Annotated in this window: 54 protein-coding genes and 2 pseudogenes (1 of these 56 running past the window's edge); 34 read left to right on the top strand and 22 right to left on the bottom strand. The window is 59.4% G+C overall.

All coding sequences use genetic code 11. The features are described from left to right. The 3 genes and pseudogenes from ACJ8J4_RS09295 to rpiB form a co-directional block, all read right to left on the bottom strand. Nucleotides 1-341, bottom strand: a pseudogene (locus ACJ8J4_RS09295) (transketolase); the annotation flags it as partial. Between the two features lie 18 nt (nucleotides 342-359). After that, on the bottom strand, nucleotides 360-1,310 hold the full coding sequence (tal, locus tag ACJ8J4_RS09290) for a transaldolase (RefSeq protein ID WP_016926754.1): 951 nt from the start codon (nucleotides 1,308-1,310) through the stop codon (nucleotides 360-362). Between the two features lie 193 nt (nucleotides 1,311-1,503). After that, nucleotides 1,504-1,962: a ribose 5-phosphate isomerase B gene (gene rpiB, locus ACJ8J4_RS09285; RefSeq protein WP_025303812.1), complete on the bottom strand. Its 459-nt coding sequence runs from the start codon at nucleotides 1,960-1,962 to the stop codon at nucleotides 1,504-1,506. A 318-nt stretch (nucleotides 1,963-2,280) separates the two neighbouring features. Between rpiB and ACJ8J4_RS09280 the strand changes: the two genes are divergently transcribed. The 6 genes from ACJ8J4_RS09280 (at nucleotide 2,281) to ACJ8J4_RS09255 (ending at nucleotide 8,283) form a co-directional block, all read left to right on the top strand. Next, the gene (locus tag ACJ8J4_RS09280; RefSeq protein ID WP_049209353.1) at nucleotides 2,281-3,393 is read left to right on the top strand and encodes an MDR/zinc-dependent alcohol dehydrogenase-like family protein; all 1,113 of its coding nucleotides are present in this window, start codon (nucleotides 2,281-2,283) and stop codon (nucleotides 3,391-3,393) included. 66 nt (nucleotides 3,394-3,459) lie between these two features. Further along, a complete protein-coding gene (locus ACJ8J4_RS09275) occupies nucleotides 3,460-4,728 on the top strand; it encodes an MFS transporter (protein ID WP_025303810.1) in 1,269 nt (422 codons plus the stop codon). A gap of 35 nt (nucleotides 4,729-4,763) precedes the next feature. Then, on the top strand, nucleotides 4,764-5,534 hold the full coding sequence (locus ACJ8J4_RS09270) for an SDR family oxidoreductase (RefSeq protein ID WP_025303809.1): 771 nt from the start codon (nucleotides 4,764-4,766) through the stop codon (nucleotides 5,532-5,534). Nucleotides 5,535-5,563: 29 nt separating this feature from the next. Beyond that, nucleotides 5,564-6,565, top strand: a complete 1,002-nt coding sequence (locus tag ACJ8J4_RS09265) for a dihydroxyacetone kinase subunit DhaK (protein ID WP_015378693.1) — start codon at nucleotides 5,564-5,566, stop codon at nucleotides 6,563-6,565. A gap of 3 nt (nucleotides 6,566-6,568) precedes the next feature. After that, entirely contained in the window at nucleotides 6,569-7,225 is a 657-nt protein-coding gene (gene dhaL, locus ACJ8J4_RS09260) for a dihydroxyacetone kinase subunit DhaL (protein ID WP_049205376.1), read from the top strand. A 95-nt stretch (nucleotides 7,226-7,320) separates the two neighbouring features. Continuing rightward, nucleotides 7,321-8,283, top strand: coding sequence for a sugar-binding transcriptional regulator (locus ACJ8J4_RS09255; protein WP_025303807.1), 963 nt, complete (start codon nucleotides 7,321-7,323; stop codon nucleotides 8,281-8,283). Nucleotides 8,284-8,349: 66 nt separating this feature from the next. On the opposite strand, the gene ACJ8J4_RS09250 is transcribed toward ACJ8J4_RS09255, so the two are convergent. After that, nucleotides 8,350-8,943, bottom strand: a complete 594-nt coding sequence (locus ACJ8J4_RS09250; RefSeq protein ID WP_004936574.1) for a lytic polysaccharide monooxygenase — start codon at nucleotides 8,941-8,943, stop codon at nucleotides 8,350-8,352. Between the two features lie 404 nt (nucleotides 8,944-9,347). Here ACJ8J4_RS09250 and ACJ8J4_RS09245 point away from each other — a divergent pair, with 404 nt between their 5' ends. Continuing rightward, on the top strand, nucleotides 9,348-10,289 hold the full coding sequence (locus ACJ8J4_RS09245) for a LysR family transcriptional regulator (RefSeq protein ID WP_025303805.1): 942 nt from the start codon (nucleotides 9,348-9,350) through the stop codon (nucleotides 10,287-10,289). 85 nt (nucleotides 10,290-10,374) lie between these two features. Here the strand turns inward: ACJ8J4_RS09245 and ACJ8J4_RS09240 are convergent, their stop codons facing one another. After that, a complete protein-coding gene (locus ACJ8J4_RS09240) occupies nucleotides 10,375-11,874 on the bottom strand; it encodes a glycosyl hydrolase family 18 protein (RefSeq protein WP_197770148.1) in 1,500 nt (499 codons plus the stop codon). A 293-nt stretch (nucleotides 11,875-12,167) separates the two neighbouring features. On the opposite strand from ACJ8J4_RS09240, the gene ACJ8J4_RS09235 reads away from it, so the two are divergent. The 7 genes from ACJ8J4_RS09235 to ACJ8J4_RS09205 all read left to right on the top strand — a co-directional run bounded on the left by ACJ8J4_RS09235 (nucleotide 12,168) and on the right by ACJ8J4_RS09205 (nucleotide 16,582). Next, the gene (locus ACJ8J4_RS09235; RefSeq protein ID WP_004936551.1) at nucleotides 12,168-12,494 is read left to right on the top strand and encodes a phage holin, lambda family; all 327 of its coding nucleotides are present in this window, start codon (nucleotides 12,168-12,170) and stop codon (nucleotides 12,492-12,494) included. Next, the gene (locus ACJ8J4_RS09230; RefSeq protein ID WP_025303803.1) at nucleotides 12,484-12,885 is read left to right on the top strand and encodes a M15 family metallopeptidase; all 402 of its coding nucleotides are present in this window, start codon (nucleotides 12,484-12,486) and stop codon (nucleotides 12,883-12,885) included. The genes ACJ8J4_RS09235 and ACJ8J4_RS09230 overlap by 11 nt, the downstream gene beginning before the upstream one ends. Then, nucleotides 12,882-13,262 (top strand): DUF2570 family protein, encoded by a 381-nt coding sequence (locus tag ACJ8J4_RS09225; protein WP_043140376.1) that lies wholly within the window; start codon nucleotides 12,882-12,884, stop codon nucleotides 13,260-13,262. The genes ACJ8J4_RS09230 and ACJ8J4_RS09225 overlap by 4 nt, the downstream gene beginning before the upstream one ends. Beyond that, complete coding sequence (gene lysC, locus ACJ8J4_RS09220) at nucleotides 13,243-13,416, top strand: Rz1-like lysis system protein LysC (RefSeq protein ID WP_043140373.1); 174 nt, start codon at nucleotides 13,243-13,245, stop codon at nucleotides 13,414-13,416. The genes ACJ8J4_RS09225 and lysC overlap by 20 nt, the downstream gene beginning before the upstream one ends. 214 nt (nucleotides 13,417-13,630) lie before the next feature. Then, the gene (maeB, locus tag ACJ8J4_RS09215) at nucleotides 13,631-15,910 is read left to right on the top strand and encodes an NADP-dependent oxaloacetate-decarboxylating malate dehydrogenase (protein WP_016926766.1); all 2,280 of its coding nucleotides are present in this window, start codon (nucleotides 13,631-13,633) and stop codon (nucleotides 15,908-15,910) included. A gap of 7 nt (nucleotides 15,911-15,917) precedes the next feature. After that, entirely contained in the window at nucleotides 15,918-16,229 is a 312-nt protein-coding gene (locus ACJ8J4_RS09210; RefSeq protein WP_226905689.1) for a type II toxin-antitoxin system Phd/YefM family antitoxin, read from the top strand. After that, nucleotides 16,226-16,582 carry a type II toxin-antitoxin system death-on-curing family toxin gene (locus ACJ8J4_RS09205; RefSeq protein ID WP_025303801.1) on the top strand — a complete coding sequence of 119 codons (357 nt, stop codon included), beginning with the start codon at nucleotides 16,226-16,228 and terminating at the stop codon, nucleotides 16,580-16,582. Before ACJ8J4_RS09210 ends, ACJ8J4_RS09205 begins: the two co-directional genes overlap by 4 nt. Before the next feature lie 9 nt (nucleotides 16,583-16,591). Here ACJ8J4_RS09205 and mmuM read toward each other — a convergent pair whose 3' ends face one another. Both mmuM and mmuP read right to left on the bottom strand, forming a co-directional pair. Continuing rightward, entirely contained in the window at nucleotides 16,592-17,530 is a 939-nt protein-coding gene (gene mmuM / locus ACJ8J4_RS09200) for a homocysteine S-methyltransferase (RefSeq protein ID WP_260516228.1), read from the bottom strand. Next, nucleotides 17,520-18,929, bottom strand: coding sequence for an S-methylmethionine permease (mmuP, locus tag ACJ8J4_RS09195; protein WP_025303799.1), 1,410 nt, complete (start codon nucleotides 18,927-18,929; stop codon nucleotides 17,520-17,522). Before mmuP ends, mmuM begins: the two co-directional genes overlap by 11 nt. A gap of 177 nt (nucleotides 18,930-19,106) precedes the next feature. Between mmuP and ACJ8J4_RS09190 the strand changes: the two genes are divergently transcribed. The 4 genes from ACJ8J4_RS09190 (at nucleotide 19,107) to ACJ8J4_RS09175 (ending at nucleotide 25,410) form a co-directional block, all read left to right on the top strand. After that, nucleotides 19,107-19,946, top strand: a complete 840-nt coding sequence (locus tag ACJ8J4_RS09190; RefSeq protein ID WP_025303798.1) for a ChaN family lipoprotein — start codon at nucleotides 19,107-19,109, stop codon at nucleotides 19,944-19,946. A gap of 102 nt (nucleotides 19,947-20,048) precedes the next feature. Next, entirely contained in the window at nucleotides 20,049-20,846 is a 798-nt protein-coding gene (locus ACJ8J4_RS09185; RefSeq protein WP_025303797.1) for an energy transducer TonB family protein, read from the top strand. A gap of 54 nt (nucleotides 20,847-20,900) precedes the next feature. Next, a complete protein-coding gene (locus tag ACJ8J4_RS09180) occupies nucleotides 20,901-23,027 on the top strand; it encodes a S9 family peptidase (protein ID WP_197835679.1) in 2,127 nt (708 codons plus the stop codon). 121 nt (nucleotides 23,028-23,148) lie between these two features. Next, entirely contained in the window at nucleotides 23,149-25,410 is a 2,262-nt protein-coding gene (locus tag ACJ8J4_RS09175; RefSeq protein WP_038629812.1) for a TonB-dependent receptor domain-containing protein, read from the top strand. A gap of 232 nt (nucleotides 25,411-25,642) precedes the next feature. Here ACJ8J4_RS09175 and ACJ8J4_RS09170 read toward each other — a convergent pair. The 6 genes and pseudogenes from ACJ8J4_RS09170 to amiA all read right to left on the bottom strand — a co-directional run bounded on the left by ACJ8J4_RS09170 (nucleotide 25,643) and on the right by amiA (nucleotide 29,553). Continuing rightward, nucleotides 25,643-25,972: pseudogene (locus tag ACJ8J4_RS09170) on the bottom strand (hypothetical protein). 333 nt (nucleotides 25,973-26,305) lie between these two features. Next, the gene (locus ACJ8J4_RS09165; RefSeq protein WP_072271551.1) at nucleotides 26,306-26,602 is read right to left on the bottom strand and encodes a colicin Z C-terminal domain-related protein; all 297 of its coding nucleotides are present in this window, start codon (nucleotides 26,600-26,602) and stop codon (nucleotides 26,306-26,308) included. A 65-nt stretch (nucleotides 26,603-26,667) separates the two neighbouring features. Beyond that, nucleotides 26,668-26,871 carry a hypothetical protein gene (locus ACJ8J4_RS09160; RefSeq protein ID WP_072271550.1) on the bottom strand — a complete coding sequence of 68 codons (204 nt, stop codon included), beginning with the start codon at nucleotides 26,869-26,871 and terminating at the stop codon, nucleotides 26,668-26,670. A 359-nt stretch (nucleotides 26,872-27,230) separates the two neighbouring features. Then, complete coding sequence (locus ACJ8J4_RS09155) at nucleotides 27,231-27,686, bottom strand: YaiI/YqxD family protein (RefSeq protein ID WP_025303794.1); 456 nt, start codon at nucleotides 27,684-27,686, stop codon at nucleotides 27,231-27,233. Next, nucleotides 27,686-28,606 (bottom strand): oxygen-dependent coproporphyrinogen oxidase, encoded by a 921-nt coding sequence (gene hemF, locus ACJ8J4_RS09150; RefSeq protein ID WP_264383676.1) that lies wholly within the window; start codon nucleotides 28,604-28,606, stop codon nucleotides 27,686-27,688. Before hemF ends, ACJ8J4_RS09155 begins: the two co-directional genes overlap by 1 nt. Nucleotides 28,607-28,671: 65 nt before the next feature. After that, nucleotides 28,672-29,553 carry an N-acetylmuramoyl-L-alanine amidase AmiA gene (gene amiA / locus ACJ8J4_RS09145; protein ID WP_043140361.1) on the bottom strand — a complete coding sequence of 294 codons (882 nt, stop codon included), beginning with the start codon at nucleotides 29,551-29,553 and terminating at the stop codon, nucleotides 28,672-28,674. 204 nt (nucleotides 29,554-29,757) lie between these two features. Between amiA and ACJ8J4_RS09140 the strand changes: the two genes are divergently transcribed. Beyond that, the gene (locus ACJ8J4_RS09140; protein WP_004936504.1) at nucleotides 29,758-30,183 is read left to right on the top strand and encodes a GNAT family acetyltransferase; all 426 of its coding nucleotides are present in this window, start codon (nucleotides 29,758-29,760) and stop codon (nucleotides 30,181-30,183) included. A gap of 42 nt (nucleotides 30,184-30,225) precedes the next feature. On the opposite strand, the gene ACJ8J4_RS09135 is transcribed toward ACJ8J4_RS09140, so the two are convergent. After that, on the bottom strand, nucleotides 30,226-30,624 hold the full coding sequence (locus ACJ8J4_RS09135) for a YgiW/YdeI family stress tolerance OB fold protein (RefSeq protein ID WP_043140358.1): 399 nt from the start codon (nucleotides 30,622-30,624) through the stop codon (nucleotides 30,226-30,228). Nucleotides 30,625-30,799: 175 nt separating this feature from the next. Here ACJ8J4_RS09135 and ACJ8J4_RS09130 point away from each other — a divergent pair, with 175 nt between their 5' ends. The 10 genes from ACJ8J4_RS09130 (at nucleotide 30,800) to ACJ8J4_RS09085 (ending at nucleotide 40,335) form a co-directional block, all read left to right on the top strand. Beyond that, entirely contained in the window at nucleotides 30,800-31,264 is a 465-nt protein-coding gene (locus ACJ8J4_RS09130) for a DUF2919 domain-containing protein (RefSeq protein ID WP_025303790.1), read from the top strand. Nucleotides 31,265-31,420: 156 nt separating this feature from the next. Beyond that, entirely contained in the window at nucleotides 31,421-32,008 is a 588-nt protein-coding gene (locus tag ACJ8J4_RS09125) for an RpoE-regulated lipoprotein (RefSeq protein ID WP_004936494.1), read from the top strand. Between the two features lie 182 nt (nucleotides 32,009-32,190). After that, complete coding sequence (locus ACJ8J4_RS09120) at nucleotides 32,191-33,090, top strand: Dyp-type peroxidase (protein WP_004936493.1); 900 nt, start codon at nucleotides 32,191-32,193, stop codon at nucleotides 33,088-33,090. Between the two features lie 201 nt (nucleotides 33,091-33,291). Further along, nucleotides 33,292-34,314 (top strand): sulfate ABC transporter substrate-binding protein, encoded by a 1,023-nt coding sequence (locus ACJ8J4_RS09115; RefSeq protein WP_025303789.1) that lies wholly within the window; start codon nucleotides 33,292-33,294, stop codon nucleotides 34,312-34,314. Further along, the gene (gene cysT / locus ACJ8J4_RS09110) at nucleotides 34,315-35,154 is read left to right on the top strand and encodes a sulfate/thiosulfate ABC transporter permease CysT (RefSeq protein ID WP_060447983.1); all 840 of its coding nucleotides are present in this window, start codon (nucleotides 34,315-34,317) and stop codon (nucleotides 35,152-35,154) included. Then, a complete protein-coding gene (gene cysW, locus ACJ8J4_RS09105; RefSeq protein ID WP_025303787.1) occupies nucleotides 35,154-36,029 on the top strand; it encodes a sulfate/thiosulfate ABC transporter permease CysW in 876 nt (291 codons plus the stop codon). Before cysT ends, cysW begins: the two co-directional genes overlap by 1 nt. Continuing rightward, nucleotides 36,019-37,107: a sulfate/thiosulfate ABC transporter ATP-binding protein CysA gene (cysA, locus tag ACJ8J4_RS09100; protein ID WP_025303786.1), complete on the top strand. Its 1,089-nt coding sequence runs from the start codon at nucleotides 36,019-36,021 to the stop codon at nucleotides 37,105-37,107. Before cysW ends, cysA begins: the two co-directional genes overlap by 11 nt. An 81-nt stretch (nucleotides 37,108-37,188) precedes the next feature. Next, nucleotides 37,189-38,070, top strand: coding sequence for a cysteine synthase CysM (gene cysM / locus ACJ8J4_RS09095; RefSeq protein WP_025303785.1), 882 nt, complete (start codon nucleotides 37,189-37,191; stop codon nucleotides 38,068-38,070). 252 nt (nucleotides 38,071-38,322) lie between these two features. Then, on the top strand, nucleotides 38,323-39,003 hold the full coding sequence (locus tag ACJ8J4_RS09090; RefSeq protein WP_025303784.1) for a response regulator transcription factor: 681 nt from the start codon (nucleotides 38,323-38,325) through the stop codon (nucleotides 39,001-39,003). 6 nt (nucleotides 39,004-39,009) lie between these two features. Continuing rightward, entirely contained in the window at nucleotides 39,010-40,335 is a 1,326-nt protein-coding gene (locus tag ACJ8J4_RS09085) for an ATP-binding protein (RefSeq protein ID WP_025303783.1), read from the top strand. Between the two features lie 75 nt (nucleotides 40,336-40,410). On the opposite strand, the gene crr is transcribed toward ACJ8J4_RS09085, so the two are convergent. The 5 genes from crr to cysZ form a co-directional block, all read right to left on the bottom strand. Then, the gene (gene crr, locus ACJ8J4_RS09080; protein ID WP_004936467.1) at nucleotides 40,411-40,920 is read right to left on the bottom strand and encodes a PTS glucose transporter subunit IIA; all 510 of its coding nucleotides are present in this window, start codon (nucleotides 40,918-40,920) and stop codon (nucleotides 40,411-40,413) included. 49 nt (nucleotides 40,921-40,969) lie between these two features. Further along, entirely contained in the window at nucleotides 40,970-42,697 is a 1,728-nt protein-coding gene (ptsI, locus tag ACJ8J4_RS09075) for a phosphoenolpyruvate-protein phosphotransferase PtsI (protein ID WP_025303782.1), read from the bottom strand. Nucleotides 42,698-42,743: 46 nt separating this feature from the next. Continuing rightward, entirely contained in the window at nucleotides 42,744-43,001 is a 258-nt protein-coding gene (ptsH, locus tag ACJ8J4_RS09070; protein WP_004936458.1) for a phosphocarrier protein Hpr, read from the bottom strand. Nucleotides 43,002-43,400: 399 nt separating this feature from the next. Further along, a complete protein-coding gene (gene cysK, locus ACJ8J4_RS09065) occupies nucleotides 43,401-44,369 on the bottom strand; it encodes a cysteine synthase A (RefSeq protein ID WP_004936453.1) in 969 nt (322 codons plus the stop codon). A gap of 185 nt (nucleotides 44,370-44,554) precedes the next feature. After that, the gene (cysZ, locus tag ACJ8J4_RS09060; RefSeq protein WP_025303781.1) at nucleotides 44,555-45,313 is read right to left on the bottom strand and encodes a sulfate transporter CysZ; all 759 of its coding nucleotides are present in this window, start codon (nucleotides 45,311-45,313) and stop codon (nucleotides 44,555-44,557) included. A gap of 221 nt (nucleotides 45,314-45,534) precedes the next feature. On the opposite strand from cysZ, the gene zipA reads away from it, so the two are divergent. The 3 genes from zipA to ACJ8J4_RS09045 all read left to right on the top strand — a co-directional run bounded on the left by zipA (nucleotide 45,535) and on the right by ACJ8J4_RS09045 (nucleotide 48,867). Beyond that, complete coding sequence (gene zipA, locus ACJ8J4_RS09055; RefSeq protein ID WP_043140339.1) at nucleotides 45,535-46,551, top strand: cell division protein ZipA; 1,017 nt, start codon at nucleotides 45,535-45,537, stop codon at nucleotides 46,549-46,551. Nucleotides 46,552-46,630: 79 nt separating this feature from the next. Next, complete coding sequence (gene ligA, locus ACJ8J4_RS09050; protein ID WP_025303779.1) at nucleotides 46,631-48,652, top strand: NAD-dependent DNA ligase LigA; 2,022 nt, start codon at nucleotides 46,631-46,633, stop codon at nucleotides 48,650-48,652. Further along, nucleotides 48,652-48,867: a DUF3820 family protein gene (locus tag ACJ8J4_RS09045; protein WP_004936441.1), complete on the top strand. Its 216-nt coding sequence runs from the start codon at nucleotides 48,652-48,654 to the stop codon at nucleotides 48,865-48,867. The genes ligA and ACJ8J4_RS09045 overlap by 1 nt, the downstream gene beginning before the upstream one ends. A gap of 27 nt (nucleotides 48,868-48,894) precedes the next feature. Here the strand turns inward: ACJ8J4_RS09045 and ACJ8J4_RS09040 are convergent, their stop codons facing one another. Further along, complete coding sequence (locus tag ACJ8J4_RS09040) at nucleotides 48,895-49,893, bottom strand: bile acid:sodium symporter family protein (protein ID WP_025303778.1); 999 nt, start codon at nucleotides 49,891-49,893, stop codon at nucleotides 48,895-48,897. 96 nt (nucleotides 49,894-49,989) lie between these two features. Between ACJ8J4_RS09040 and ACJ8J4_RS09035 the strand changes: the two genes are divergently transcribed. Beyond that, nucleotides 49,990-50,910, top strand: a complete 921-nt coding sequence (locus tag ACJ8J4_RS09035; protein WP_164064337.1) for a LysR family transcriptional regulator — start codon at nucleotides 49,990-49,992, stop codon at nucleotides 50,908-50,910. Nucleotide 50,911: 1 nt separating this feature from the next. Here the strand turns inward: ACJ8J4_RS09035 and ACJ8J4_RS09030 are convergent, their stop codons facing one another. Beyond that, nucleotides 50,912-51,379, bottom strand: coding sequence for a FlxA-like family protein (locus ACJ8J4_RS09030; protein WP_164068661.1), 468 nt, complete (start codon nucleotides 51,377-51,379; stop codon nucleotides 50,912-50,914). 52 nt (nucleotides 51,380-51,431) lie between these two features. Further along, nucleotides 51,432-51,980: a nucleotidyltransferase family protein gene (locus ACJ8J4_RS09025; RefSeq protein WP_127146826.1), complete on the bottom strand. Its 549-nt coding sequence runs from the start codon at nucleotides 51,978-51,980 to the stop codon at nucleotides 51,432-51,434. Nucleotides 51,981-52,139: 159 nt separating this feature from the next. Between ACJ8J4_RS09025 and ACJ8J4_RS09020 the strand changes: the two genes are divergently transcribed. Next, nucleotides 52,140-52,624, top strand: the beginning of a protein-coding gene (locus ACJ8J4_RS09020) for an ethanolamine ammonia-lyase subunit EutB (protein ID WP_164068663.1). The gene runs 901 nt beyond the window's last position; only the first 485 of its 1,386 coding nucleotides appear in the window; it begins with the start codon at nucleotides 52,140-52,142; its stop codon lies off the right edge, out of view.

Below are 52,624 nucleotides of genomic sequence, written 5' to 3'. Positions count from 1 at the left end.
CCGGTGGTGGTCTCAACGCCTGGGGTGTAGCCGTACTCCGGGTGCCCCGGGGTTTTGGAATGCAGCTGACGGAAGTTCTCCAGCTCGCGCATCGGCAGGTCGTAGCCGGTGAGGTGCAGGAGGCTGTAAATCAACATGGAGCCGTGGCCGTTGGAGAGCACGAAACGGTCGCGGTCAGCCCAGTGCGGGTTAGTCGGGTTGTGGTTGAGGTAGTCACGCCACAGGACTTCGGCGATGTCCGCCATGCCCATAGGGGCCCCCGGGTGGCCGGAATTTGCTTTTTGTACGGCGTCCATGCTGAGTGCGCGGATGGCGTTGGCAAGCTCTTTACGAGAAGACATAACGAAACTCCAGTGCGGTTACAGTTGAGCGGCCAACATGTCTTCCAGCTTCTGCTGGTCGACGGCGAACAGGCGGATGCCTTCGGCGAGTTTTTCTACCGCCATGGCGTCCTGATTGTGCAGCCAGCGGAATTCCGCTTCGGCCAGCGGAGCGGGTTGGTGGAAGCCCTCGGTCGACGGGGTCAGCTTGCGCTCGACCGGCTGTTCGCTGTTTTTCAGCTGCTCCAGCAGGTTCGGCGCGATGGTCAGGCGATCGCAGCCGGCCAGCGCCAGGATCTGCTCAACTTTGCGGAAGCTGGCGCCCATGATCACCGTCTGGTAACGATGACGCTTGTAGTATTCATAGATGGTGCGCACCGATTTCACGCCCGGATCCTGATCGGCGTCATAGTCGGCGGCAGGCTGTTTGGCCTGGTACCAGTCATAGATGCGGCCGACGAACGGCGAGATCAGATACACGCCGGCTTCGGCGCAGGCGCGGGCCTGTGCGAAGGAGAACAGCAGCGTCAGGTTGGTGTTGATGCCTTCTTTTTCCAGCTCTTCGGCGGCTTTGATGCCTTCCCAGGTGGAAGCCAGCTTGATCAGGATGCGCGATTTGTCGATGCCCTGTTCCTGATACATGCCGATCAGTTTGCGCGCTTTGGCGACGCACATGCCGCGGTCGAACGACAGGCGGGCGTCCACTTCGGTGGAGATGCGGCCCGGCACGCTTTTGAGGATCTCGACGCCGATATTGACCGCCAGCTTATCGCTGGCGTTGATCAGCTGGGTTTCCTTGCTGCCGCCCTGGCGGCGGGCATACTCCAGCGCTTCGGTGATCAGCGCCTTGTACTGTGGCAGCGCGGCGGCTTTCAGGATCAGTGAAGGGTTGGTGGTGGCGTCCTGGGGTTCGAACTGGCGGATGGATTCGATATCGCCGCTGTCGGCGACCACCGTGGTCAGCTGCTTGAGTGCGTCTAATTGATTCATTGATAAGCTCCTTGACCAAGCTCAACGTAGGGAAATGAGAACCTTTTTCATCATAGGGGGAACACACTGCATCATCGGGTCGAGAATGAAAATGCGCTTTTTCTGATTGTTGCGATGGATAATAACAATGAATGCCGAGTAAACCCAGGCGGAGCGCGGCTTATGCACGACCGCCATCATGGCTGCAGGCGATTTAACGCCGTCCGACCGCGTTTTCGTAATAGCCGATTCGCTCGACTTTCGGCGCCGAACCTCCCCCTTCAAACTCCGACTCCAGCCAGGCATCGACGATGGTTTTCGCCAGCTCGGCACCGATGACCCGCGCGCCCAGCGTGATGATCTGAGCATCATTGCTTTTGCGCGCCCGTTGGGCGGAGTAGGTATCGTGACATTGCGCCGCGCGAATGCCGGGCACTTTATTGGCCACGATGCTCATACCGATGCCGGTGCCGCACAGCAGGATGCCCCGCCGATGTTTTTCCTCCCGTATCGCCTGTGCGACGCGATAGGCGATATCGGGATAGATCCCCGTTTCTGCGGTGCGATCCGTCGTGTAGTCAATGACGGGAATGTCCCGTTGTTGCAGGTGGGCGACGATCAGATCCTTCAGTTCAATGGCGGCATCGTCGGCGCCGATGGCGATAGGCAGCATAGCGGTCTCCTGATTGGTAACGAAAAGGGCGGCGATCCTCGATGGCGCCACGTTCATTACCGTATCTCTGTTTAATCAAATGTTCAATCTATGTTCTTTTGTTTTTTCGTCGTATTTTCTGTTTGCGCCTGTAAAAGGTGACTTTCGTCACTAAAAAAGAGGTTTTAATCGTTATTTATCCTCATGTAGACGGGTTTTTGAGCGATATCACACTTTGATAAGTTCACTGTGGGCAAATTGAACGCGTGGCGTTAGTGTTCATTTGTTCTTTGTGTGTGTTAATGATCAAAATAAGTTCCCCTACCAGAGGAGAGTGCTATGTGTCAGACCTGCATGACAGAGGCGAAAATGGCGGCCGCTATCCCCGAGATCATGAAGGCGGTTGTGGCGTACGCCCCGAAAGATTACCGCCTGGAACAGGTGCCGGTACCGAAGATTGGCCCGAAAGAGATCCTGGTGAAGATCGAGGCCTGCGGCATCTGCGCCGGCGATGTTAAAGCGTTCGAAGGGGCGCCCAGCTTCTGGGGCGATGAAAAACAACCGGCATACATCAAGGCGCCGATGATCCCCGGCCATGAATTTATCGGCCACGTGGTGGGATACGGCGAAGGCGTCGAGGGCTTCAATCTCGGCGATCGCGTGATATCAGAACAAATCGTTCCCTGCTGGCAATGCCGCTTCTGCAACCGCGGTCAGTATTGGATGTGCGAAAAGCATGACCTGTACGGTTTCCAGAAAAACGTCAATGGCGGCATGGCCGAGTACATGAAGTTCACCAAAGAGGCGATTAACTATCACGTGCCGGCCGACCTGCCGATCGAAAAAGCCATTCTGATCGAACCCTATGCTTGCTCCTTCCATGCGGTGCAACGCGCCAATATCAAACTGGGCGATGTCGTGGTGCTGGCCGGCGCCGGCACCCTGGGGCTGGGCATGATCGGGGCGATCAAAAAGTCCGGGCCCTCGAAGCTGGTGGTGCTGGATCTGTCCGACGAGCGTCTGGCGCTGGCGAAGCGCTTCGGCGCGGATGTGACGCTGAACCCGACCCGTGACGACGTGCCCGCGGCGGTTAAAGCGATGACCGACGGCTACGGCTGCGACATCTACATCGAGGCAACCGGCGCCCAAAAGTCCGTGGAACAGGGCCTGACGTTGATCCGCAAACTCGGCACCTTCGTCGAATTTTCCGTGTTCAAGGATCCGGTGACCGTCGACTGGAGCATCATCAGCGACCGCAAGGAGCTGGACGTGCTCGGTTCGCACCTCGGCCCTTACTGCTACCCGCTGGTGATCGAAGGCATCGCCAATGGCGATCTGCCGACCGAAGGCGTGGTGACGCATACGCTGCCGCTGGAACAGTTCGCCGAGGGCTTCGAGCTGATGAAGCGCGGCATCGGTTCAATCAAAGTGGTGCTTAATCCAAACCTCTGAAACCTGCATCGTTCTTCGGGTGCGGGCGAGCCTGCGCCTCCATAATCACATGTGCTGGGGTGTTCTATGTTGCATGGACTGATTCATCGCATTGGTCTGTCACCGAAACTGCTGCTGGGCTATGCCGGCGTGTTGGTGTTCATGATGGGCGAAGGGCTGGAACAAGGATGGCTGTCGCCTTATTTGATTGGCAAAGGGCTGAGCATTCAGGAATCGGCGCTGCTGTTCAGCGTTTATGGCTTTGCGGCCGCGATCGCCGCCTGGTTTTCCGGTGTGCTGGCGGAAATCTTTACCGCCCGGCGGGTGATGTTGGCCGGCCTGCTGCTGTTCTTGTTCGGTTCGGTGTGCTTTTTGACGTTCGGCCTGCCGAGCAACAACCTGGCGATCATGGTGCCGACCTATGCGCTGCGCGGCTTGGGCTATCCGCTATTTGCCTACGGTTTTCTGGTGTGGGTGGCGTATGAGGCGCCGCCGGAAAGGCTGGGGTCGGCGGTGGGGATTTTCTGGTTCGTCTACAGCGGCGGGCTCAGCGTGCTGGGCGTGCTGTATTCCAGCATCATGCTGCCTTATCTCGGCGAGATCCACACGCTGTGGAGCGCGCTGATTTTCGTCGTGCTGGGCGCGGTGATTGCGCTGATGCTCAATCGCGACGACGGCGCGGCACAGAGCGGCAACCGGGAAAAAGCGTCGCTGGGTTACGTCTTGAAAGGCATCACCATCGCGTTTGAAAACCCGAAGATCGGCCTGGGCGGCATCGTGCGCACCATTAATACCTCTGCGGCTTACGGCTTCGTCGTATTCATGCCCATGTACATGATGGATATGGGGTTCACCCGTACGCATTGGCTGCAGATGTACGCCGCGCTGTGGACGGTCAACATCATTTTCAACTTGATTTTCGGCGTGATCAGCGACGGTCTCGGCTGGCGCAATGTGGTGATGTGGTTCGGCTGCGTCGGCTGCGCCTTGACCACGCTGATGTTCTACTACGTGCCGCAATTCTTTGGCGCCAACTACCTGCTGACCGTTTGTGCCGCCGGTTTGTTCGGCGCCTGCCTGGCGGCGTTCGTGCCGCTGTCGGCCATCATGCCGTCGCTGGCGCCGGACAATAAGGGCGCGGCGATGTCGATTCTCAATCTGGGCGCTGGCCTGAGCACCTTTGTCGGCCCGGCGGTGGTGGGGCTGTTTATCGGCAGTCTCGGCACCGTTGGCGTGATCTGGATCTTTACCGGCTTGTACCTGTTCAGCGGCGTGCTGATGAAATTTGTCACGCTGCCGAAGGAAAGCGCGACGGCGTCGGAAGAACGCGGCGCGAGTTTGGCGAAAATATCCTGACCGAGGGTGAAGTTCACAGTTTTAAGGGGAAATATATGATTAATCATCAAACTACGGCGCCGCGCGAGCTCTCGCTGCAGGGCAAGGTGGCGCTGATTACCGGCGGCGCTGCGGGGATCGGCCTCGCTATCGCCGAACGCTATCTGCAAAACGGCGCGTGCGTGGCGCTGCTCGATCGGGCGCCACAGGTTGCGGAAGTGGCGCGACAGCTGGACGCCGAGGCGGCGTTGGGCGTCGTGGCCGACGTCACCGATGCCGCGTCGGTGGAGCGGGCGGTGGCGCAGATTGAGGCGCATTTCGGGCGGCTGGACGTGCTGGTCAACAGCGCCGGCATCGTCGCGCTGCATCCTGCTGAGGAACTGCCGGAAACGGCGTGGGATGCAACCCTGGCGGTCAATCTGAAAGGCGTGTTTCTTACCTGCCAGGCGGTAGGGCGCCGTTTCATTAGTCAGCGCGGCGGCAGCATCATCAATCTCGCCTCGCAGGCGGGGGTGGTGGCATTGCCGAATCACCTGGCCTATTGCGCCAGCAAAGCGGGCGTGATCGGGTTGACTCAGGTGCTGGCGCTGGAGTGGGGGCCGCACAACGTGCGGGTCAACGCCATTTCACCCACCGTCGTTTTGACGGAGCTGGGCCGTAAGGCCTGGTCTGGTGAGGTGGCTGAGCAGATGAAGCAGAAAATCCCGCTGCGGCGCTTCGCCGAGCCGCAAGATATCGCCGCCAGCGCCCTGTTTTTGGCCGGCGACGCGGCGGCGATGATCACCGGCGCCAACCTGGTGGTCGACGGCGGTTACACCATTCAATAATTTCTTATTCAGGCGACAGAGAGGCCGCGATGAACAGAATCATTAACGATCCCGATCACGTAGTGGAAGACGCCATTCAGGGCTATAGGCTGGCCCACCCGGACTATTACGCCGCCACCGACAATGCGCGGGTGTTGAAATATCCGCCGGCGCCGATCGCCGGCAAAGTCGGCATCGTCACCGGCGGCGGTTCCGGCCATGAGCCGGCGTTCCTGGGCTATGTCGGCAAAAACATGCTGGATGCCGTCGCGATTGGCGAGATTTTTTCATCCCCTACGGCGGGGGCTTTTCTCGACGCTTTCAAGGCGGCGGACAGCGGTGCGGGCGTCGCTTGCCTGTACGGCAACTACGCCGGCGACAACATGAACGTCAAGATGGCGATCAAGAAGGCCACGGCGGCCGGCATACGGGTGAAAACCGTGGTGGCCAACGATGACGTCGCCTCGGCGCCGGCCAGTGAGATCGATAAACGGCGCGGCGTGGCCGGCGAAATTCTGATGTGGAAGGTCGGCGCGGCGGCGGCGGCCAAGGGATACGATCTGGACGGCGTGATCGGCGCGGCGCAAAAAGCCATCGACCGGTGTCGTTCGATCGGCGTCGGCCTCAGTTCCTGCACCATTCCCGCGGTCGGCAAACCCAATTTTCATATCGAAGACGGCAAGATGGAGATCGGCATTGGCCATCACGGCGAACCGGGCATTGAGGTGTCGCCGATCCAGTCGGCGTCGGCGATGGCCGGCACCATGCTCGATTTCGTGCTCAACGACATGCCGCTGGAACAGGGGCAGGAGGTGGCGTTGCTGATCTCCGGGCTTGGCGCCACGCCGGTGATGGAGCTGTATATCTATTATGCCGAAATAGAGCGCCGATTGACGGCGAAAGGCGTGCGGGTGCATCGGCGCTACGTCGGCAATTACTTCACGTCGCTGGAAATGATGGGCGTGACGCTGACGCTGATGACGCTGGATGACGAACTGAAAACGCTGCTGGACATGCCGGCGCAATCTTTAGGCTTAACCCAGGTGGAGTGAATCATGACGGAACAAATTTCAACCCGGTACGGCAGTGAGATCGTTACGGGGCTGATAGACACCATTGTCAGCAACCGCGAATACCTGAGCGAAATAGACGGCGCCATCGGCGACGGTGACCACGGCATTAACATGTCGAAGGGATTCGCGATGTGCGGCGATGCCATTCGCGGCCGCACGCTCACGCTGGCGCAGGCGTTCGATGCGGTTTCCGATGCGCTGATGGAGGGCATCGGCGGTTCGATGGGGCCGTTGTACGGCAGCCTGTTCATGGGTATGGCGGAGAGCGTGCGCGAGCGCAGCGTGCTGGATAAGCAGGCATTTTTGGCGATGTTGCACGGCGGATTGCGCGAACTGCAGGACATCAGCAGCGCGGGCGTGGGGGACAAGTGTCTGATGGATACGCTGATACCGGCGGTAGCGGCGTTTGAGCAGGCGGCGGGGTGCGGTGACGACTTCGCCGCTGCGCTGGAACAGATGAGGAGCGCCGCGGCGCGCGGGCGCGATTCCACGCGCGAGCTGGTGGCGAAAATCGGCCGCGCCAGCCGTCTGGGCGAGCGTTCGCGCGGCGTATTGGATGCCGGCGCGGTATCTTGCTGTCTGCTCTTGACCCGATTGGCGGACGAGGTGGAGCAACGACTGAATACCGTTGCCGCCTGATCGCGTTATACTAGCGGGCATTCAGCATTGTCGGAGGGGCGTGTATCGTCCCTCCGCCATGATTAACCGGCCTGCCGTGGGGAAACGTCTAACGGATGGAAAAACAAACTGTGTCCCAGGATAACGAACTGCTGACCGAAATCGCCGTTGCTTATTATCAGGATGAGATCACGCAGGAAGAGATCGCCAAAAAATTCGGCATTTCACGGATCAAAGTCGGTCGTTTGCTCAAGCGCGCCAAGGAAGAAGGCATCGTCGAGATCAACGTGCGTTATCACCCGGTATTCAGCACCCGGCTGGAACAGCAGATGATGGAACGTTTTCCCATCAGCCGCGCGCTGATCGCGCTCGACCATCAGGACGAAGAGGAACAGCGTCGGCAAGTGGCGGCGCTGGTGTCCAACTATCTGGCGATGTCGCTGAAAGACGATATGGTGTTGGCGGTTGGCCAGGGACGCAACGTGGCGGCGATTGCCGATCACGTCGGCAACGTGACGGAGCGCAACTGCAAGTTCATCTGCGGCATCGGCGGTACTCACCGTCCGGGCGATGCGATCAATGCCGACCATATCAGCCGGCGCTTGGCGAAGAAGTTCGGCGGCAGCAGCGAGACGCTTTACGCGCCGGCCTACGTTGAAAATCGCGCGCTGAAAGACGCCTTCATGCAGAACGGCACGATCAAGGAAACCCTGGATCGCGCGCGTAAGGCCGATGTGGCGTTAGTCGGCATTGGCGACATGAATGAAAACAGCTATATGGTGAAATTGGGATGGTTCACGCCGCACGAGATTATCGACGCCAGCCTTAATCAGGGCGTGATCGGCGACATCGCCGGCTATGACTTTTTCAATGCCCAGGGGCAGCATGTCGACACGGTAATGAATGACAGAGTGATCGGGCTAAGCATCGATGAGCTGCGCAAAATCCCTTGCGTGATCGCCATTGCTTCCGAGAATACCAAGGCGTTGGCGATTTTGGGCGCTTTGCGTACCGGTGCCATCGACATTATCGCCACCAGCGCGCTCAATGTGCGCACTATCCTCAACATGTCGCAATAGCGGCACCTGCAAAAATAAAGGGTTCAGCGCCAGGCTGAACCCTCAACGATCTCCTCATTTGACCGATTATTTGCTCAGGTTGACGTCGATCGCCTGATAGAAGGCGTTGGCGGTGTCGGCTATGTCCCACACGGCAAGGATCACGTGCGAACCGCTGCGATCTGCCGGTATGTTGCACTGGTGGGTGACCTGCGCGGCAGGGATGGCACCGCCGTCGTTGAACTGGCAGAACGGCGTCAGGTCAAAGGAAGCGCGGGTCAGCGGCTGCGAAGCGTCCCAGTTCGGCTTGGTGATGAAATAGCGCCAACTGGTGGTGCTGTGACGCGCGGTCAGCTTCCAGGTAAAGGAGTTCGGGCCGGTTTTCAGGTTGAGCTTGTTCCAGCGCGTCGGCGTTTGCTGATCCAGTTCGAAGAAGGTGGACTTGTCGGCGCTGGCGATGTGGCCGTCAGCCGGACCGGCCTGCGGGAAGCCTTTCAGGCCTTCGACGCTCTGCGGTTCGTACTGCACGCTGCCGCACTGCGTGTTGAGCTGCAGTTTGCACTGGTAGGCGCGGCTGGCTGGCGACTCGACATAACCGTGAGCATTCGCCTGTTGCGAAACGCCGAACATGGCCGCGCTCAGCAGGCCCAGAGAGAGCAGGGTACGGGAAGTTTTGTTCATAAGTCACTCCTGACTGAAATAATGTTGTAAGTTGAGCGTATTTCACCGACAAAATGAGAGAGTAATAACGCAATTGGAAATAACCCTTCTTGTCGGCTTGTTTTATTTTTATCATTCTGGTCATGCGATAGAGCGGAATGTTTTAACGGCTATTAACGAAAATTATTATGATGACGATCTTTGATCGTTAGGCTGAATTTATTTAACTGTCGCTGTGTAAAAGTAGGGCGCTATGATGAATTTTATATCAGGTCGTGATGAATAGTATTTAAGATAGCGCTCTCATTTATGAAGTATATTGCTTGTTGCTATGAGTACCCTTGTTCGATTTGATCGATTTTTGTGCGCCACCACCTTGGGAATTTAGTGTCATTTTTCTTATTTTATTTTAAAGAGGAATTTGTATGACTAGATTATCCCTGGACGCGATTAAAATAATCAGCACCATCAAGAGCACCGGATCTTTCTCTATGGCGGCGGAGGCACTGCATAAAACGCCTTCGGCGATTTCTTATCGGGTTTCCAATATTGAAAGCAAACTCTGCGTGAAACTTTTTCATCGCAATGGCCCCATGATTACCCTGACGGATGAAGGGGAGTTTCTCCTGCAGGAGGGCAGCTGGATATTAAATGCGGTGCAGGATCTGGAAAGCCGGGTGCGCAACATCCCCAAGCTGGACAATAATATCCGCTTGGCGGTAGACACCTTCTTCCCGTTGGAAACCCTGACGCAGGATATCCGCGACTATATTCAGCATTGCCCGAACGCCAGTATCTCGGTGCAGCGGGAAGCGTTGAACGGTACCTGGGATGCGCTGAAGAACAACCGGGCGGATCTGATCATCGCCATCGGCCAAATTCCCGACAGCGTACAGGCCAAAACCCTGATGCTCGGCAAGCTCAACTTTGTGCTATGCGTGTCGCCTTCGCACCCGTTCGCGGCGCAGAGAAAACCGGTGTGCAAGAAACAGCGGTTGAACGACATCGTGGTGGTGATCGCCGACAGCAGCCACGAGCTGCCCAAGCGCAATCACGGCACGCTGCCCTTGCAGCGTCAGTTGGTGGTATGCGACGTGGAAAGCAACCTGGCGCTGCTCAAACGCGGCATCGGCCACGCTTTTCTGCCGCCTGCTTTGATCGAAAAGGAATTGGCCAGCGGCGAACTGGTGACGGTGCCGGTGGAAATGCAAAAGGGCGACGAAATGATTTGGCTGGCGTGGCACCCGGCCAGCAAGGGCGCCGGGTTTAACTGGTGGCATGAGCGGCTGACGCGCAAAAGCGATGTCTACAGCCTGATGGGCCGCGAAGTGGTACGGGATGGCGGCTATCCGTGGTGCCACAACTGATGGAATAGAGACGAAGGGACGCGAAAATCAAACGGTTAACTCAATGAAAACCCCGCAGCATTCGGCTACGGGGTTTTTTTACGGCTTACGCCACGCGGCCCACCTTCAGCCAGGCGCTGTCTGAGCCCGGCGCCGAGGTGATGTAACCCCACTTGGTCTGCCAGACGTAACCCTGATAGGACACCAGTGCCCCCTGCGCGTAAGTGGTGCCCGGCACGTAGGCCGGCGCGGTCATGATCGGCAGGTTGCCGGGGCCGACGCCGGTGTAGCGCAGCCCGGTGCCCATATCCAGCTGGCTGTCGTCGTAGTCCGCGGCGTTGAAATAGCGATCCAGTGCGGCCAGCAGATCGCCGTTGCGGTTGTCTTGCCCCAGATGCCAGAACATCACGCCGCCCAACTGCTGCTGCTTGATGTATTTCGCTTTGTATTTGAAGCTCTCGGCATCGTCATAGGTGACGAACAGCCCTTTCTGCGCATGATACAGGTAAGGGGTTTTGGTCTTGTCGTTCCACAGCCGCTGATAGCCGTAGTTGCCCAGCAGCATCTGCTCCAGCTGGCGATAGGAAGCGATACGCGGATCCTTGTCGCGTACGCACTCTTCGCAACCCACCAGCCAGTAATCGGTATTCGGATACGGATCTTCACCCGGCGTGCTGTGGCTGCTGTACTGGCCGCCGTTGCTGCCGCTGACGCCCTTGAAGGCGCGGCCGTAGAAGGGGACGCCCATCACGATTTTGGCGCTCGGCACGCCTTCCATCATCAGGTGTTGCTGCACCGCAGCGTCGACCGTCAGGCTGAACGGGCTGGGGAAGGCGCGGGTCAGCTCTTCCCAGCTCCAGCCCAGATTGGCTTCGCGCAGCGCGTTGTAGAAGGTCGGCCCGGCCGCGTCGCCGAACAGCGCCGCCTGGTGGTTGGTTACCTTCTCCCAAGGGCCGGCCAGATCGTAGGTCATCAGGTTAATGTAATCGAGCGGCGCGACGATCTGCGCCAGCTTGCTGTAATAGCGCGACAGGAAGAAAGCGCCGCCGGCGCCGGCGATGGTCAATTGATACGGCAGCACCTGGCGGCCGTCGGTGACGGTTTGCTGGTTCAGCAGGGTGCGGATCTCCTGCAGCGCGGCGATGAAACCGTCTACTTCCGCCGCCTGCGGATACTCCCAGTCGATGTCCACGCCGTCGAAGCCGTAATCCTTCATGATGCGCACGCAGGATTGGGCAAACTTGGTGCGCGACGCCGGGGTCTTCACCGCGTTGACGTAGTTGGCGTGCGACACACCCAAATCGTTGGAGTAGTACCAGCCGCCGATGGAGAACATGATGCGCAGGCTGGGGTTGTGCGCTTTGAGCGCGGTCAGACGATTGACCACATCGCGCGCCTTGGCGTCGTTGGTGGCCGGATCCCAGGCGCATTCCAGATTGCTGTTGATATCCAGGAACGAGAAGTTGATGTGCGTCAGCTGTTTGGCTTTGGCCGGCGTGATGTTGGAAACCGGGAACGGCACGACAGACGTATCGGTCTCGGTGTAATTATTGATTTGGTTGGTAGGAATAAAATAATACCCAATAACGGCTTTACGTGTGGACATGGCATTTCTCCAGAGTGGATGTTTTTATGATGGGGAAATATTTCCCGTTGCCATTAATGTTTATTTTTAGTGAAAACAAAAGTCGAAATAAATCACAATGACAATGAATTTTTATTCACTGCTGCACAAATTGGCGCTGATGAGTTGTGCCAGCGCTCAGCATGAATGAATTCGACCATAGGGGCTGTATTTATTCATTTGCTTTGTAATAGCATCCTTAATTAGATTCTGAATATCCGATGTCCCACCGGCCGTGATTGGCATTTAATTAAAAATAAAAAAGGAGATGAGCTATGTCCAGCATAGAGCCTGACGCTGTTGGCTTAATAGTCCAGCGAGTATGTGAATATCTTCAGCCGGTATTGAACGCCATTCTGGCCGGCGTGATGGCACTATTGCACGGTGCCTATCGCAACGTGGGTATTCGGCGCCGTTTATTGAATGCGGCGATGTGCGCGTTATTGGCCTGGACGGTGCGCGATGCGCTGGCGTTGATGGGCCTGGAATTAAAGTGGGCGAATTTGGCCAGCGTACTGATTGGTTTTATGGGGGCGGATTACATCAACGCCTTAATTAAAAAATTCATCGGCAAAAAGACGGGGTTTAAAAATGTTAAATGACATCGAAGAGATTCGCTTTACTGCCCGCAGCGAAGAAAACCTGCGCGGCGTGCACCCGGATCTGGTGCGCGTTATTCGTCTGGCGCTGCGTTATTCCCTGGTGCCGTTTTCCGTCAGCGAGGGGCTGCGCAGTATGGCGCGCCAGCGGGAAATGGTGCGCGCCGGCAGCAGCCAAACGCTGCGCAGCCGCCACCTGACCGGCCACGCGGTGGACGTGGTGGCGATGCCGGCGGGCGTGGTCTCCTGGGAGTGGGATTACTACGCGCAGATTGCGGTGGCGGTGCGGCGCGCGGCGCGTGAATGCGGCATCATCGTCGAATGGGGCGGCGAATGGAAAACCCTCAAGGATGGTCCGCACTTCCAGCTGACGTTCCGGGACTACCCGGCATGAGCGGTTGGCTGCAAAAACTGATGCAGGGCGGGTTGCTGCTGCTGTTGCTGGCGGCCATTTGCCTCGGTGGCTACAGCTCGCTGCTGTCGCACCAGTTGGCGTCTGTGCGCCAGCAGGCGGAGGAACTGCAAAAAAGCCTGGCGCAGCAGGCCGGACTAATCGCCACCCTGCAGACTCAGGATGCGCAAAACCGTGCGTTGATGGCGGCGCAGCAGCGGCAGGAACAGCAGCTGCGCCAACAACACGAGGCTTATCAGAGGAAATACCGTGAAGCGATTAAAAACGATCCCTGCGCCGCTCAGCCTCTGCCTGGCGCTGTGTTTGAGCTCTTGCGCCCGGCCGCCGGCGCCGCAGGCCGTGCCGCTGTTGCCCCCTGAATCGGTATTCGCTCCCTGTGAGCAGCCGCAGTTGCAGGGGAAGACCTGGGGCGATGCGGTAAGCTATGCCCTGGCGTTACAAACCTCGTTACACATTTGCGCCGGCCAGGTGGATACGCTCAACGCCTGGCGCGCCACGCTGCCGCCGCGCTGACGGCGGCGTTTCTTTGCTCGTCCCGCAGACCTTCTTTTTTTACTTTTGAAACGGAATTTCGACCAAGGTTATGGCGCGCTTCAAAGTTTGTGATGTTTCTCTCACTATACTTCAAGGCTGTGCCCTGTCATTGTACCTGGGCGCCATGGCCCACGGCAGGGCGCAGCCTCAAAGCCTTACCTCAACATAAAAGCAAAAAACAAAGGAATCCATAATGGACGAACAGCTCAAACAGAGTGCCCTTGATTTCCATCAGTTTCCTGTCCCAGGGAAGATCCAGGTTTCCCCTACCAAACCGTTGGCGACCCAGCGCGATCTGGCGCTGGCCTATTCGCCGGGCGTCGCCGCGCCTTGCCTCGAGATCGCCGAAGATCCGCTGGCGGCCTACAAATACACCGCGCGCGGCAACCTGGTGGCGGTGATTTCCAACGGCACGGCGGTACTGGGTCTGGGCAATATCGGCGCGTTGGCCGGTAAGCCGGTGATGGAAGGCAAGGGCGTTTTGTTCAAGAAGTTTTCCGGTATCGACGTATTTGATATCGAAGTGGATGAGCATAACCCTGACAAGTTAATCGACATTATTGCCGCGCTGGAACCGACCTTCGGCGGTATCAACCTGGAAGACATCAAGGCGCCGGAGTGTTTCTACATCGAACAGAAACTGCGTGAGCGCATGAAGATCCCGGTGTTCCACGACGACCAGCATGGCACGGCGATCATCACCACTGCGGCGGTGCTCAACGGCCTGCGCGTGGTGAAGAAGAACATCTCCGACGTACGGCTGGTGGTGTCCGGCGCCGGTGCGGCCTCTATCGCCTGTCTGAACCTGCTGGTGGCGCTGGGGCTACGTCAACAGAACATCACCGTCTGCGATTCCAAGGGCGTCATCTATAAAGGCCGCGACGCTAACATGGAGCAGACCAAAGCCGCCTACGCCATCGAGGATAACGGTCAGCGCACGCTGGGCGACGCCATCCCGAACGCCGACATCTTCCTCGGCTGCTCCGGCCCGGGCGTCCTGACGCAGGATATGGTGAAAACCATGGCGCGCGATCCGCTGATCATGGCGCTGGCCAACCCGGAACCGGAAATTCTGCCGCCGCTGGCCAAAGCGGTGCGCCCGGACGCCATCATCTGTACCGGCCGTTCCGACTACCCGAACCAGGTGAACAACGTCCTGTGCTTCCCGTTCATTTTCCGCGGCGCGCTGGACGTGGGCGCCACTACCATCAACGAAGAGATGAAGCTGGCCTGCGTGCATGCCATCGCCGATCTGGCGCTGGCGGAGCAGAGCGACGTGGTGGCTTCCGCCTATGATGACCAGGATCTCTCCTTCGGCCCGGAATACATCATTCCGAAACCGTTCGATCCGCGCCTGATCGTCAAGATCGCGCCGGCGGTGGCCAAGGCGGCGATGGATTCCGGCGTGGCGACGCGCCCGATCGAAGACTTCGACGCCTACGTCGAGAAGCTGGCGGAGTTCGTCTACAAAACCAACCTGTTCATGAAGCCGATCTTCTCGCAGGCGCGCAAAGAGGTGAAGCGGGTGGTGCTGGCGGAAGGCGAGGAAGAGCGCGTGCTGCACGCCACGCAGGAGCTGGTGTCGCAGGGGCTGGCCTTCCCGATCCTGGTCGGCCGCCCGAGCGTGATCGAGATGCGCCTGAAAAAGCTGGGTCTGCAGCTGACGCCGGGTAAAGATTTCGAAGTGGTGAACAACGAGTCGGATCCGCGTTTCAACGAATACTGGGGCGAGTACTACCAGATCATGAAACGCCGCGGCGTTTCGCAGGAACAGGCGCGCCGCGCGGTGATCGGCAACCCGACGCTGATCGCCGCCATCATGCTGCACCGCGGCGAAGCGGACGCGATGATCTGCGGCACCATCGGCAGCTACCACGAGCATTACGACGTGGTGAAGAACGTGTTCGGCTTCCGTGAAGGCGCGCACGTCGCCGGCGCGATGAACGCGCTGCTGCTGCCGAGCGGCAACACTTTCATCGCCGACACCTACGTCAACGACGATCCAACGCCGGAACAGCTGGCGGAGATCACCCTGATGGCGGCGGAAACCGTGCGCCGCTTCGGTATCGAACCTAAGGTGGCGCTGCTGTCTCACTCCAGCTTCGGTTCGTCTGATTGCCCGGCGGCGCGCAAGATGCGTAAAACGTTGGAGCTGGTGAATGAGCTGGCGCCGGAGCTGGAGATCGACGGCGAAATGCACGGCGACGCCGCGCTGGTGGAAAGCATCCGTCACGATTTGATGCCGGACAGCCCGCTGAAAGGCTCAGCCAACCTGCTGATCATGCCGAACATGGAAGCGGCGCGCATCAGCTACAACCTGCTGCGCGTCTCCTGCTCGGAAGGGGTGACCGTCGGGCCGGTGCTGATGGGGGTCGCCAAGCCGGTGCACATCCTGACGCCGATCGCCTCGGTGCGCCGCATCGTCAACATGGTGGCGCTGGCGGTAGTGGAAGCCCAGACCGAACCACTGTAAGCCCGGGTTGAGTGACTGGCCCCCTGCGCTGTTGGCGCCGGGGGCTTTTTTATTTCCGGTGGACGTGGTACAAATAATCGTCAAATATGTACATGTACAGGTAAAGAAAATGACTACGATTAGCTACACGGCGGCGAGAAACAATTTGGCCGAGGTGCTTTTGGAAGCGCAAAAACAGCCGGTGGAAGTGACGCGCCGCGGACACGATGAGGTTTACATCATCAGTAAGGCCGACTATGAGGTTTTGGTCAAAGCCAAAGTGAAAGCGCGCATTCAGGCTAAACACGCGGATACGATTAAGGCGCTGGCGAATAGATGATCTTTTTGACCGCAGAGGATATTGCGGAGTTCAATGCTGAAATTGTGCCTCACGGCCGCCAGGAAGGCAGCAAAGTTGAGGCTGTAGCCAACCGCGTGCTCAATGCTTACCACTACGAGAACGTCACAGACGTTTACCGCTTGGCCGCGCTCTATCTCATCGCCATCAGCCACGGTCACATTTTTCTTGATGGCAACAAACGTACGGCCTTCCAAAGCATGGCGCTATTTCTCGGTATTAATGGCATTGCACTGCGGGAAGACGCAGAACTGGTCGAAATTACGGTTGAAGCAGCTCAAGGCCGCCTCAACGTTGAACAAGCCGCTGAACACTTACGCCGGCTAACCGAATAACCCCCCTGCTCATTTCTTACAGCGCGCGGCGATGGCGCGGATATCCTGCGGCGTAGTGCGGCAACAGCCGCCGATCAATTGTGCGCCGAGCGCGCGCCACTCTGTCGCCTGATCGACCAGGCTGCCGTGCTCGCCGCCGCACGCGTGCCAGGTTTTGCTGATCGCATCGTAGTGCTCCCCGGAGTTGGGGTAGACCAGCAGCGGTTTGTCGGCCAGCGCGCCCAGTTGGCGCAGCGCCGGGGCGACCTTGTCCAGCGCGATGCAGTTGATGCCGATCGCCAGTACCTGCGGATTGCCGCGCAGCGCGGACAGGACCTCCGTCAGCGGCGTGCCGTCGCTGAGATGTTGGCTGTCGCGCAGGGTGAAGGCGAACCAGGCGCCGAGCGTCGGGAACTCCTGCAGCAGCGTCAGCAGCGCCTGCAGTTCGGTGAACGACGGCAGCGTTTCGCAGGCCAGCAGATCGACGCCGGCGGCGGCCAGGGCTGCGAGGCGCGGCCGGTGGAAGGCAATCATGTCATCCTGCGCCAGCCGGTAGTCGCCGCGGTATTCCGAGCCGTCGGCCAGATAGGCGCCGTACGGGCCCACCGAACCGGCGATCAGCAGCGGCGCCGCCTGCGGGTGCGCGGCCAGATAATCGCGGCGCGCGCGTTGCGCCAGCTGCACGCTTTTGGCGATCAACGCCAGCGATTGATCCTGATCCAGGCCGCGGCGCAAGAAGCCCTGCGGCGTGGCCTGATAGCTGGCGGTGATGGCGCACTGGGCGCCGGCGTTGAAATAATCGAGGTGTATCTGATAGATAAGCTCGGGATTTTCAATCAGCACCTTGGCCGACCACAGCGGATCGGTCAGATCGCAGCCGCGCGCTTCCAGCTCGGTGGCCAGCGCGCCGTCCAGGATCAGCGTGGGGTGTTCGGCCAGCAGGCGGGCGACAGGGTTGTTAACCGACATGTTGTTCTCCCAAAGCGTTTTTTTGCCCGGCGCGCCGGGTCAGGAAATAGGTGAGGTAGCACAGGGCGACGAACGGCAGCCCGCAGTAGAGCGCGATGCGCTGCTCCGGATCGAACGCCAGCCCGATGCAGGCCAGCAGGCACAGCGCAAAGCCGAGGATCGGCGTCAGCGGGTAGCCAGGCGCGCGGTATTTCAAGCCGCTTATCGGCTGGCCGCTGCGCAGGTAGGCGCGGCGGAAAGCATAGTGGGCCGCGCAGATGCTCAGCCACACCGCCACCACCGCAAAACCGGAGATCGCCGACAGGGCAACAAACACCGTGTCCGGTGCGATCACGCTGGTCAACAGCGCCAGCACGCCGCCGAGCATGCTGAAGGTCAGGGCGTTGATCGGAATGCCACGCGCATTGACGCGCGCAAAGTAGGCCGGCAGGGTGCGCTGGTGGGCCAGCGACCACAGCATGCGCCCCGAGGCGTACAGGCCGGAGTTGGCCGCCGACAGGATGGCGGTCAGGATCACGAAGTTGAAGATATCGGCCGCGTAAGGCACGCCGATGCGTTCAAACACCAACACGAACGGGCTTTTGACGATCCCCGCCTGATCCATCGGGATCAACGCCGCCAGCACGAAGACCGTGCCGATAAAGAACAGCATCAGGCGGATCACCGTGGTACGGATCGCCAGCGGTACGACTTTTTCCGGGTTCTCGGTTTCACCGGCGGCAATGCCGATCAGCTCCGTGCCGGAGAAAGCGAAGTTCACCGCCACCATGGTCATCAGTATCGGCAGCGTGCCGTGCGGCAGCCAGCCGGAAGCGGTCAGGTTATGCAGGAACGGCGCCGGCGTGCCGTCTTTCATCGGCAGAAGACCGAACATGGCGGCACCGCCCAGTATGATGAACGCCAGAATGGTCACCACTTTGATCAGCGAAAACCAGAATTCGCTTTCGGCGAAAAAGCGGGTGGTCACCACGTTAAGCAGGAAAATGGCCGCGCAGAAGATCAGGCACCACAGCCACACCGGCGACTGCGGGAACCAGTACTGCATGCAGAATCCGGCGGCGGTGAGGCTGGAGCCGAGCGCCACCGTCCAGGTGAGCCAATACAGCCAGGCGACGGCATAGCCGGTGGCCGGCCCCAGATAGCGCGAAGCATAGACGTGAAAGGCGCCGGTTTCCGGCATCGCCACCGACAGTTCGCCCAGGCACAGCATCACCAGATACACCACCAATGCGCCGATCAGGTAGGCCAGCAGCGTGCCGAGCGCGCCGGTGGTGGAGATGATGTAGCCGGTGTTGAAAAACAGCCCAGTGCCGATCACGCCGCCCAGCGACAGCATCACCAGGTGCCGGGCCTTCATGCTGCGTTTGAACTGTCCTGCGGCGGGTGCCGATGGTTGCATAATAATCTATCCGTATAGACGTCTAAATATCTGAATGGCTATTGGTTATACCCGCAATGCTTTTTCAACGCAATGCGCAGCCGGCGATCGCCGCGTAAAAAAATCGTTAAGCCAAATCTATATGCAAATGATAATTATTATCTATAATGTCGCCATTTTCGATAATGGGGCAACATGATGAGATATCTGATTTTATTGGCGGCGTTGGCGCTTGGCGCCTGCAGCCAAACGCCGGTTAAGACGCCGGCCAGCGACGTCGTGAGTCTGGGTAGCATCACCGATCTGCACAGCGGCGCGACCCTGACGCCGGAGCAGCTGTTGACGCGATTGGCGCAGCAGCCGCGGGTGATCCTGGGGGAGAAGCATGACAATCCTTACCACCATCAGATTGAGCAATGGCTGGTGCAGCAGCTGCCGCAACGGCGGCCGCAGGGCAGCGTGCTGATGGAGATGATCAACCCGAACCAGCAGGCGCAGGTCGACAAGGTCAAACAGTGGCTGCAGAGCGATCCCACGGTGCGTGACGGCCGCGTAGCGGAACTGATCGCCTGGCAGCCGGGCTGGAAGTGGGAGCTGTATGGCGGGGTGACGATGGCGGCGATGCGTGCGCCTTACCCGCTGTGGTCGGCCAACCTGGATCGCAGCGAGATTACGGCGTTCTATCAGCAGCCGCAGTTCCCGGCGGGGCAGCTATCGGCGCAGCCGGCGGTGCGCAAGGCGCTGGAAGAGACCATCCGCACTTCGCACGGCGGTAAGATTGAGGCCGACCAACTGCACGCGATGCTGGCGATCCAGCAGCAGCGCGATCGGCGCATGGCGGAACGTCTGCTGGCGGCACCGACGCCCGCGTTGTTGATCGCCGGTGGCTATCACGCCGCCAAATCGGTGGGCGTGCCGCTGCACGTGCGGGATCTGCAACCGGCGGCGGTGCCGACGGTGCTGATGCTGGCGGAACCGGGCGTACAGGTCGATGCGAACACCGCAGACTACCTGTGGATCACACCATCAGTGAAATGAATACGTTAAGAGAGTGAAAAGGGGTGTTAATTATAGTTGCAAATGATTATCATTAGTAAATGTGATCTGCAATCATTCGCAATTAAGCAAGCTAATGCCCCTATGTTAAGTCAGTCTTACTCCCTCCCGGCCTTTGAACTGCCGCAGCCGCGCTGGGCGCGCGGCCTGCTGCTCGCCCTGGCGGCGCACGCGGCGTTGGTGCTGCTGTTTTACTGGCCGCAGACGGCGCTGGAGCCGGTGGTGTTGCCGCCGCCGGCGGTGATGATGAGCTGGGCGGCGCAGATTGAAGCGCCGGAAAGCAAGCCGCTGCCGCTGGGCGTGCAGCAGGCGGAATCCGCCGCGGCGCAGCCCGCGGAGCAGCAGCAACAGCCGGATCTGCCCAAGCTGGCGCGCGCCGATAAAGCAAAAATCGTGACGGCGCAGAAGAAGCGCGCCGAACACCGTCCCCCGCAAAAAGCGCAGCCGAAGCCGCAGGAACAGGCCAAAGAGACGCGCAATGCCGCCGCGTCCAGCGCCGCCGCGCCGCAGGCGCAGACGATCTCCCACCAGACCGCCGCCCCGATCAACAGCGACGCCAACAGCAATGCGCAGGCCAAACTGTCGTGGGAGAGCCTGGTGAAAGGCAAACTGAACCGCATCAAGGATTACCCTTTGGATGCCCGCAGCCGGCGGCGCAGCGGCATGCCGCAGGTCAGTTTCAGCGTTGACGCGCAGGGACGGGTCTCGAACGTCATGCTGCAGGTGCGTTCCGGCACCGCGTCGCTAGATCGGGAAGCGGTGGCGGTGGTGTCGCGCGCCCAGCCGTTGCCGCCGCCGCCGCCGGAGATGCTGCAACAGGGGGCCGTCAAGGTGACGATGCCGATCGATTTCAATCTGGCGGAGCTGAATGCCCGCCGTTAATGCCCGCAGGCGCCGCATCGCCGTCGTGCGCCTCTTCAAACTTCGTGAGGGATTATGAATCCGCTGTTATTCACCCCGCGCCGTCGCATCGCGGCCGCGCTCTGGCTTTCTTTAGGCCTCGCCGGCGCCGCGCTGGCGCAACCGCAGCCGCCGTTGGCGGAGCGCGCGCCGAAAGCGCTGACGGCGCATGGCGAGACGCGCACCGACGATTACTACTGGCTGCGCGACGACAGCCGAAAAGAACCGAAGGTGCTGGACTACCTGAAGGCGGAGAACCGTTATACCGAGCAGATGATGGCGCCGTACCAGAAGCTGCGCGCCACGCTGTATAAGGAGATGCTGGGCCGCATGAACCCTGACGATCGTTCGGTGCCGTATCAGCTCAACGGCTATCGCTACCAGGAAAGCTACGCCGCCGGTAAAGATTTCGCACTGTATCAGCGCCAGGCGCTCACTGCCGACGCGCCGTGGCAAACCTTGCTGGACGCCAATCAGCGCGCGGCCGGCCACGCCTATTACCGCCTGGGGGCGATGGACGTCAGCCTGGACAACCGCCGCCTGGCGGTAGCCGAAGATCTGCAGGGCCGTCGCCAATACCGCATCTCCCTGCGCGAGATAGACAGTGAGCGTTGGTCGCCGGAAACGCTGGAAAACACCTCCGGCAATATGGTGTGGGCCAACGATAACCAAACCCTGTTCTACGTGCGCAACCACCCGCAAACGCTGTTGCCATACCAGGTTTATCGCCATCAGTACGGCACGCCGACAGCGGAAGATAAGCTGGTGTACCAGGAAAACGACCCGGCGTTCTACCTCAGCCTCGGCCGCTCGTCCTCGCGCGATTACCTGATTCTGACCATCAGCGGCAACACCACCTCTGAGGTGCGCCTGATCGACGCCAACCAGCCGCAGCGCGAGCCGCAGCTGTTCGCCGCCCGGCAGAACGGCCGCGAGTATTATCTCGATCACTACCGCGGCGAGTTCTACCTGCGCTCTAACCATCAGGACCCGAACTTCGGCCTGTACCACACGGCGGCGGCGGGTAAACCCTGGCAGACGCTGATCGCGCCGCAGGCGCAGCACGAGGTGGAGAGCTTCAGCCTGTTCCGCGACTGGCTGGTGGTGCAGGAGCGTGCCAACGGGCTGGTGCAGCTGCGGCAAATCAGCTGGGACGGCAAAACCGAGCGCGCCATCCCGTTCGACGACGCCAGCTACATGGCCTGGCTGGGCTATAACCCCGAGCCGGACAGCGATCGCTTGCGCTACGGCTATTCGGCGATGACCACGCCGACCCGCACCTATGAGTGGGATCTGAACAAGGGCGAGCGCACCTTGCTGAAGCAGCAGGAGGTGAAAGGCGTCGATCCGAGCTTGTATCACAGCGAGCGCATCTGGGTCACGGCGCGCGACGGCGTGAAGGTGCCGGTCTCGCTGGTGTACCGCACATCGCTGTTCAAAAACGGGCATAACCCGCTGCTGGTGTACGGCTATGGCGCTTACGGCATGAGCATGGATCCGGCGTTCAGCGCCAACCGCATCAGCCTGCTGGATCGCGGCTTCGTCTATGCGCTGATCCACGTGCGCGGCGGCGGCGAGCTGGGGCAGAGCTGGTACAAACAGGGCAAGCTGACGCACAAACCGAACAGTTTCAACGACTTCATCGATGCTACCCAGGCGCTGATCAAAGACGGCTACGGCCAACCGGGGCGCATCTACGCCATGGGCGGCAGCGCCGGCGGATTGCTGATGGGGGCGGTGATCAATCAGGCGCCGCAGCTGTACAACGCGGTGGTGGCGCAGGTGCCGTTCGTCGACGTGGTGACCACCATGCTGGACGACAGCATTCCGCTGACTACCGGCGAATACGAGGAGTGGGGCAACCCGCACCAGCCGGCCGCCTATGCGCTGATGAAGTCCTACAGCCCGTATGACAATGTGCGCAAACAGCGTTACCCGAACCTGCTGGTCACCAGCGGTTTATACGATTCGCAGGTGCAGTATTGGGAACCGGCCAAATGGGTGGCGAAGCTGCGGCGTTTCAAACAGGGCGATTCGCTGCTGCTGCTTTCCACCGACATGACCGCCGGCCACGGTGGCAAATCGGGCCGCCTGGCGCGGCTGGAAAACGGCGCGCTGGAGTACGCCTTTATTCTGGCGGCGGACCGGCAGGCGCAGAAATAACCTTCAGCGCCGCAGCACGCTGCGGCGCAATAAAACAATAACAACCTTTTACCGCGCTTTCGGCGGGCTTTTTGCTGGGCATTGTCGGCCATCAAACCTTATTGGCTATTTCTGGGGATATATGAAAATCAAAATGATAGCGAGCCTGATCGGCGCGGGACTGGCGCTGTACGGGCAGGCTGCGGCCGCGCAGGAACAGGCGGAAAATAATAAAGGCAGCGTGGCGTTCAGCCCGCTCAACGTCTCGGCCGCCGACAGCGGCAAAAGCAGCGAAAAAGAGGCGTTGGCCCGGCCGGGCGCGTTCAGCTCGCGCGACGAAAACAAGAATCTGGAGTCGGTGGACAGCATTCTGCGCAGCATGCCGGGCACCTATACCCAGATCGATCCCAGTCAGGGGGCCGTCAGCGTCAATATTCGCGGCCTGAGCGGTTTCGGCCGGGTCAATACCATGGTCGACGGCATTACCCAGAACTATTACGGTACTTCCACGTCTGGTGTGATGTCACATGGTTCGACCAATAACCAGGCGGGGGTCTTGATAGATCCCAATTTTATCGTCGGAGTGGACGTGGCGCGCGGTGAGAACAGTGGCGGCAGCGGCGTAAATGCGTTGGCAGGCAGTGCTAACTTCCGCACAATCGGTGTCGATGATGTGATCTTTTCTGGCAATCCTTTCGGGGTGAGAACCAAATTCTCGGTCGGCAGCAACGGCATTGGCCGCAGCGGCATGATCGCCGTCGCCGGTAAGGGGCAGGCGTTTACCGATACCGGCAGCATTGGCGCGATGGCCGCGGTCAGTGGGAGCTCCATTTACTCGAACTTCAACAATGGCGACGGTATCAGCAGCGAAGATTTTGGGTACGATGAATTTATGAAGCAAAATCCCAAGTCACAGCTGTTCAAACTGGATATCAAACCGAACGAGTTCAATAGCATTGAGTTTTCCGCCAGAAACTACCAAAACCGCTTTTCTCGGCGCGATATCGATAGCCATGACCTCTACCTCAAATATCACTATGCGCCGTTTTCGGAGCTGGTGGATTTAAACCTCACCGTCAGCACCAGTAAAGGCAATCAAAAATACGACGGCGGTTCGCTGTTCACCTTCTTTAACACCAACGCGGAAAACCGCTCCGATGCGCTGGATATCAATAACACCAGCCGATTCAGCCTGCTGGATACCGATGTAGCCTTCAGCTATGGCGGCAAACTGATGCGCAACCAATACCGCAAGCATGTAGAATCGGCTATAGAGAATTCGCAGACGGCGCAGGAAGCAATAGAAAATAATACCTTTGCGCCATCCGGCGAGCAGCGAATCGGCAGTTTATATACCGGCCTGCAGCTTAACCGGGATATCTATCAGCTCGATCTCAACCTGAACTACACCAGCAACAAGCTGACCGGTTACAAGCCTGAATGCGATTATCGCGTGGAGTGCTTCCCGCAAGGGGCCGCTAGCATCAATTTGAAAGAGCAAGGGTTCAATCCTTCGGTAATGCTATCGGCACAGGTGACGCCGTGGTTGCAGCCATTCGTCAGCTACAGCAAGTCGATGCGTGCGCCGAACATTCAAGAAGTGTTCTATTCCAACTCGGGTGGCGCATCGATGAACCCGTTCCTCAAAGGTGAACGAGCGGAAACCTGGCAGGCCGGCTTCAACGCCAACGGACACGATCTGCTGGTGAAGGAAGACTCTTTACGCCTCAAGGTCGTGGGCTATACCAGTAAAGTGCGCAATTACATCTTCAGTGAATCTTACATGGTGTGCCGCAATGGACGGAAATGCAGCTATCGCGAAAATCTGGAAAACGATTGGGCCGATGCGAGCGAAGATTACTCGGACAATATGTATATCTACGTCAACTCTCTGACGCCGGTGCGTATGCATGGTGTTGAGGTTGAAGCCAACTATGATGCCGGCCGAGCCTTCGCGCGCGTCTCTTTCAGCAAACAGCACACCGAGCAGCCGACCTCCATCGCTAGCACCTATTTCGGCGCCGGGGATATCAATGAACTGCCGGACATGTACTTTACGTTGGATACCGGGGTGCGTTTTCTTGATGAATCGCTAACCGTCGGCAGCATCGTGAAATATACGGGCAAGACGCGTCGCCTGTCGCCGGATTATGAGCAGAGTGAATCGACCGGTGAAATCCTCAAGCAGGAAATGCCGAATATTCCTACCGTTATCGACCTGTACAGCACTTATCAGATCAACCGCAACGTCATGCTGAAATTCAGCGTGCAAAACGTGATGAACAAGAGCTATTCCGAGGCGTTGAACAAACTGAATATGTTGCCGATCCAAGGGGATGACGCGACGGCCGCCAACACTGCCCGTGGACGCACCTATATCTTCGGCGGGGAGGTGCGCTTCTAAACCGCAGCGGAGAAGGGTGCAGTCATGAACTGCACCCCATAAGTTGGACGATGTGAGAGTCGTAATGGGGCCTTCGAACCTCAACTGGTGAAGAAGTACCAGATCACGCAGTCCGACGAGGTTGAGCAGAAGATTATTCGTCTCTTATGCTGAAGGTTAGGGCGTTGCTCGGAATGCCGCGCACGGTGGCGCGCGCAAAGTAGGCTGGCAGGTGGCGCTGGTGGACCAGCGGCTACAGCATGCGCCCAGAAGAATACTGGCCGGAGTTGGTCGCCGACAGGATGTTGGTCAGGATCACGAAGTTGAAGATATCGGCGGCGTAAGGCACGCCGATGTGTTCAAATACCTGCACGAAGACTGTAGAACAGCATCAGGCGGATCATCGTGGTGCGGCTCGCCAGCGCACGACTTTTTCCGGATTCTCGGTTTCACAGGCGACGATGCCGATCAGCTCCGTGCCGGAGAAGGCGAAGTTCACCGCCATCATGGTCATCAGGATAGGCAGCGTGCCGATGGTGGAAATGATGTGGCCGGTGTTGAAAAACAGTCCGATACTGATCATGTCGCCCAGCGACAGCATCGCCAGGTGCCGGGCCTTCATGCTGCGTTTGAATTGTTCAGCAGCGGGTGCCGATGGTTGCATAATAATCTAACCATATAGGCACCTAAATATCTGAATGGCTATTGGTTATACCCGCAATGCTTTTTCAATGGAATGCATAGCCGGCGGTGCTGATGCTGGCGGAGCTAGGCGTACAAGTCGATGCGAACACCGCAGACTACCTGCGGATCACACCATCAGTGAAATGAATACGTATGTAAAAATAAGTTATAAAATTAATTATAATAAAAACCCATCGGGGATTATAGAGCCCCGATGGGTTTCATTAATAAATTAAAATTGTTTTGGCAAACCAGAGTCAACCCTGAGCATTTGCCCTAAAGAGAAACTCTTTGCTTGAACCATATCTGTTCCTGTTCCATAGCATGTAATCGTCGCACTTCCTGGTGGGCCTAAAATCTCAGTGATTCTAGGACCCAACTTAGCCCATTTAACACGAATAACACAGGCCGAGGGGGCATTGGAAACCGTATCAAAGTTTACATTATATGTGATTTCGCCAGTGTGGCCACCTAGTTTCATCCAAGGCCCCCAAAACATTGGTGGTGCCCAGATAACGATTGAGCTCATAAATTCTCCTGTTTGACTTTTATCGATAGAATATAATTTTATGATTTAAAAAAATGTTATTTATTTCAATGGTTATGTTCTTCTTTCCAGTTGTCCTCATTTGATATTTCTATAATCTCAATATTTAATCCTTCTACAGCGGATGAAAAATAGCTTAGGGCTTGTTCTTTAGTTGCGATAACTTCTGAAACGCAACTGATGTCACTACCATTATTGTTTTTTAGGATAAACATAAAATAGTGTTTAGAAACCAATGTTTCATTGTTCATATAAACCTCTTATTTCCGAAATAGAACTGTAAAAGAAACTTCATTCAATGGCTGTGTATATAAACATGGTTATTTACACAGTGATTTGACTCTATCGGTTGGGCTTTGATGTGTCAATTGTTGAGAGCTATTCTCATTTGTGTGGTTGAGGAGACAAAACTTTCGGGTAATAAAGTGTCCTGATGGTGAGTCGTGGGCGTTACTGTGGGATGTAGGGAAAGAAGGCGAAATGGACCATTGCTATTTGAACGATGCGGTAACCTCATCCTTTGCCGTGAAATATGTTACGTTGGATTGCGTAGTATAAAGATTGAGGCGCAGTAAGTTTTAAAGTAAAGCGCCTATTCTTGGGGAGACTCTCATTGCGCCCGTTTCGCCTGCAGCAGCCATTTGTCCAGCTCGTTGGCGAACTGCTGGCGGTCGCGCTGGTTCAGGGCGTTCGGGCCGCCGGTCTGAATGCCGCTGGCGCGCAGGGTATCCATAAAATCGCGCATGTTGAGGCGCTCGCGAATGGTGTCCGGCGTATAGCGTTCGCCGCGCGGGTTCAGCGCCACCGCGCCTTTCTCTATCACCTCCGCCGCCAGCGGAATGTCGGCGGTGATCACCAGATCGCCCGCTTCGCAGCGGCGCACGATCTCGTTGTCGGCCACGTCGAAGCCGGCCGCCACCTGCAGCGAACGGATGTACTTCGACGGCGGCGTGCGCAGCGGTTGGTTCGCCACCAGCGTCACGGTGATGGCGGTACGATCGGCGGCGCGGAACAGTACCTCTTTGATTACGTTCGGACAGGCGTCTGCATCGACCCAAACCTGCATCATTTCGCCTCCTGCAGCCAGTCGCGCACCGGCAGGAAATCGCGCTCCAGCGCCGCTTCCGGGCTGTCGCCTTCCGGCTGGTAGTTATACTCCCAACGCACCAGCGGCGGCATCGACATCAGAATGGACTCAGTGCGCCCGCCGGTTTGCAGCCCGAACAGCGTGCCGCGATCCCACACCAGGTTGAACTCCACGTAGCGGCCGCGGCGGTACAGCTGGAACTGGCGCTCGCGCTCGCCCCAGGTCAAGGCCTTACGTTTTTCGACGATCGGCAGGTAGGCGTCGAGGAAGCCCTGGCCCACCGCGCGGGTGAAGGCGAAGCAGTGGTCGAAGTCCGGGGTGTTCAGATCGTCGTAGAACAGGCCGCCGATGCCGCGTGCTTCGTTGCGGTGCTTGATGAAGAAGTAATCGTCGCACCACTGTTTATATTTCGGGTAGACCTCGTCGCCGAACGGCGCGCACAGATCGGCCGCGGTGCGGTGCCAGTGCACGGCATCCTCTTCGAAGCCGTAGAACGGCGTCAGATCAAAGCCGCCGCCGAACCACCACACCGGCGCTTCGCCCGGTTTTTCGGCGATGAAGAAACGCACGTTGGCGTGGCTGGTGGGCACGTAAGGGCTGAGCGGATGGATAACCAATGAGACGCCCATCGCCTGGAAGCTGCGCCCGGCCAGTTCCGGACGGTGCGCGGTCGCCGAGGCCGGCAGGGTGGCGCCGGAGACGTGCGAGAAGTTAACCCCCGCCTGTTCGAACACCGCGCCGTTGGTCAGCACGCGGCTGCTGCCACCGCCGCCTTCTTCACGCGTCCATTGGTCTTCGGTGAACACGGCGCCGCCGTCGGCCTGGGCGAGCTGCGCGCAGATATGATCCTGCAGCGCCAGCAGGAAGGATTTTACTTCAGCGATGTTAGGTAAACTCATGCGGGGTCTTTATAGCGTCTGGCTGAACAAGGCGCTGAGTATACTCTTATTCGCCGCCCGCGGCATCAGCGGGGTTTGCGCTGGTGGGCGTCGAAGTAGTCGAAGAAGTTGACGATGCCGTCCGCGATGGCGCGGGCGATTTTCTCGCGAAACGCGGTGGTGCCCAGCAGCCGCTCTTCGTTCGGGTTGGTGATGAACGAGGTTTCCACCAGCACCGAGGGAATGGACGGGGATTTCAACACCGCGAACGCCGCCTGTTCGGTGCTGTCGCTGTGCAGATGGTGCACCGGGCGAATTTGGCCGAGCACGTGGCGGCCGAGCGTCAGGCTGTTGTTGATGGTGTCGGTTTGCACCAGATCGAACAGCACCTGCTGCAGGTAGTTGTCCTGATCCTTGTACTTGCCGCCCGCCACGTCGTCGGCGGCGTTTTCACGGTTGGACAGGTAGCGCGCCATGGCGCTGCTGGCGCCGCGGTTGGAGAGGGCGAACACCGAAGCGCCGGAGGCCGACGGGCTGGTAAAACCGTCGGCGTGAATCGAAATGAACAGATCGGCCTGGTGCTGGTGGGCGATCTCCACCCGCTGGAACAGCGGAATGAACTCGTCTTCTTCGCGCGTCAGGCGCGCCTCGACGTGGTCATGCTCATGCAGAAAACGGCGCACGTGGTTGGCGATTTCCAGCACGATGTGTTTTTCCTGCGAACCTTCGTGGCCGACCGCGCCCGAGTCAATGCCGCCGTGGCCAGGATCGATCATCACCCGCTTTTTGCCGCCGGCCGGTTTCGCCGCCGGTTTGCTGTGCTGATTGCGCAGCATGCCTTCCGCCTTGGCGCTGTGGCTTTTCACGCCGAACAGCGCGACCGCCAGGCCGGAAAGCAAAAGTTGGCGTCGCGTCGGGGAAACGGCAAGCGGCTTAAAATTGAGGAATTGTTTACCCTGCTTTTTCATTACGCAACGCTCCATCGACGTTTCTATTTTGCGACGTTATATCGTATTGATAATCATTAATCGACCCGATAACTATTTCCATTTATTACGCCTGTTACCGGCGATTTCCGGGTAAATAGCGCGGTAAATCGCAGTTTGATATTGCGTAAGTGAATAATCACGCGATAATCAGATAAACACCTTAATTAACAGCGGCCAACATCGATGGAAATTCGCGTATTTCGACAAGACGACTTTGAAGAAGTCATTACCCTGTGGGAGCGCTGCGATCTGCTGCGGCCCTGGAACGATCCGGAAATGGACATCGAGCGCAAGCTGAACCACGATCCTGAGCTGTTCCTGGTGGCGGAAGTCGGCGGCGAAGTGGTCGGCTCGGTGATGGGCGGCTATGACGGCCACCGCGGCTCGGCGTATTACCTCGGGGTGCACCCCGACTATCGCGGGCGTGGCATCGCCAATGCGTTGATCAATCGTCTGGAGAAGAAGCTGATCGCCCGCGGCTGCCCGAAGATCCAGATTATGGTGCGCGAAGACAACGACACGGTGGTCGAGATGTACGAGAAGCTCGGCTACGAGATCCAGGGCATCACCAGCCTGGGCAAGCGGCTGATCGAAGATCAGGAATATTGATCGCGCGTCGGGCGGCGGTGTTGCACCGCCCGACGCAGTGCATTACGGCAGCTTTTTGACGGTTTTCACGTCCACTTCGACGCTGTTCCAGTCTTTATCCACTTTGCCTTCCAACTGCACCTTGTCTTTTGGCGTAACGGTTTGGCCGTTCCAGCGTTTGCGGTCGATATCGACCGTCAGGGTGCCGGTGGCGTCGCGGAAAGTATAGGTTTCGTCGCCGATGCGCTGCTCGATGTTGCCCTGCAGCATCACCCAGGTGTCGTCGCTCAGCGATTTCACCTTGTCCACGGTGGTCAGCGCTGCGCTGGGGCCGGCGAAACCACCTTGTGCGGTGGTTTGCGTTTGGGCCTGCGGCGCGGCCGGATCGAGGAACCCGCCTTGTTGCGCCAGTACCGGTGCGCTGCACAGCGCGATCAGAGCGGCCAGAGTCAGTTTTTTCATGTTGCGCTTCCTTATTGTTATCGAAAATCACATCCCGCTGATATCGGGTTGCTTGCTTAGTGATAAGCATTAAAACACGCCGATCTTAAGAGCTTCTTAAGCCGACATATTGAAATTCCCATCGCCGGCGCCCATCTGTAGCCATAGTCTTTATTCTGTTGGCAAGGAACGATCGTTGAAGCCATTCTCACCCCGGTTTTCCCCGGACGATTACGACCAGCACGGCGCGCTGCGACTGCCGCTGGGATTTTGGGCCGTGCTGATTCTGCAGGCGCGCACCTGGCTGCTGTTCGTGATGGCCGGCGTTTCGCGTGAACAGGGCGAAAGCTTGCTGGCGCTGTTTTATCCGGATACCCAACGTTTTTGGTACGGCATGTTGCTCGGCTTGCCGGCAGCGCTGGCGTTTTTGCTGAGCGGCCGTCGCCATCAATGGCCGCGGCTGTGGCGCGGCTGGCGCTGGGGGCTGGTTATCTCCGTGCTGGCGTCGCTCTGCGGCGCGTTGTTCAGCCTGTGGCGCCAGGACGGCGATGCGCCGGGGCTGGAACTGACGCTGGCGCTGCTCGATGCGCTCGCGCTGAGCTATCTGCTGTTGAATGCGCGTCTGAAAGCCTGTTTCGCGCCGGCGGAGCACGCCGACTAATTGCCGAGAAGTGCGGCACTTTTCGCATTTTCCGCACTCCAAGCTGGCAACCGTTGGCGTAGTGCGGGCCGTTGTGAGAGGCTGGCACGCAGCAAAACGCCGAGTGCGGCAGGGGCGGGTTACCGCCCCGTGCCATTGATGTTTAAGGAGCTAGAGATGAATATTCGCCCCCTGCTGTTAGGGCTTCCGCTGTTATTGACCGGCTGTTCGAGCATGTCCAATTTCTCCTGGTCCAGCCTGTCGCCGTTCAACTGGTTCGGCAGCAGCCTGGAGGTCGGCGCCAAGGGCGTCGGCAAGCTCAACGCCGGCACGCCGATGTCGGAAAGCGCCATCAACGACGGGCTGGACGGCAACTACCGTCTGCGCGGCGGCATGGCGACCAACAACGGCCAGATCGTCTCTTACTACCAGGCGCTGTCCGGCGACGAGGTGAAGCTGGTGATCACCGGCGAACCGAAGGGGCGCCTGCAGCGGGTGGACGTGCTGGATCCGAAAGTGGCGACGGAGTGGGGCAACAAGCTCGGCACGCCGTTCGGCGACATGTACAGCAAGGCGTTCGGCTCCTGTAAACCGGGCAGCGGCGAAGACGCCGGTAAAGTGGAGTGCGTGGCGGAGCAGAGCAAGTACGTCACCTACATCTTCAGCGGCAAGTGGGCCGGGGCGCAGGATATCATTCCGCCGGACGACACCCTGAAAAGTTGGACGGTCAGCAAAATCATCTGGCACGCCAAGCCGCAGCAGTAATGCGTTCAACGGGCGCCGGTTCACGGCGCCTGCCTTTTCAAGCCATTACCCCTATTTTCTTTGCGCTGCTGCAAGGCAATCGCCCGTGCTTGCGGTATGATAGCGCGCGTTTGTAACAGGGAACCCGCGCGTCAACCGCCATACCTTACCTGTTGCCGGATTCTGGTATCGAGGATAACAACATGACACAGGTTCAGAGCGGCATTTTGCTGGAGCACTGCCGTTTCGCCATTTTTATGGAAGCCAGCGTACAGGGCGAATTCGCCGACTTGCGCCAGGGCTGCAAGCAGTTTTGTCAGACGCTGAGCGAGCTGCAGCAGCAGTTCCCCGATGCGCGCCTTGGCGCGGTGATCGCTTTCGGCTACGACGTTTGGCACGATCTCTCCAGCGGCCAGGGGGCGAAAGAGCTGAAGCCGTTCACGCCGCTCGGCAAAGGGCTGGCGCCGGCCACCCAACGCGATATGCTGATCCACATCCAGTCGCTGCGTCACGACGTCAACTTCACGCTGGCGCAGGCCGCGCTGGCAGCGTTCGGCAACGTCATCAAAATTGAAGAAGAAACCCACGGTTTCCGTTGGGTGGAAGAGCGCGATCTGAGCGGCTTCATCGACGGCACCGAAAACCCGCAGGGCGATCAGCGCCCGGCAGTGGCGACGATCGCCGAAGGCGAAGAGGACGCAGGCGGCAGCTACGTGCTGGTGCAACGTTACGAGCACAACCTGCGCCAGTGGCAGCGCTTTACCACCGAGCAGCAGGAGCAGATCATCGGCCGCACCAAGCACGACAGCGAAGAACTGCCTGCGGATCAGCGCCCGGATACCTCCCATGTCAGCCGCGTCGATCTGAAAGAGAATGGCAAGGGCCTGAAAATTCTGCGCCAGAGCTTGCCTTACGGCACCGCCAGCGGCAAGCACGGCCTGTTCTTCATTGCCTATTGCGCGCGCCTGCACAATATCGAGCAGCAGCTGCTAAGCATGTTCGGCGATCTGGACGGCAAACGCGACGCGATGCTGCGTTTCAGCCGTGCGGTCACCGGCAGCTACTACTTTGCGCCATCGCTGACGCGCCTGTTGTCACTTTGACGCCGTTGCCGAAGCCGGTGCGCCCGGCTTCGGCCCGTTTTTCCGTCCCGAAAACGCCTCGCATTCCCTGCCTTATAGCGTTTGATGCTTGTAAATCACCAAACGGTATATAAAAGCGTTACAGCTCCGCACCGAGTTATAAATACACTGGTCGTCAATAAGGCGAAAGCCTGAAGGAATGACTCAGTGATAAGGTGCAGAATGAAACAAAACCGGGTTAAAAATCTCGTGCTGAAAGGTTGGCTGGCGGCTGCGCTGTTGGCGAGCGGCGCCGCGTCGGCGGCGGAATTGCTGAACAGCTCTTATGACGTTTCCCGTGAATTGTTCGTCGCGCTGAATCCCGGCTTTGAACAGCAGTGGAATCAACAGCATCCGAACGACAAGCTGACCATCAAACAATCGCACGCCGGCTCGTCGAAGCAGGCGCTGGCGATCCTGCAGGGCCTGCGTGCTGACGTGGTGACTTACAACCAGGTCACCGACGTACAGATCCTGCACGATCGCGGGCAGCTGATCCCGGCGGACTGGCAGTCGCGCCTGCCGAACAACAGCTCGCCGTTCTATTCCACCATGGCGTTTCTGGTGCGCAAGGACAACCCGAAGGGCATCCACACCTGGAACGATCTGGTGCGTGACGACGTGAAACTGGTGTTCCCGAACCCGAAAACCTCCGGCAACGGCCGTTACACCTATCTGGCCGCCTGGGGCGCCGCCAGCCAGGCCGACGGCAATGATGCGGCCAAGACTCGCGCCTTCATGACCCGTTTCCTGAAGAACGTGCTGGTGTTCGATACCGGCGGCCGCGGCGCGACCACCACCTTCGTCGAGCGCGGTTTGGGCGACGTGCTGATCAGCTTCGAGTCCGAAGTGAACAACATCCGCAAGCAATACGGTGAAGACAAGTACGACGTGATCGTGCCGCCGGTCGATATTCTGGCGGAGTTCCCGGTGGCCTGGGTCGATAAAAACGTCGAGCGCAACGGCACCGAACAGGCGGCCAAAGCCTATCTGAACTATCTCTACAGCCCGGCGGCGCAGCAGGTGATCACCAGCTTCTACTACCGCGTGTATGACCAGAAAGCGATGGCGGCGGCCAAGGGGCAATTCCCGGACACCCAACTGTTCCGGGTGGAAGATCAATTTGGCGGCTGGCCGCAGGTGATGAAAACCCATTTCGCCACCGGCGGCGAGCTGGATCAGCTGTTAGCGGCAGGGCGCAAGTAAATGTTGGCGTTGTCGTCCAGTAAGCGGGTGCTGCCCGGATTTAGCCTCAGCCTCGGCAGCAGCCTGTTTTATACCTGTTTGATCCTGCTGCTGCCGCTCAGTGCGCTGGTGATGCAGCTGGCGCAGATGAGCCTGGCGCAATATTGGGAAGTGATTTCCAACCCGCAGGTGGTGGCGGCGTATAAAGTGACGCTGCTGGCGGCCGCTGTCGCCAGCCTGTTCAATGCGGTGTTCGGCATGCTGATGGCCTGGATCCTGACGCGCTACCGCTTTCCCGGCCGTTCGCTGCTGGATGGCCTGATCGACCTGCCGTTCGCGCTGCCGACGGCGGTGGCCGGCCTGACGCTGGCGGGGCTGTTTTCTACCACCGGCTGGTACGGTCAGTGGCTGGCGCACTTCGACATCAAGGTTACCTTTACCTGGCTCGGGATCGCGGTAGCGATGGCGTTCACCAGCCTGCCGTTTGTGGTGCGCACCGTGCAGCCGGTGCTGGAAGAGCTGGGGCCGGAATACGAAGAGGCGGCCGAGACGCTGGGCGCCACGCGCTGGCAGAGTTTTCGCCGCGTGGTGCTGCCCGAGGTGGCGCCGGCACTGCTGGCCGGCACCGCCATCTCCTTTACCCGTAGCCTGGGCGAGTTCGGCGCGGTGATTTTCATCGCCGGCAACATCGCCTGGAAGACGGAAGTGACCTCGCTGATGATTTTTGTGCGTTTGCAGGAGTTCGATTACCCGGCGGCCAGCGCCATCGCCTCGGTGATCCTGGCGGCGTCGCTGCTGCTGCTGTTCAGCATTAACGTATTGCAAAGCCGCTTCGGCAGACGTTTGGGAGGAGGGCACTGATGGCTGATGTTTCCGCCTTCAACGGCGCCGAGCGCCCACGCGTTAACTGGGGCAAGTGGACGCTGATCGCCATCGGAACGCTGTTCTCGGTGCTGCTGCTGGTGGTGCCGATGATGTCGATTTTCGCCGAGGCCTTTTCCAAAGGATTCGGCGCGATGTGGAGCAACTTGCTCGATCCGGACATGCTGCACGCCATTTGGCTGACGGTCTTGATCGCGCTGATTACCGTGCCGTTTAACCTGGTGTTCGGCACGTTGCTGGCGTGGCTGGTGACGCGTTTCACCTTCCCCGGCCGCCAGCTGCTGCTGACGCTGATCGATATCCCGTTCGCCGTTTCACCGGTGGTGGCGGGGCTGATTTACCTGCTGTTTTACGGCAGCAACGGCCTGCTGGGCGGCTGGCTGGATGCGCATAACATCCAGATCATGTTCTCCTGGCCGGGCATGGTGTTGGTGACTATTTTCGTCACCTGTCCCTTCGTGGTGCGCGAGCTGGTGCCGATGATGCTCAGCCAGGGCAGCCAGGAAGACGAGGCCGCCATTCTGCTGGGGGCGTCCGGCTGGCAGATGTTCCGCCGCGTGACGCTGCCCAACATTCGCTGGGCGCTGCTGTATGGCGTGGTGCTGACCAACGCACGCGCCATCGGCGAGTTCGGCGCGGTGTCGGTGGTGTCCGGTTCGATTCGCGGCGAAACCTACAGTCTGCCGCTGCAGGTCGAGCTGTTGCAGCAGGATTACAACACCGTCGGTTCCTTTACCGCTGCCGCGCTGTTGACCCTGATGGCGATCGTTACCCTATTTTTGAAGAGTGCGCTGCAGTGGCGTCTGGAACGTCAAAACGCACGTCTCGAGCGGGAGGAAAATCATGAGCATTGAGATTAACGGCATCAACAAGTACTTCGGCCGCACCAAGGTATTGAACGATATCTCGCTCGATATTGCTTCCGGCGAGATGGTGGCGCTGCTCGGGCCGTCCGGTTCCGGCAAGACCACGCTGCTGCGCATCATCGCCGGGCTGGAAAGCCAGAGCGGCGGCAAGCTGGGCTTCCACGGCACCGACGTCAGCCACATGCATGCACGCGACAGGCGCGTGGGTTTCGTGTTTCAGCACTATGCGCTGTTCCGCCACATGACGGTGTTCGACAACATCGCCTTCGGCCTGACCGTGCTGCCACGCCGCGAGCGGCCGAACGCCGCGGCGATCAAACAGAAAGTCACTCAGTTGCTGGACATGGTGCAGCTTGGCCATTTGGCCAATCGCTACCCGTCGCAGCTGTCCGGCGGCCAGAAACAGCGCGTGGCGCTGGCGCGCGCCCTGGCGGTGGAACCGCAAATTCTGCTGCTGGACGAGCCGTTTGGCGCGCTGGATGCGCAGGTGCGTAAAGAGCTGCGTCGCTGGCTGCGCCAACTGCACGAAGAGCTGAAGTTCACCAGCGTATTCGTCACCCACGATCAGGAAGAGGCGATGGAAGTGGCCGACCGCATCGTGGTGATGAGCCAGGGTAATATCGAACAGGTTGGCTCGCCGGAGGAGATTATGCGCGAGCCGGCCAGCCGCTTCGTGCTGGAATTCATGGGGGAAGTGAACCGCCTGAACGGCGAAATTCGCGGCTCCCAGCTGTTCGTCGGCGCGCATCAGTGGCCGCTGTCGTTCCAGCCGATGCACCAGGGCAGCGTCGATCTGTTCCTGCGCCCGTGGGAAATGGAAGTGGCGACCGAAAGCAGCGAACGTTGCCCGCTGCCGGTTCAGGTGCTGGAAGTCAGCCCGCGCGGCCATTTCTGGCAGCTGACGGTGCAGCCGATCGGCTGGCATCAGGAACCGATAAGCATAGTGCTGCCGGAAGGCAACGCCACGCCGGTGCGCGGCGGCCGTTATTACGTCGGCAGCCTCAATGCGCGGCTGTATGCCGGCGATCAACTGCTGCAACCTGTTGCGTTAGCCAAAAGCGCCTGATAGGTTTTAACAGCCCTTTTTTTCAAGGCAACCCCAGGGTTGCCTTTTTACTTTACGCACACCAACACACAGGCAAAGATCGTGACAACGCTCGAACAATGCATCGGGAATACCCCGCTGGTAAAACTGCAACGGCTGGCCGCCCAGGCGGGCAGCGAAGTATGGGTCAAATTGGAAGGCAATAACCCGGCGGGATCGGTGAAGGATCGCGCCGCGTTGGCGATGATCCAGCAGGCGGAGCTGCGCGGGGAGATCAAGCCCGGCGACGTGCTGATCGAGGCTACCAGCGGCAACACCGGCATTGCACTGGCGATGATCGCTGCATTGAAAGGCTATACGCTGAAGCTGCTGATGCCGGAGAACATGAGCCTGGAACGGCAGGCGGCGATGCGCGCCTACGGTGCGGAACTGATCCTGGTCAGCCGTGAGCAGGGGATGGAAGGGGCGCGCGATCTGGCGTTGGAGATGCAGCGCCAGGGGCAGGGCAAGGTGCTGGATCAGTTTAACAATCTCGACAATCCTTATGCCCACTTCACCACCACCGGCCCGGAGATCTGGCGCCAGACCGAAGGGCGCATCACACACTTCGTTTCCAGCATGGGCACCACCGGCACCATTACCGGCGTGGGCGGTTACCTGAAGAGCCAGAATCCGCAAGTGCAGATCGTCGGCCTGCAGCCGGCGGAGGGCAGCAGCATCCCCGGCATTCGCCGTTGGTCGCCTGCTTACCTGCCGGGGATTTTCCGCCCGGAGCTGGTGGATCAGGTGTTGGATATCGAACAGGGCGATGCCGAGCAGACCATGCGCCAGTTGGCGCAGCGTGAAGGCATTTTCTGCGGCGTCAGCTCCGGCGGTGCGGTAGCCGGCGCCTTGCGCATCGCGGCGGCCCACCCTGGCAGCGTGGTGGTGGCGATCGTCTGCGATCGCGGCGACCGTTACCTCTCTACCGGCGTGTTCGACTGATCGCTCCTTCCCGGCGGTGTGTTCCGTCGGGAGAATCTTTCCCCCTTTCCTTTCGACAGACGGCAGCCCCGCTTGCGTGGTAGCTGCCGCTTGCTCGTGCGCCAATGCCATGACTGAAGTAGAGAAATTGCGCGGCAGCGGCCACAATAACGGTGGCGAGACGCAAAGAGCGATGTGTAAGGATTGAGTAAAACCGGCTGCGGGCCGGCGGAATTGGCGGGAAAATAACGAAAATCGGTGAAGGAGCAAGGCATGAAAATTTTACTGGTCGACGATGACCTGGAGCTTGGCACCATGCTGAGCGAATACCTGACCGGCGAAGGCTTCGATGCCACGCTAGTGCTGACGGGCAAGGCGGGGGTAGAGGGCGCGCTGTCGGGCGACTATACCGCGATGATCCTCGACATCATGCTGCCGGACATGAGCGGCATTGACGTGCTGCGGGACGTACGTAAAAAGAGCCGGCTGCCGATCATCATGCTGACCGCCAAAGGTGACAACATCGATCGGGTGATTGGCCTGGAGATGGGCGCCGACGATTACATGCCCAAACCGTGCTACCCGCGCGAATTGGTGGCGCGTCTGCGCGCGGTGCTGCGCCGTTTCGAAGAGCGGCCGCAAGAGGCGGACGACGAAGCCGCTATCAGCTTCGGCGAGCTGACGTTGAACCCTTCAACCCGCAGCAGCGAATGGCGCGGTAAGGCGTTTGATCTGACCGCTTCGGAATTCAATCTGTTGGAGCTGTTGCTGCGCGCGCCGGATCGCGTGGTGTCGAAGGACGAGCTGTCCGAGAAGGGGCTGGGGCGCCCGCGTGAGGCCTATGACCGCAGCGTGGACGTGCACATCAGCAATATTCGCCAGAAGCTGAGCGCGTTGGCCGGCAGTAAGCTCAGCATCGAGACGGTGCGCAGCATCGGCTATCGCATCCGGTAACCTGATATGCGCGGAAGACTGTTCTGGAAAATTTTACTCGGCTTTTGGTTGACCTTCCTCATCATGACGCAGGCGCTGTGGGTGGCGTTTTCTCTTTATGGCGATCGTTATGTGCCGCCGGAGAACGCCATGGCGCGGCGGGTCATTGGCCTGCAACTGACCTCCGCCGCCACCCAGTTGCGCAGCGGCGGTATGCCGGCGCTGGAAGCCCTGATGCGCGACTGGCCCGAGGACGACAGGCGTCTGCTGTCGGTTACGCCGATGACCCAACCGCCGCCGCCCGCGCCGGAAGAACCGGTGTTTGAAGGGCGTCGTATGCCGAAAGCGATTTCCGCCTGGGTGCAGACCGGAGAAGGGCAAGGTTACTGGCTGAGCTATGACGTGCGCGGGCTGCGGGAAGAGTATCGGCCGGAGCGGCGTTCCCACTTCTTCAACATTCCTGCGCCGATGCTGTGGGTCGGCGGGCTGGGCGGTTTGCTGTTCAGCGCCGTGCTGGCCTGGAACCTGACCCGGCCGATGCGTCAGCTGCGCGGCGGCCTGGATCGGGTGGCGCAGGGCGATCTGTCGGTGCGGCTGTTCCCGAACATGCGACGCCGCCATGACGAGCTGTCCGACGTGGCGCGCGATTTCGACACCATGGCCGAGCGGCTGGAACTGCTGGTTAGCGCCCGCGAGCAGTTACTTCATGACGTTTCGCACGAGCTGCGTTCACCGCTGGCGCGCCTGCAGCTGGCGATTGGCCTGGCGCGGCAGAATGCCGGTAACGTCGAAGCCTCGCTCAAACGTATCGAACACGAGTCGGGGCGGCTGGACAAAATGATCGGCGAGCTGCTGGCGTTGTCGCGTACCGAACACAGCAGCCTGCCGGACGAGGAGTACTTCGATCTGTACGGCCTGGTGGATGCGGTGGTGAGCGATGCACGCTACGAGGCGCAGGTGCCCGGCGTGGATATCGTGCTGCAGGCCGAGTCGGACGTGGAGTACACCGTCAAGGGCAATGCGGAACTGATGCGGCGAGCGGTGGACAACATCGTGCGCAATGCGCTGCGCTTTTCCAGCCACGGCCAGCGGGTGACGGTGGCGCTGTCGCGCGTCGATAACCAGTTCCAGATCGCGGTCAGCGATCAGGGGCCGGGGGTCGAAGAGGCGAAGCTGTCGAGCATCTTCGACCCGTTCGTTCGCGTGAAGTCGGCGCAGTCGGGCAAGGGCTACGGCCTGGGGCTGGCGATCACCCGCAAGGTGGTATTGGCGCACGGTGGCCAGGTTGAGGCGCGCAACGGCGACAGAGAGGGGCTGGTCATTACCCTGCGTATCCCGCGCTGGTCGTCATAACGTAGTGAGATTGGGATACGACGAAGGGGATAAAAAAACGGCGCCGAGGGCGCCGTTTTTCTTGCTCATCCGCGCTTACTTCTTGATGCGGATGATCGGGGTTTCGCCAACGGTCACGCTGCCGGACAGTTTGATCAGCTCTTTGATCTCGTCCATGTTGGAGATAACGACCGGCGTCAGGGTAGACTTGGCTTTCTCTTCCAGCAGTGGCAGGTTGAACTCGATAACCACGTCACCTTTCTTGACGCGCTGACCTTCTTCGGCGATGCGTTTGAAGCCTTCGCCTTTCAGTTCTACGGTATCGATGCCGAAGTGGACGAACAGCTCAATGCCGCTGTCGGATTCGATAGAGAATGCATGGTTGGTTTCGAAAATCTTACCGATGGTGCCGTCAACCGGAGCAACCATTTTGTTACCGGCCGGTTTGATGGCGATACCGTCGCCAACGATTTTTTCAGCGAACACTACGTCCGGCACATCTTCGATATTGACGATTTCGCCAGAAAGGGGAGCGACGATCTCGATAGTGCCCGTGTCTTTCTTGTCATCAGAAACCAGAGATTTCAGTTTATCGAACAAACCCATGATCTTCTCCTAAGCATTAAATTGGGCGGCGTTCCAGTGTCGTGGAAGTTTAGCAGAGCGTTTTTTCTTCGATGAATTTATTGACGCAATTCATCAGGTCTTGTGCCGTTGGCTGTGCCAAGGCCTGCGCTGCCAACGCCTTCACATCTTCGAAATTCGTGTTACGAATAATTTTCTTGATGCGCGGGATTGAAATCGCACTCATGCTGAACTCATCCAGCCCCATGCCCAATAACAACAGTGTAGCACGCTCATCGCCAGCCAGTTCGCCGCACATGCCGGTCCACTTGCCTTCTGCGTGAGATGCATCAATAACCTGTTTGATCAGGCTAAGTACTGATGGGGACATCGGGTTATAGAGATGAGAAATCAGCTCGTTGCCGCGATCTACCGCCAGAGTATACTGGGTTAGATCGTTTGTCCCAATACTAAAGAAGTCGACTTCTTTCGCCAGGTGGTGAGCGATGACCGCCGCAGCCGGTGTTTCCACCATCACGCCCACCTCGATGCTCTCGTCAAACGCCTTGCCTTCTTCGCGCAGCTGCGCCTTCAGCGTCTCGATTTCGCCTTTCAGATCGCGCACTTCTTCCACGGAGATGATCATCGGGAACATGATGCGCAGTTTGCCGAACGCCGAGGCGCGCAGAATGGCGCGCAGCTGGGCGTGCAGGATTTCACGGCGGTCCATCGCGATGCGGATGGCGCGCCAGCCGAGGAACGGGTTCTCTTCCTTCGGCAGGTTCATGTACGGCAGGTCTTTGTCGCCGCCGATGTCCATGGTGCGGACGATCACGGCCTGCGAGCCCATGGCTTCCGCCACGGCTTTATAAGCCTGGAACTGCTCGTCTTCGGTCGGCAGCGAGTCGCGGTCCATGAACAGGAATTCGGTACGATACAGGCCGACGCCTTCCGCGCCGTTGCGCTCTGCACCCGCGACGTCGCGCACGGTGCCGATGTTGGCGCAGACTTCAACCTGATGGCCGTCCAGCGTAATCGCCGGCAGGTCCTTCAGCTTGGCCAGATCGTTTTTCTCGGTGATGTATTGGTTCTGGGCGGCTTTCAGCTGATCGATAACGTCAGCGGTCGGGTTAACGTAAATTTTGTTGTTAACCGCATCCAGAATCAGGTAGTCGTCGTTTTTCACCTGCTTGGTCACGTCGCTGGTGCCGACGATCGCCGGCAGCTCCAGGGAGCGCGCCATGATAGAGGTGTGGGAGGTGCGGCCGCCGAGATCGGTAATGAAGCCCAGCACTTTGTCCAGGTTCAGCTGCGCGGTCTCGGACGGGGTCAGATCGGTGGCCACCAGGATCACTTCGTCCTGAATGGAGCCCAGATCGACGATCGGCATGCCCAGAATGTTTTGCAGCAGGCGTTTGCCGATGTCGCGCACGTCGGCGGCGCGTTCTTTCAGGTATTCGTCGTCCAGCTCTTCCAACGCTTTTGCCTGACCTTCGATCACGGTGTAGGCGGCGGCGTCTGCGGAGGCCAGATCGTCTTTGATTAGGGCTATGATTTCCTGCTCAAGCTCTTCGTCTTCCAGCAACATGATGTGGCCTTCGAAGATAGCTTCCTTCTCTTCGCCGAAGGTTTCGCCAGCTTTGGTCTTGATCGCTTCCAGCTGTTCGGACGCTTTCGCGCGGCCGGCCAGAAAACGCGAGACTTCCTGCTCTACTTGATCAGCAGAGATTTTTTTCCGGTTGATGACGATGTCGTCTTCTTTCAGCAAGAGAGCCTTACCAAAAGCGATGCCCGGTGATACTAAAATGCCTGAAATCATAACCCTACCTTACTCTTGACTGGTGTTAACTAAAAAGACGGGCCGATTACTCAAGCTCTGCCATCAGTTTTACCAAGTGCTCAACGGCTTTCTGCTCGTCTTCACCTTCAGCTGAGATGGTCACTACGGTCCCTTGAGTCAGCCCCAGAGTTTGCAGTTTGAACAGGCTTTTAGCGCTGGCGCTTTTGCCGTTGGAGGTCACGGTGATGTCAGACGTGAAGCCTTTGGCTTCTTTAACGAACTGAGCGGCAGGGCGAGTATGCAGACCATTCGGAGCGGTAATAGTAACTTCTTGCTGGAACATTGATGTTTCCCCAACTTATTGGATTAATGTTGTGGAGTTAAAGTTTAGCCCAGGGGCCTGACTTTAACTTGTCTGGTTATAGCGCCTGACTATGGACAGGGGCGAACGTTGATGCAACAGAAAACGACGCGTTAGGCACTTCAGATCAAAAAACTCGGCTTTAGACGTCGTTCCAATCCGCTCCCCATTATGCCCGATTCGCCGCGTCGGCGACAGATGAGTAAATCGATTCAGCCTTGACCGTGCTCGGAGAGTGATTAATTTTGCGCATCGAAATAATGCAACGTTAAATACTAAAGGCGACGGGCAAAAGCAATCTTGGACTGCTATAAAGTTTGATCCAGTCCACAAAAAAGCACCCCGCAGGGTGCTTTTTTAGCGATTTGTGCAGTTGCGGAATTACTGCTGCAATTCCTGCTCGGTGAACAGATCGGCGAACAGCGCGGTGCTGAGATAACGTTCGCCGGAAGAGGGCAGGATGACCACGATAGTCTTGTCGGCGAACGCCGGTTCTTCGGCCAGTTTCACCGCCGCCGCGACCGCTGCGCCGGAGGAGATGCCCGCCAGGATGCCTTCTTCGTCCATCAGACGACGCGCCATGCTGATGGCTTCGTCGTTGGAGACTTTCTCGACGCGATCCACCAGGTCAAGATCGAGGTTGCCCGGAATGAAGCCGGCGCCGATGCCCTGGATCTTGTGCGGGCCCGGTTTCAGCTCTTCACCGGCCAGCGCCTGGCTGATGACCGGCGAGTCGGTCGGCTCGACCGCCACGGTGGTGATGGCCTTGCCTTTGGTGTTCTTGATGTAGCGGCTGACGCCGGTCAATGTGCCGCCGGTGCCGACGCCGGAGATGAACACGTCGACTTCCCCATCGGTGTCTTCCCAGATTTCTGGGCCGGTGGTTTTTTCATGGATGGCCGGGTTGGCCGGGTTGCTGAACTGCTGCAGGATCAGGTAACGGTTCGGATCGGTCGCGACGATCTCTTCGGCTTTGGCGATGGCGCCTTTCATGCCTTTCGCCCCTTCGGTCAGCACCAGATTGGCGCCCAGCGCCTTGAGCAGCTTGCGGCGCTCGATGCTCATGGTTTCCGGCATGGTCAGCGTCAGCTTGTAACCGCGCGCAGCGGCGACGAAGGCCAGCGCGATGCCGGTGTTGCCGCTGGTCGGCTCCACCAGTTCCTTGCCGGCGGTCAGCACGCCGCGTTGTTCCGCATCCCAAATCATATTGGCACCGATGCGGCATTTGACGCTGAAGCTCGGGTTACGTGATTCAACCTTGGCCAGAATGCGTCCGTTGCCGATACGGTTCAGACGAACCAGCGGCGTATGGCCGATTGTTAATGAGTTGTCTTCATATATCTTGCTCATAGCCCGTCCTTTAACTCTATGAAAATGTGGGGAACATCGAAAGCATACGCTAACAGTACCGGCAGGGAAGTAAAGAATTGGTATATCTATATGTTATTAGGAAATAAGTTTTAAGCACAATGATAAGGGCGCGAAATGCGCGCCCTGTCGAAAATTCCCGCGCTGTCGGCGGTAAAAAACGGCGATTATCGGACGAATTGCGTGCGATAACGATCGACCCACATCGCGGTGGCGCCGCAGACGGCGACCGGCAGGATCACCAGGTTGAGGATCGGGATCATGGTAAAGAGGCTGACCAGCGCGCCGAACTGCAGATTGTCGGTTTTGTGCTGGCGCAAAGCGCGGCGCATGTCGGCAAAGCTCACCTTGTGGTTGTCGAACGGGTAGTCGCAATACTGGATCGCCAGCATCCAGGCGCTGAACAGGAACCACAGCACCGGCGCCACCGTCTGGCCGATACCGGGCACGAAGTACAGCGCCAGCAGCAGCAGCGCGCGCGGCAGGTAATACATTAGCTTGCGCCATTCGCGCGCCATGATGCGCGGCAGATCTTTGGCGATGCCGAGCAGGCCGGTGTCCGGCAGCGGTTTGCCGGTCAGGCTGCCTTCGAGCTGCTCGGCCAGCAGGCCGCAGAACGGCGCGGCGATCAGATTGGTGATAGTGCTGAATAGATAGCTGAACACCAGCAGCACCGAAATGACCGCCAGCGGCCACAGCAGGTAGCTCAACCATTGCAGCCAGTCGGGAACGTGGCTCATCATCGCCGGGATCCAATCGCCAAGCCGGCTGAACAGCCACCAGAAAGCGGAGCCCATCAGCAGCACGTTGACCAGCAACGGCAGGACCACATAGCGTTTAATCCCCGGGCGCGAAATCAGGCGCCAGCCTTCGGCGAAATAGTGAATGCCGCTGGTCGAGCGGGAAGGGAGCTGCGTATAGGACATATCTTAAGTTATCTCGTTGTCTGAACAGGCATCATTATCATATAGGGATGATTTTCCACTGGCTAGGGTAGGGTTGGCTGAAAAACCAGCAGAAAAAGGCAGTATAATCATCTTTATTGGCATAAAGTTCAGCACGGACTTGCACTTGTGTGCGCGGGCAAATAGAGTTAAAGAGTGAATGTTTGCCGCGGTGGCAATGTATTGGAACAACAGAGATAGCAATGATGCAGGATTTGCGTCTGATATTAATCGTTGTTGGCGCGATCGCCATAATAGCGCTGTTATTGCACGGTCTGTGGACCAGTCGCAAAGAACGGTCAGCGCTCTTCCGCGATCGCCCAGCCAAACGTTCCCAAAAGGAACGTGAACAAACTCCGATCGACGATCTCGAAGAAGGCGTCGGTGAGGTGCGCGTACGCGCCGCTCACCCGCAAGACGAGCCGTCATTCGGCCATTTCGATGCCGCACGCGAAGAACCCGTGGCCGCGCCGAAGCCCGCTCCGGCGGCTGCGCCAGCGCCCCACGCCGTTCAGCCGGCTGCCCATCAGACGCCGCCTCCGCTGTCTCAGCGGCCGGAATATGATGATATCCTGCTGAACAACTACGCGCCGGACGAAGAACAGGCCGAACCGCAGCAACCGCAACCGGCCGTGCGCCGTGAGCCGCGCGTCGACGATCTGCCGCATGAACATGAGGCGCCGCAGGGGGCAGAACCGGCATTCCACGCCGAACCGGCTCCTGTGCAGCAAGCGCCGGAAGTGAAGCCTGCGCCGGAACCTGCACCGCAGCCTGCGGCTGCGCCAATTCAGGCTAAGCTGAAAGAGACCGTGCTGGTGCTGCACGTCGCGGCCCATCAGGGCGGCGTGATCGGCGGCGAAGTGCTGCTGCAGAGCGTGTTGCAGGCGGGCTTCCAGTTTGGCGAGATGGGCATCTTCCACCGCCATATCAGCCCGGCCGGCAGCGGCCCGGTACTGTTCAGCCTGGCGAACATGGTCAAGCCGGGGTCGTTCGATCCTGACATGATGTCCGATTTCTCCACGCCGGGCGTGTCGATGTTCATGATGGTGCCGTCTTACGGCGACGCCAATCAGAACTTCAAGCTGATGCTGCAGTCGGCGCAGCGCATCGCCGACGACGTGGGCGGCGTGGTGCTGGACGACGAGCGCCGCATGATGACGCCGCAGAAGCTGGAAACCTACAAAGCGCGTATCCGTGAAGTGTTGGAAAACAACGCCTGACCGGGTTGCCGCGCGCACTGAACATCCGTAACAACAAAGCCCCCGCTAGCCGGGGGTTTTTTATCTTTGATGGTGAGCCATGGAATCGATAATCCAACAAATCAATCAACTACGAGCCACATTGCGCCATCATGAATACCAGTATCATGTGCTGGATGCGCCGGAAGTGCCGGATGCGGAATATGACCGCCTGATGCGTGAGCTGCGCGAGCTCGAGAGCGCGCATCCGGAGCTGATCACCGCCGATTCGCCGACCCAGCGCGTGGGCGCGGCGCCGCTTGCGGCGTTCGACCAGGTGCGTCACGAAGTGCCGATGCTGTCGCTGGACAACGTGTTCGACGAAGAAAGTTTCCTGGCGTTTTACAAGCGCGTGCAGGACAGGCTCAAAAGCAGCGATCCGCTGACCTTCTGCTGCGAACTGAAGCTGGATGGCCTGGCGGTCAGCCTGCTGTATGAAGACGGCGAACTGGTGCGCGCGGCGACGCGCGGCGATGGCACCACCGGGGAGAACATCACCACCAACGTGCGTACCATTCGCGCCATCCCGCTGCGCCTGACCGGCGACAACATCCCTCGCCGGCTGGAAGTGCGCGGCGAAGTGTTCATGCCGCAGGCCGGTTTTGAACAGATGAACGAAGAGGCGCGGCGCAAAGACGGCAAGGTGTTTGCCAATCCGCGCAACGCCGCCGCCGGTTCGCTGCGCCAGCTCGATCCGCGCATTACCGCTAAACGGCCGCTGACCTTCTTCTGCTACGGCGTCGGCCTGCTGGAAGGCGGCGAGCTGCCGCGCAGCCACTTTGAGCGCCTGATGCAGTTCAAGGCCTGGGGCCTGCCGGTTAGCGATCGCGCCCAGCGCCGCACCGGCAGCGAGGAAGTGCTGGCGTTTTATCGTCAGGTCGAGCAGGACCGCGCACAGCTCGGTTTCGACATCGACGGCGTGGTGATCAAGATTGACGACATCGATCTGCAGGAAACGCTGGGCTTTGTGGCGCGAGCACCGCGTTGGGCGACGGCGTTCAAATTCCCGGCCCAGGAGCAGATCACCGTGGTGCGCGAAGTGGAGTTTCAGGTTGGCCGCACCGGCGCGATTACGCCGGTGGCCCGCCTTGAGCCGGTGTTGGTGGCCGGGGTGACCGTCAGCAATGCCACCTTGCACAATGCCGATGAAATTGAGCGGTTGGGGCTGCGCATCGGCGATACGGTGATCGTGCGCCGTGCCGGCGACGTGATCCCGCAGGTGGTGGGGGTGCTGGAAGACCGCCGGCCGCAGGATGCGCGCGAAGTGGTGTTCCCGCTGCACTGCCCGGTGTGCGGCTCCGACGTTGAGCGCGTGGAAGGCGAAGCCGTGGCGCGCTGCACCGGCGGTCTTATCTGCGGCGCGCAGCGCAAAGAGGCGTTGAAGCATTTCGTTTCCCGCCGCGCGCTGGACGTTGAAGGCATGGGCGACAAGATCATCGAGCAACTGGTGGACAAGGAGTACGTGAAGAACCCGGCCGATCTGTTCCGGCTGTCCGCCGGCATTCTGACCGGTCTGGATCGCATGGGGCCGAAATCGGCGCAGAACCTGGTCAATGCGCTGGAGAAATCCAAACAGACCACCTTCGCCCGCTTCCTGTATGCGCTCGGCATTCGCGAGGTCGGCGAAGCGACCGCCGCCAACCTGGCGGCGCATTTCGGATCGCTCGAGAAGTTGTTCGCCGCTGACATCGAGGCGCTGAAAGAGGTGCCGGACGTCGGCGAAGTGGTGGCCAAACACACCCGCAATTTCCTCGATGAAGCGCTCAATCAGCAGGTGATCAACGAGCTGGTGGGCGCCGAGATCGGCATCCACTGGCCGGCGCCGGTGGTGGTGGCGGCGGAAGAGATAGACAGCCCGTTCGCCGGCAAAACCGTGGTGCTGACCGGCTCGCTGAGCCAGCTGTCGCGCGACGAGGCCAAAGATCGCCTGACGGCGCTGGGCGCCAAGGTCAGCGGCAGCGTGTCGAAGAAAACCGATCTGGTGATCGCCGGTGAGGCGGCCGGTTCCAAGCTGGCGAAGGCGCAGGAGCTGGGTATCGCCGTGATCGACGAAGCGGAGATGATCCGCTTGCTGGGTGAGTGATGGAAAAAGAAAACCTGCTGGAGATCGCCAATACAGTGATGCCGTTCGGCAAGTACCAAGGGCGGGTGCTGATCGATCTGCCCGAAGAGTACCTGCTGTGGTTCGCCCGCAAGGGCGAATTCCCCAAAGGCAAGCTCGGCATGCTGATGGAGATGACGCTGGCGATTAAAATCGAAGGGCTTGACCACCTGGTCAAGCCGCTGAAGAAAAGCTGAACTGACGGGCCAAGGCCCGTCTTTTTTTTACCCGCGCGACGCCTGTGCGTTGGCGTTGGGCACCGCCTGTTGCGCTCGCTGCTTGCGCTGGTATCTTTTGGCCAGCACTGCGCAGGTCATCAGCTGCACCTGATGAAACACCATCAGCGGCAGCACCATGATCCCCACCGTCGCCGCCGGGAACAGGATATTGGCCATCGGAATGCCGTTCGCCAGGCTCTTCTTCGAACCGCAGAATACGATGGTGATCTCGTCCGCTTTGCTGAACCCCAGCCAACGCGCCATGTAAGTGTTCACCACCAGCACGATCGCCAGCAGCACGATGCTGCCGCCGACGATAAACGCCAGCGAACCGATCCCCACCTGATGCCAGATGCCGTGCGTCACCGCCTCGCTGAAGGCGGCGTACACTACCAGCAGAATCGAGGTCTGGTCGGTTTTACCGATAAGCGGCCGATGGCGCTCGATCCAGCCGCCGATCAGCGGTCGCAGCAGGTGGCCGGCGACAAACGGCACCAGCAGCTGCAGCACGATCGAACCGACCTGCCGCAGGCCGCCGGTATCGCCGTGCACGTTCATCAACAGGCCGACCAGCAGCGGCGATACGAAGATCCCGAGCAGGCTGGAGGCGGAAGCGCTGCACACTGCCGCCGCGACGTTGCCGCCCGCCAGCGAGGTGAAGGCGATGGCCGACTGCACGGTGGCGGGCAGAATGCACAGGTAGATGAAACCGGCGTACAGTTCGGGGCTGACGTCGATCGGCGCCCACCAGGCGAACAGCATCCCCAGCGCCGGGAAAATGATGAAGGTGCTGAACATCACCCACAGATGCAGCCGCCAGTTATTGCTGCCGGCCAGGATGGCCTCGCGCGACAGCTTGGCGCCGTGCATGAAAAACAGCAGGGCGATGGCGGCGATGGTCAGGGCGTTGAGCCAGCCGACGAACTCGCCGCGCGCCGGCAGGAACGACGCCAGCAGCACGGTGGCGATCAGCGTCAGGGTAAAACGATCGGGCAGGAATCTCATGGCGATGCGCTCGGGTAGAAAATCGATGGGGCTATTCTCCCGCGCGGGCATATAATAATAAAATTGATTTATTTAATTCATCCATGAATAAAACACATGAATTACTCACTCAAACAGCTGCGGGTGTTCGTCGCCATCGCCCGCCACGGCAGCTTCAGCCGCGCCGGGGAGGCGATCGGCCTGACGCAATCGGCGGTCAGCCACAGCGTGAAAGAGCTGGAGGCGGAGGTCGGCGTGCGCCTGCTGGATCGCACCACGCGTGAGGTGGCGTTGACCGACGCCGGCCTGCGGCTAGCCAACCGGGTCGAACGGCTGCTGGACGAGCTGCAGGCCGCGTTGCTGGATGCGCGCAGCTTTGGCGTACAGCGCAGCGGCACGGTGCGGGTGGCGACGAGCCAGACCATTTCCGCCCATCTGATGCCGCAGTGCATCGCCGCCGGCGAGCGTGAATACCCGGAGATCCGCATCATGCTGCGCGATCAGGCGCAGCAGCAGGTGCTGCACAGCGTGCGCAACGCCGAGGTGGATTTCGGCATCGTGGTCGATCCGGTACAGGCGGTGGATCTGGAGTGCGAAGCGGTGCTGCATGAACCTTTCCTGTTGCTGTGCCGCGACGATCATCCGTTCGCTGCGCAGCCGGCGGTGCGTTGGTCGGCGTTGAACGGTTGCCGCCTGGTGTTGCAGGATTATGCGTCGGGCAGCCGGCCGCTGATCGACAGTGCGCTGAGACAGCAGGGCGTGGAGGCGCAGGTGGTGCAGGAAATCGGCCATCCGGCCACGCTGTTCCCGATGGTGGCGGAGGGGATTGGCATCAGCATTTTCCCGGCGTTGGCGCTGCCGTTGCCGGAAGGGGGGCGGCTCCGGGTGCGGCGGCTGGTGCCGGAAATTAACCGCGCGCTGATGCTGGTGCGGCGCAAGAACCGCTCACTGACGCCGGCGGCGGAGGCCATCTGGCAGGTGGCGCGTCAGCAGGCGGCGCTGCTGCAACAGCGCCGGCGGGAAAACGCGGCATATTGACTCAGATATAGACGTCCACCGCGTTGAGCGGCGTTGGGCGGTTTACGCCGTCGCCGGATTGCGCCGCGGCTTTTTCCATTTGCTCCTGCTGCTGCTTTTCCATTTCTTCTTTCTGGATGCGCGCGATCTCGGCTTGCAACATCTTGATCTGCGCTTCGATCAGCTGTTTCTGCTTTTCGATCTCTTTGGGGTCGGCGCTGGAGTCCTTCAGTTCCACCAGCTTTTGCTGCAGCGCCTGAATCTGCCGGTTCAGCGCCTTGATGCGCGCCGAAGCGCGGCTTTCATTGAGGTTAACCGGTTCGTCATTGCCGTTGGCGCGTTCGTTTTTCTCCATCTTGCCGCCTTGCGGCTGGTTGTTGACCGGTTTGGCCATCAGCAATTCGCCCTGATGGCCCGGCGCGCTAAAGACGTTGCTGACGCCGGGAACGGTATTTTTGATCGGTACGATCATGGTGATGGTGGTCGACATGGATGCTCTCCCTGAGTCGGTATATCGCTGATCAGGGTATCGGCAGCGGCGGCTAAATCTTTACCTGCCGCAGACGCGGCCAGCGCAACAGCCAGCCTTTGTCGAGCACGCGCTGGGCATAGGCCGCGCGATCGCCGTTTTTCACGTTGAAGGTAATGGTGTCGTCGAACAGCGCCGCGAGCCCGAAGGGGGCCACCAGGGTGATGCTGTCGTCGGCGTTCAGGCGCGCGCCGATCGCCGTTTCCACTTCGGTCCAGAAGCTGATGGCCTCTTCGCTGTTGCGGTAGGGCGCCCGGCCGCCGCGCAGGTGCATGCGCGCCTGGTTCTTGACCGACCACGGCTGCGGCAGCCACTGTTGCAGCCGCGCCTCCAGCATGCGATCGCGTTCGGCGTCCGCACGCTGCGCATCGAAGTGGATCACGTCGATATCGTTGAGCGGCGTGGGCTCCCTATAGCCGTGGCGCCGATCCCACACCAGGTTGCGTACGAAGCCGGCGCCGAGGCACCAGTCATTCAGGCCGAGCCGGCGCACGGTGCGCAGGGCGGCCATGCGCGCGTTATCTTGTTGCAGCCAGTCGATAATTTGCCGTTGCGGATCCATCACCCCTCCTGTTTTCGCGGCTACTGTAACCTGAAGCGACGGCGGGTGAAATGGGGAGAGGCGTGATGGCGGCGATCGCGTGCAAAATAATTTTCTTTTCCCACTGACTACACTTGGTGCAGGGCTGTTATCTCGTCACTCGGGGCAAGGGAGGGGGCTATGTATCAGGCAACGGTGGGCCAACGCGGCTATCGCTTTGGCGATCTGCGTCAGCTGATGGCGAAGGCTTCGCCTGCGCGTTCCGGCGATTATCTGGCGGAGGTGGCGGCGCAAAGCGCCGAAGAGCGCATGGCGGCGCGTATCGCGCTGGCGGATTTGCCGCTCAAGGCGTTCCTGCAGCAGACGCTGGTGCCGTACGAGCAGGACGAGGTGACGCGCCTGATTATCGATAATCACGATGCCGCCGCTTTTGAGCCCATCTCGCACCTCACGGTCGGCGATTTTCGCGACTGGCTGCTGAGCGAGCAGGCCGACAGCGCCATGCTGGCGCAGGTGGCCGCCGGCATTACGCCGGAGATGGCAGCGGCGGTGAGCAAGATCATGCGTAATCAGGATCTGATCCTGGTGGCGAAGAAGTGCCGGGTAGTGACGCGCTTTCGCAATACGATTGGCCTGCCGGGCCACCTTAGCGTGCGGCTGCAGCC

Origin of the sequence: Serratia sp. CY47280 (assembly GCF_052168655.1) — a bacterium.
GTDB lineage: Bacteria > Pseudomonadota > Gammaproteobacteria > Enterobacterales > Enterobacteriaceae > Serratia > Serratia bockelmannii.
This window is presented reverse-complemented; position numbering and strand designations above follow the sequence as displayed.

Bases quoted from the DNA above. Each gene is read 5' to 3' on its own strand.
- ACJ8J4_RS09185 (WP_025303797.1), top strand. From the start codon at position 20,049: ATGTTAAGTCAGTCTTACTCCCTCCCGGCCTTTGAACTGCCGCAGCCG.
- hemF (WP_264383676.1), bottom strand. From the start codon at position 28,606: ATGAGTTTACCTAACATCGCTGAAGTAAAATCCTTCCTGCTGGCGCTG.
- ACJ8J4_RS09085 (WP_025303783.1), top strand. From the start codon at position 39,010: ATGCGCGGAAGACTGTTCTGGAAAATTTTACTCGGCTTTTGGTTGACC.
- ACJ8J4_RS09090 (WP_025303784.1), top strand. From the start codon at position 38,323: ATGAAAATTTTACTGGTCGACGATGACCTGGAGCTTGGCACCATGCTG.
- ACJ8J4_RS09155 (WP_025303794.1), bottom strand. From the start codon at position 27,686: ATGCAGGTTTGGGTCGATGCAGACGCCTGTCCGAACGTAATCAAAGAG.
- ACJ8J4_RS09120 (WP_004936493.1), top strand. From the start codon at position 32,191: ATGACACAGGTTCAGAGCGGCATTTTGCTGGAGCACTGCCGTTTCGCC.
- ACJ8J4_RS09190 (WP_025303798.1), top strand. From the start codon at position 19,107: ATGAGATATCTGATTTTATTGGCGGCGTTGGCGCTTGGCGCCTGCAGC.
- ACJ8J4_RS09040 (WP_025303778.1), bottom strand. From the start codon at position 49,893: ATGAGATTCCTGCCCGATCGTTTTACCCTGACGCTGATCGCCACCGTG.
- ACJ8J4_RS09245 (WP_025303805.1), top strand. From the start codon at position 9,348: ATGACTAGATTATCCCTGGACGCGATTAAAATAATCAGCACCATCAAG.
- ACJ8J4_RS09270 (WP_025303809.1), top strand. From the start codon at position 4,764: ATGATTAATCATCAAACTACGGCGCCGCGCGAGCTCTCGCTGCAGGGC.
- cysK (WP_004936453.1), bottom strand. From the start codon at position 44,369: ATGAGCAAGATATATGAAGACAACTCATTAACAATCGGCCATACGCCG.
- crr (WP_004936467.1), bottom strand. From the start codon at position 40,920: ATGGGTTTGTTCGATAAACTGAAATCTCTGGTTTCTGATGACAAGAAA.
- ACJ8J4_RS09025 (WP_127146826.1), bottom strand. From the start codon at position 51,980: ATGGATCCGCAACGGCAAATTATCGACTGGCTGCAACAAGATAACGCG.
- ACJ8J4_RS09275 (WP_025303810.1), top strand. From the start codon at position 3,460: ATGTTGCATGGACTGATTCATCGCATTGGTCTGTCACCGAAACTGCTG.
- cysA (WP_025303786.1), top strand. From the start codon at position 36,019: ATGAGCATTGAGATTAACGGCATCAACAAGTACTTCGGCCGCACCAAG.
- ACJ8J4_RS09280 (WP_049209353.1), top strand. From the start codon at position 2,281: ATGTGTCAGACCTGCATGACAGAGGCGAAAATGGCGGCCGCTATCCCC.
- cysZ (WP_025303781.1), bottom strand. From the start codon at position 45,313: ATGTCCTATACGCAGCTCCCTTCCCGCTCGACCAGCGGCATTCACTAT.
- ACJ8J4_RS09230 (WP_025303803.1), top strand. From the start codon at position 12,484: ATGTTAAATGACATCGAAGAGATTCGCTTTACTGCCCGCAGCGAAGAA.
- cysT (WP_060447983.1), top strand. From the start codon at position 34,315: ATGTTGGCGTTGTCGTCCAGTAAGCGGGTGCTGCCCGGATTTAGCCTC.
- ACJ8J4_RS09045 (WP_004936441.1), top strand. From the start codon at position 48,652: ATGGAAAAAGAAAACCTGCTGGAGATCGCCAATACAGTGATGCCGTTC.
- ACJ8J4_RS09160 (WP_072271550.1), bottom strand. From the start codon at position 26,871: ATGAACAATGAAACATTGGTTTCTAAACACTATTTTATGTTTATCCTA.
- ACJ8J4_RS09235 (WP_004936551.1), top strand. From the start codon at position 12,168: ATGTCCAGCATAGAGCCTGACGCTGTTGGCTTAATAGTCCAGCGAGTA.
- cysW (WP_025303787.1), top strand. From the start codon at position 35,154: ATGGCTGATGTTTCCGCCTTCAACGGCGCCGAGCGCCCACGCGTTAAC.
- ACJ8J4_RS09205 (WP_025303801.1), top strand. From the start codon at position 16,226: ATGATCTTTTTGACCGCAGAGGATATTGCGGAGTTCAATGCTGAAATT.
- ptsI (WP_025303782.1), bottom strand. From the start codon at position 42,697: ATGATTTCAGGCATTTTAGTATCACCGGGCATCGCTTTTGGTAAGGCT.
- ACJ8J4_RS09125 (WP_004936494.1), top strand. From the start codon at position 31,421: ATGAATATTCGCCCCCTGCTGTTAGGGCTTCCGCTGTTATTGACCGGC.
- ACJ8J4_RS09140 (WP_004936504.1), top strand. From the start codon at position 29,758: ATGGAAATTCGCGTATTTCGACAAGACGACTTTGAAGAAGTCATTACC.
- ACJ8J4_RS09250 (WP_004936574.1), bottom strand. From the start codon at position 8,943: ATGAACAAAACTTCCCGTACCCTGCTCTCTCTGGGCCTGCTGAGCGCG.
- rpiB (WP_025303812.1), bottom strand. From the start codon at position 1,962: ATGCTGCCTATCGCCATCGGCGCCGACGATGCCGCCATTGAACTGAAG.
- tal (WP_016926754.1), bottom strand. From the start codon at position 1,310: ATGAATCAATTAGACGCACTCAAGCAGCTGACCACGGTGGTCGCCGAC.
- ACJ8J4_RS09035 (WP_164064337.1), top strand. From the start codon at position 49,990: ATGAATTACTCACTCAAACAGCTGCGGGTGTTCGTCGCCATCGCCCGC.
- ptsH (WP_004936458.1), bottom strand. From the start codon at position 43,001: ATGTTCCAGCAAGAAGTTACTATTACCGCTCCGAATGGTCTGCATACT.
- ACJ8J4_RS09265 (WP_015378693.1), top strand. From the start codon at position 5,564: ATGAACAGAATCATTAACGATCCCGATCACGTAGTGGAAGACGCCATT.
- ACJ8J4_RS09175 (WP_038629812.1), top strand. From the start codon at position 23,149: ATGAAAATCAAAATGATAGCGAGCCTGATCGGCGCGGGACTGGCGCTG.
- amiA (WP_043140361.1), bottom strand. From the start codon at position 29,553: ATGAAAAAGCAGGGTAAACAATTCCTCAATTTTAAGCCGCTTGCCGTT.
- ACJ8J4_RS09180 (WP_197835679.1), top strand. From the start codon at position 20,901: ATGAATCCGCTGTTATTCACCCCGCGCCGTCGCATCGCGGCCGCGCTC.
- mmuM (WP_260516228.1), bottom strand. From the start codon at position 17,530: ATGTCGGTTAACAACCCTGTCGCCCGCCTGCTGGCCGAACACCCCACG.
- mmuP (WP_025303799.1), bottom strand. From the start codon at position 18,929: ATGCAACCATCGGCACCCGCCGCAGGACAGTTCAAACGCAGCATGAAG.
- ACJ8J4_RS09135 (WP_043140358.1), bottom strand. From the start codon at position 30,624: ATGAAAAAACTGACTCTGGCCGCTCTGATCGCGCTGTGCAGCGCACCG.
- ACJ8J4_RS09240 (WP_197770148.1), bottom strand. From the start codon at position 11,874: ATGTCCACACGTAAAGCCGTTATTGGGTATTATTTTATTCCTACCAAC.
- ACJ8J4_RS09115 (WP_025303789.1), top strand. From the start codon at position 33,292: ATGAAACAAAACCGGGTTAAAAATCTCGTGCTGAAAGGTTGGCTGGCG.
- ACJ8J4_RS09255 (WP_025303807.1), top strand. From the start codon at position 7,321: ATGGAAAAACAAACTGTGTCCCAGGATAACGAACTGCTGACCGAAATC.
- ligA (WP_025303779.1), top strand. From the start codon at position 46,631: ATGGAATCGATAATCCAACAAATCAATCAACTACGAGCCACATTGCGC.
- ACJ8J4_RS09225 (WP_043140376.1), top strand. From the start codon at position 12,882: ATGAGCGGTTGGCTGCAAAAACTGATGCAGGGCGGGTTGCTGCTGCTG.
- ACJ8J4_RS09030 (WP_164068661.1), bottom strand. From the start codon at position 51,379: ATGTCGACCACCATCACCATGATCGTACCGATCAAAAATACCGTTCCC.
- dhaL (WP_049205376.1), top strand. From the start codon at position 6,569: ATGACGGAACAAATTTCAACCCGGTACGGCAGTGAGATCGTTACGGGG.
- maeB (WP_016926766.1), top strand. From the start codon at position 13,631: ATGGACGAACAGCTCAAACAGAGTGCCCTTGATTTCCATCAGTTTCCT.
- zipA (WP_043140339.1), top strand. From the start codon at position 45,535: ATGATGCAGGATTTGCGTCTGATATTAATCGTTGTTGGCGCGATCGCC.
- ACJ8J4_RS09165 (WP_072271551.1), bottom strand. From the start codon at position 26,602: ATGAGCTCAATCGTTATCTGGGCACCACCAATGTTTTGGGGGCCTTGG.